The sequence below is a fragment of the Sphaerisporangium album genome, from assembly GCF_003323745.1.
Lineage (GTDB): Bacteria > Actinomycetota > Actinomycetes > Streptosporangiales > Streptosporangiaceae > Sphaerisporangium > Sphaerisporangium album.
Genome location: NZ_QOIL01000016.1, coordinates 51959 through 109629, shown reverse-complemented (window position 1 = coordinate 109629; position 57671 = coordinate 51959). Strand labels below are relative to the sequence as shown.

General features: G+C 70.5%; 46 protein-coding genes, 1 tRNA gene and 1 pseudogene (2 of these 48 running past the window's edge). 31 read left to right on the top strand and 17 right to left on the bottom strand.

Annotated elements, in window-relative coordinates:
• The 3 genes from DQ384_RS26650 to DQ384_RS26640 form a co-directional block, all read left to right on the top strand.
• Positions 1–525: the 3' portion of an SgcJ/EcaC family oxidoreductase gene (locus DQ384_RS26650; protein ID WP_114031637.1), read on the top strand. Its footprint begins 117 nt before the window's first position; only the last 525 of its 642 coding nucleotides appear in the window; its start codon lies off the left edge, out of view; the stop codon is at positions 523–525.
• A gap of 52 nt (positions 526–577) precedes the next feature.
• The gene (locus tag DQ384_RS26645; protein WP_114031636.1) at positions 578–1129 is read left to right on the top strand and encodes an SgcJ/EcaC family oxidoreductase; all 552 of its coding nucleotides are present in this window, start codon (positions 578–580) and stop codon (positions 1127–1129) included.
• A 192-nt stretch (positions 1130–1321) separates the two neighbouring features.
• Positions 1322–2194, top strand: coding sequence for an SAM-dependent methyltransferase (locus tag DQ384_RS26640; RefSeq protein WP_114031635.1), 873 nt, complete (start codon positions 1322–1324; stop codon positions 2192–2194).
• A 152-nt stretch (positions 2195–2346) separates the two neighbouring features.
• Here the strand turns inward: DQ384_RS26640 and alaS are convergent, their stop codons facing one another.
• The 5 genes from alaS to DQ384_RS26615 all read right to left on the bottom strand — a co-directional run bounded on the left by alaS (position 2347) and on the right by DQ384_RS26615 (position 9365).
• Positions 2347–5016, bottom strand: coding sequence for an alanine--tRNA ligase (gene alaS, locus DQ384_RS26635; RefSeq protein WP_114031634.1), 2670 nt, complete (start codon positions 5014–5016; stop codon positions 2347–2349).
• A 168-nt stretch (positions 5017–5184) separates the two neighbouring features.
• The gene (locus DQ384_RS26630) at positions 5185–6633 is read right to left on the bottom strand and encodes a M20/M25/M40 family metallo-hydrolase (RefSeq protein WP_114031633.1); all 1449 of its coding nucleotides are present in this window, start codon (positions 6631–6633) and stop codon (positions 5185–5187) included.
• Between the two features lie 155 nt (positions 6634–6788).
• A complete protein-coding gene (locus tag DQ384_RS26625) occupies positions 6789–7208 on the bottom strand; it encodes an ester cyclase (protein ID WP_114031632.1) in 420 nt (139 codons plus the stop codon).
• A 50-nt stretch (positions 7209–7258) separates the two neighbouring features.
• Complete coding sequence (locus DQ384_RS26620) at positions 7259–8434, bottom strand: zinc-dependent alcohol dehydrogenase (RefSeq protein ID WP_114031631.1); 1176 nt, start codon at positions 8432–8434, stop codon at positions 7259–7261.
• 10 nt (positions 8435–8444) lie between these two features.
• Positions 8445–9365, bottom strand: coding sequence for an SRPBCC family protein (locus DQ384_RS26615; RefSeq protein ID WP_114031630.1), 921 nt, complete (start codon positions 9363–9365; stop codon positions 8445–8447).
• Positions 9366–10076: 711 nt separating this feature from the next.
• On the opposite strand from DQ384_RS26615, the gene DQ384_RS26610 reads away from it, so the two are divergent.
• The 17 genes from DQ384_RS26610 to DQ384_RS26530 all read left to right on the top strand — a co-directional run bounded on the left by DQ384_RS26610 (position 10077) and on the right by DQ384_RS26530 (position 28148).
• On the top strand, positions 10077–11333 hold the full coding sequence (locus DQ384_RS26610; RefSeq protein WP_181871428.1) for an ATP-grasp domain-containing protein: 1257 nt from the start codon (positions 10077–10079) through the stop codon (positions 11331–11333).
• A 28-nt stretch (positions 11334–11361) separates the two neighbouring features.
• Entirely contained in the window at positions 11362–11787 is a 426-nt protein-coding gene (locus DQ384_RS26605) for a RidA family protein (RefSeq protein WP_114031628.1), read from the top strand.
• Positions 11788–11789: 2 nt separating this feature from the next.
• Entirely contained in the window at positions 11790–12656 is an 867-nt protein-coding gene (locus DQ384_RS26600) for an O-methyltransferase (protein ID WP_114031627.1), read from the top strand.
• A gap of 9 nt (positions 12657–12665) precedes the next feature.
• Positions 12666–13553, top strand: a complete 888-nt coding sequence (locus DQ384_RS26595) for an NAD(P)-dependent oxidoreductase (RefSeq protein WP_114031626.1) — start codon at positions 12666–12668, stop codon at positions 13551–13553.
• On the top strand, positions 13550–13912 hold the full coding sequence (locus DQ384_RS26590) for an acyl carrier protein (RefSeq protein WP_114031625.1): 363 nt from the start codon (positions 13550–13552) through the stop codon (positions 13910–13912). Before DQ384_RS26595 ends, DQ384_RS26590 begins: the two co-directional genes overlap by 4 nt.
• Positions 13909–17361 carry a thioester reductase domain-containing protein gene (locus tag DQ384_RS26585; protein WP_114031624.1) on the top strand — a complete coding sequence of 1151 codons (3453 nt, stop codon included), beginning with the start codon at positions 13909–13911 and terminating at the stop codon, positions 17359–17361. Before DQ384_RS26590 ends, DQ384_RS26585 begins: the two co-directional genes overlap by 4 nt.
• Positions 17358–18218 carry a 3-hydroxyacyl-CoA dehydrogenase family protein gene (locus tag DQ384_RS26580; protein WP_114031623.1) on the top strand — a complete coding sequence of 287 codons (861 nt, stop codon included), beginning with the start codon at positions 17358–17360 and terminating at the stop codon, positions 18216–18218. The genes DQ384_RS26585 and DQ384_RS26580 overlap by 4 nt, the downstream gene beginning before the upstream one ends.
• Positions 18215–18490: an acyl carrier protein gene (locus DQ384_RS26575; RefSeq protein WP_114031622.1), complete on the top strand. Its 276-nt coding sequence runs from the start codon at positions 18215–18217 to the stop codon at positions 18488–18490. Before DQ384_RS26580 ends, DQ384_RS26575 begins: the two co-directional genes overlap by 4 nt.
• Complete coding sequence (locus DQ384_RS26570) at positions 18483–19592, top strand: acyl-CoA dehydrogenase family protein (RefSeq protein WP_114031621.1); 1110 nt, start codon at positions 18483–18485, stop codon at positions 19590–19592. Before DQ384_RS26575 ends, DQ384_RS26570 begins: the two co-directional genes overlap by 8 nt.
• On the top strand, positions 19589–20548 hold the full coding sequence (locus DQ384_RS26565) for a 3-oxoacyl-[acyl-carrier-protein] synthase III C-terminal domain-containing protein (protein ID WP_114031620.1): 960 nt from the start codon (positions 19589–19591) through the stop codon (positions 20546–20548). The genes DQ384_RS26570 and DQ384_RS26565 overlap by 4 nt, the downstream gene beginning before the upstream one ends.
• 12 nt (positions 20549–20560) lie before the next feature.
• Positions 20561–21679: an HAD-IIIC family phosphatase gene (locus DQ384_RS26560; protein ID WP_114031619.1), complete on the top strand. Its 1119-nt coding sequence runs from the start codon at positions 20561–20563 to the stop codon at positions 21677–21679.
• Positions 21679–23220 carry an AMP-binding protein gene (locus tag DQ384_RS26555; protein ID WP_114031618.1) on the top strand — a complete coding sequence of 514 codons (1542 nt, stop codon included), beginning with the start codon at positions 21679–21681 and terminating at the stop codon, positions 23218–23220. The genes DQ384_RS26560 and DQ384_RS26555 overlap by 1 nt, the downstream gene beginning before the upstream one ends.
• 16 nt (positions 23221–23236) lie before the next feature.
• The gene (locus DQ384_RS26550) at positions 23237–24481 is read left to right on the top strand and encodes an MFS transporter (RefSeq protein ID WP_114031617.1); all 1245 of its coding nucleotides are present in this window, start codon (positions 23237–23239) and stop codon (positions 24479–24481) included.
• A 25-nt stretch (positions 24482–24506) separates the two neighbouring features.
• Entirely contained in the window at positions 24507–25565 is a 1059-nt protein-coding gene (locus DQ384_RS26545; protein WP_114031616.1) for a MupA/Atu3671 family FMN-dependent luciferase-like monooxygenase, read from the top strand.
• Positions 25562–26536 carry a 3-oxoacyl-ACP synthase III family protein gene (locus tag DQ384_RS26540; protein WP_114031615.1) on the top strand — a complete coding sequence of 325 codons (975 nt, stop codon included), beginning with the start codon at positions 25562–25564 and terminating at the stop codon, positions 26534–26536. The genes DQ384_RS26545 and DQ384_RS26540 overlap by 4 nt, the downstream gene beginning before the upstream one ends.
• A 2-nt stretch (positions 26537–26538) precedes the next feature.
• Complete coding sequence (locus tag DQ384_RS26535; protein ID WP_114031614.1) at positions 26539–27561, top strand: hypothetical protein; 1023 nt, start codon at positions 26539–26541, stop codon at positions 27559–27561.
• 77 nt (positions 27562–27638) lie between these two features.
• A complete protein-coding gene (locus DQ384_RS26530; RefSeq protein ID WP_114031613.1) occupies positions 27639–28148 on the top strand; it encodes a flavin reductase family protein in 510 nt (169 codons plus the stop codon).
• 81 nt (positions 28149–28229) lie between these two features.
• Here DQ384_RS26530 and DQ384_RS26525 read toward each other — a convergent pair.
• Positions 28230–28303, bottom strand: a tRNA-Lys gene (locus tag DQ384_RS26525).
• Between the two features lie 96 nt (positions 28304–28399).
• Here DQ384_RS26525 and DQ384_RS26520 point away from each other — a divergent pair.
• Together DQ384_RS26520 and DQ384_RS26515 are read left to right on the top strand one after the other, a co-directional pair.
• Positions 28400–29266 carry an AAA family ATPase gene (locus DQ384_RS26520; protein ID WP_114031612.1) on the top strand — a complete coding sequence of 289 codons (867 nt, stop codon included), beginning with the start codon at positions 28400–28402 and terminating at the stop codon, positions 29264–29266.
• 84 nt (positions 29267–29350) lie between these two features.
• Positions 29351–30724, top strand: a complete 1374-nt coding sequence (locus DQ384_RS26515) for a vWA domain-containing protein (RefSeq protein ID WP_114031611.1) — start codon at positions 29351–29353, stop codon at positions 30722–30724.
• A 33-nt stretch (positions 30725–30757) separates the two neighbouring features.
• Here DQ384_RS26515 and pdhA read toward each other — a convergent pair whose 3' ends face one another.
• Entirely contained in the window at positions 30758–31855 is a 1098-nt protein-coding gene (pdhA, locus tag DQ384_RS26510; protein WP_114031610.1) for a pyruvate dehydrogenase (acetyl-transferring) E1 component subunit alpha, read from the bottom strand.
• Between the two features lie 225 nt (positions 31856–32080).
• Positions 32081–32845: a nuclease-related domain-containing protein gene (locus tag DQ384_RS26505; protein WP_114031609.1), complete on the bottom strand. Its 765-nt coding sequence runs from the start codon at positions 32843–32845 to the stop codon at positions 32081–32083.
• A gap of 227 nt (positions 32846–33072) precedes the next feature.
• On the opposite strand from DQ384_RS26505, the gene DQ384_RS26500 reads away from it, so the two are divergent.
• On the top strand, positions 33073–33705 hold the full coding sequence (locus tag DQ384_RS26500) for a TetR/AcrR family transcriptional regulator (protein WP_114031608.1): 633 nt from the start codon (positions 33073–33075) through the stop codon (positions 33703–33705).
• A 55-nt stretch (positions 33706–33760) separates the two neighbouring features.
• Here the strand turns inward: DQ384_RS26500 and DQ384_RS26495 are convergent, their stop codons facing one another.
• The 4 genes and pseudogenes from DQ384_RS26495 to DQ384_RS26480 all read right to left on the bottom strand — a co-directional run bounded on the left by DQ384_RS26495 (position 33761) and on the right by DQ384_RS26480 (position 38329).
• Positions 33761–34906, bottom strand: a complete 1146-nt coding sequence (locus tag DQ384_RS26495; protein WP_114031607.1) for an acyl-CoA dehydrogenase family protein — start codon at positions 34904–34906, stop codon at positions 33761–33763.
• Positions 34903–36080 (bottom strand): annotated as a pseudogene (locus DQ384_RS26490) (acyl-CoA dehydrogenase family protein). The gene DQ384_RS26495 and the pseudogene DQ384_RS26490 overlap by 4 nt, the downstream one beginning before the upstream one ends.
• A 42-nt stretch (positions 36081–36122) precedes the next feature.
• Positions 36123–37334, bottom strand: a complete 1212-nt coding sequence (locus tag DQ384_RS26485; protein WP_114031606.1) for an acyl-CoA dehydrogenase family protein — start codon at positions 37332–37334, stop codon at positions 36123–36125.
• Positions 37334–38329 carry a phosphotransferase family protein gene (locus tag DQ384_RS26480; RefSeq protein WP_114031605.1) on the bottom strand — a complete coding sequence of 332 codons (996 nt, stop codon included), beginning with the start codon at positions 38327–38329 and terminating at the stop codon, positions 37334–37336. The genes DQ384_RS26485 and DQ384_RS26480 overlap by 1 nt, the downstream gene beginning before the upstream one ends.
• A gap of 159 nt (positions 38330–38488) precedes the next feature.
• Here DQ384_RS26480 and DQ384_RS26475 point away from each other — a divergent pair, with 159 nt between their 5' ends.
• Complete coding sequence (locus DQ384_RS26475) at positions 38489–39079, top strand: GNAT family N-acetyltransferase (protein ID WP_114031604.1); 591 nt, start codon at positions 38489–38491, stop codon at positions 39077–39079.
• 75 nt (positions 39080–39154) lie between these two features.
• On the opposite strand, the gene DQ384_RS26470 is transcribed toward DQ384_RS26475, so the two are convergent.
• Positions 39155–39805: a TetR/AcrR family transcriptional regulator gene (locus DQ384_RS26470; protein ID WP_114031603.1), complete on the bottom strand. Its 651-nt coding sequence runs from the start codon at positions 39803–39805 to the stop codon at positions 39155–39157.
• A gap of 69 nt (positions 39806–39874) precedes the next feature.
• Between DQ384_RS26470 and DQ384_RS26465 the strand changes: the two genes are divergently transcribed.
• On the top strand, positions 39875–41017 hold the full coding sequence (locus DQ384_RS26465; protein ID WP_114031602.1) for an FAD-dependent oxidoreductase: 1143 nt from the start codon (positions 39875–39877) through the stop codon (positions 41015–41017).
• Here DQ384_RS26465 and DQ384_RS26460 read toward each other — a convergent pair.
• Positions 40992–41864, bottom strand: coding sequence for a DMT family transporter (locus DQ384_RS26460; RefSeq protein WP_245966815.1), 873 nt, complete (start codon positions 41862–41864; stop codon positions 40992–40994). The two genes, DQ384_RS26465 and DQ384_RS26460, sit on opposite strands and share 26 nt — an antisense overlap.
• Positions 41865–42261: 397 nt before the next feature.
• On the opposite strand from DQ384_RS26460, the gene DQ384_RS26455 reads away from it, so the two are divergent.
• Complete coding sequence (locus tag DQ384_RS26455) at positions 42262–44346, top strand: heavy metal translocating P-type ATPase (protein WP_245966789.1); 2085 nt, start codon at positions 42262–42264, stop codon at positions 44344–44346.
• 1 nt (position 44347) lies between these two features.
• Here DQ384_RS26455 and DQ384_RS26450 read toward each other — a convergent pair whose 3' ends face one another.
• Both DQ384_RS26450 and DQ384_RS26445 read right to left on the bottom strand, forming a co-directional pair.
• On the bottom strand, positions 44348–44707 hold the full coding sequence (locus DQ384_RS26450; protein ID WP_114031599.1) for a VOC family protein: 360 nt from the start codon (positions 44705–44707) through the stop codon (positions 44348–44350).
• Positions 44708–44803: 96 nt separating this feature from the next.
• On the bottom strand, positions 44804–45682 hold the full coding sequence (locus tag DQ384_RS26445) for a DUF4231 domain-containing protein (protein WP_181871427.1): 879 nt from the start codon (positions 45680–45682) through the stop codon (positions 44804–44806).
• 708 nt (positions 45683–46390) lie between these two features.
• Between DQ384_RS26445 and DQ384_RS43115 the strand changes: the two genes are divergently transcribed.
• The 3 genes from DQ384_RS43115 (at position 46391) to fxsT (ending at position 54133) form a co-directional block, all read left to right on the top strand.
• Positions 46391–48754, top strand: coding sequence for an FxsB family cyclophane-forming radical SAM/SPASM peptide maturase (locus DQ384_RS43115; RefSeq protein ID WP_181871426.1), 2364 nt, complete (start codon positions 46391–46393; stop codon positions 48752–48754).
• A gap of 73 nt (positions 48755–48827) precedes the next feature.
• On the top strand, positions 48828–50210 hold the full coding sequence (locus tag DQ384_RS26435; protein ID WP_147268903.1) for a TIR-like protein FxsC: 1383 nt from the start codon (positions 48828–48830) through the stop codon (positions 50208–50210).
• Entirely contained in the window at positions 50207–54133 is a 3927-nt protein-coding gene (gene fxsT / locus DQ384_RS26430) for an FxSxx-COOH system tetratricopeptide repeat protein (RefSeq protein ID WP_114031595.1), read from the top strand. The genes DQ384_RS26435 and fxsT overlap by 4 nt, the downstream gene beginning before the upstream one ends.
• Here fxsT and DQ384_RS26425 read toward each other — a convergent pair whose 3' ends face one another.
• The gene (locus tag DQ384_RS26425) at positions 54134–54970 is read right to left on the bottom strand and encodes an alpha/beta fold hydrolase (RefSeq protein WP_281274114.1); all 837 of its coding nucleotides are present in this window, start codon (positions 54968–54970) and stop codon (positions 54134–54136) included.
• Between the two features lie 481 nt (positions 54971–55451).
• Here DQ384_RS26425 and DQ384_RS26420 point away from each other — a divergent pair, with 481 nt between their 5' ends.
• Together DQ384_RS26420 and DQ384_RS26415 are read left to right on the top strand one after the other, a co-directional pair.
• Entirely contained in the window at positions 55452–56399 is a 948-nt protein-coding gene (locus DQ384_RS26420; protein ID WP_114031593.1) for a DMT family transporter, read from the top strand.
• Between the two features lie 112 nt (positions 56400–56511).
• Positions 56512–57671, top strand: partial view of an MDR family MFS transporter gene (locus DQ384_RS26415; protein ID WP_114031592.1) — the 5' portion only. Its footprint extends 370 nt past the window's final position; the window shows 1160 of its 1530 coding nt (coding positions 1–1160); it begins with the start codon at positions 56512–56514; the stop codon falls past the right edge of the window.

The following is a 57671-nucleotide window of genomic DNA, read 5'->3' as shown; positions in this document are numbered from 1 at the left end:
GCCGCCTCGCGAACGCCGGCCACCGCCGCCGATTCCGATCTGGTGGCCCTGAGGCGCATCTGGGAGCGGCAGGCCGAGGCCTGGGCCCGGGGGGACGGCGCCGCGTACGCCAGGATCTACACCGCGGACGCCGATCTCGTGAACATAAAAGGCGAGCATCTGCGCAACCGACCTGTCATCGCCGCCAGACTCCAGTTCTACTTCAACAACGACCTCAAGAACACGCACATCCTGAGATTGGACGAGCGGGTACGGCTCGTCTCGCCGACGATGGCGATCATCGTGCGGAAGGACTGCGTCCTGTACGGCGCCGAGAGGTCCTGCCGGCCCGACACCCTTTCGATCAACACCAGCGTCGCCGTCAAGGACGCCGGCCAGTGGCTGATCACGTCCTTCCACAACACCCTCGTCCAACCGCACGACCAGACGCGCCGGCCGTTCAGGGGCGTCCTCCCCGCCACCCGGGAACGGCCGCCGGCGCTCCCGGACGGCCCCGGCGAAGCCGTGAGCCCTCCCACCCCATGACACTCCACACCACATCAGATGCATCTGGCATCAATCTCGGACGGGGGCACAGATGGGCATCCACACGTACGCGAGGGGACCGATCCGCCTGGTCGTCATGAGCGGGCTCGGACTGGCGCTGACCGGCGCGGCCACGCCGGCGCACGCCCCGACCGGCGACGTCCGCGCGGCGCCGGTCCACTCCCCCATGACGGCGGGCGCCACCGATCCCGACCTCACCGCCCTCGCGCAGCTGTGGCAGCGCCAGGCCGAGGCCTGGGCGCGGGGGGACGGGCACGCGTACGGCGCGACGTACACGCCGGATGCCGACTTCGTCAACGTCACCGGCGAGCACATCCACACGGGCCGCGAGATCGGCGTGCGGTTCCAGCGGTATCTCGGCGCCCAGTTGAAGGACAGCCGCATCATCACGCTGGAGGAAAAGGTCCAGATGCTGTCCCCCACGCTGGCCTACATCATCCGCAAGGGGTGCGTGTTCTACCGCGCCGAGACGAGCTGCCATCCGAACACGACCTCGTGGAACACCAGCCTCGTGGTCAAGACCGGCGGCCGGTGGCTGGTCCGTTCCTTCCACAACACCCTCGTCAAACCACCGAAGAAGTAACCGGAACGGCGAGGTCCGACGACCGGCCGATCCCGCTCGCACGACCGGGCGGGGTCGGCACGGTCTCGGCCGCACGGTGGGACGAACCATCGCCCGGCCTGCGGCGATTCGTCGAGGCCCATCCCGATCTTTCCCCGGCGACCGTGGGGCGTACCCTCTGAGCGAAGCCAGCGGGTGACGGGAGACACCACCATGCTCGACGAGCCGGCCGTACCAGGTCCCTTGTCCGACGACACCGACGACACCGACCACAGCGCAGACACCGACGACTCCGCCGAAAGGCCCGTGCCGCCGCGCGTCGACGCGTCCGTGCCGCACTCGGCCCGCATCTGGAACTACCTGCTGGGCGGGAAGGACAACTACCCCGTCGACCGCCAGGCCGGCGACCGGGTCCGGGCGGTCTTCCCCGACATGGCCGAGATCGCCCTGCGGTCCCGCGAGATGCTGACCCGTGTCGTGCGCCACCTGGCCGGCGAGGCGGGAATCCGGCAGTTCCTGGACATCGGCAGCGGCCTGCCCGCCGTCGACAACACCCACGAGGTCGCCCAGCGGGTGGCCCCGGACGCGCGCGTCGTCTACGTGGACAACGACCCCTTGGTGCTGGTGCACGCCCACGCGCTGCTGACCAGCACGCCCGAGGGGGCGACCGACTACATCGAGGCCGACGTCCGCGACCCCGGCCGCGTCCTGAGCGAGGCCGCACGGACGCTGGACTTCGGCCGGCCCACCGCGCTCATGTTGATGGGCATCCTCGGCCTGGTCCCCGACCACGACGAGGCGCGGTCGATCGTGAACCGGCTCATGGACGCCCTGCCCTCGGGCAGCTACCTGGCGCTGTACGACGGCGCCGACACCGACCCGGCGTACGTCGAGGCGATGCGACGGCACGGCGCCGGACCGGGCGTCGTTCCGTACACGCCACGAAGCCCGGAGCTGATCGCCGCCTACTTCGACGGCCTGACGCTGCTGGAGCCCGGCGTCGTCCCGGTGACGCGGTGGCGGCCGGACCCCGGGGGCGAGACGCGGGAGATCGCCTGCGCCGGCGGGGTCGCGCGCAAGCCGTAGCCACCCGCCCCGGCGGTCGGCCTCGGCCGCCGGAGCCCCCGCCGCGATCAAGGCGTCCCGGTGGTCGGCCCTTCTCGCGGCGGTCGGCAGGTGGTCGGCGTCCTGTCGGCCGTCAGGCCGTCAGGCCGTCAGGCCGTCAGGCCGTCAGGCCGTCAGGCCGTCTCGGCGATCAGGCGTTCGACGGCCGCCATGGCGTCGCCGACGGCCTCGGGGTCCTGGCCGCCGCCCTGGGCGATGTCCGGCTTGCCCCCACCGCCGCCGCCCAGCGTCTTCGCGGCCGTCCGGACCAGGTCTCCGGCCCTCAGGCCGCGCTCGCGGGCGGCCTCGTTGGTGGCGACGACCGTCAGCGGACGGCCGTTCGCCGTGGAGAACAGCGCCACGACGGCCGGGCGGCCCCCGAGGATGCGGTCGCGCACGTCGAGCACCAGCTTGCGCAGGTCGTCGGCGTCCGTGCCGTCAGGGGCGCGGCCGACGACGACCGCGACGCCCTTGACGTCCTGCGCGCCCGCGGCGAGGCCCGCGCCCGCCTGCAGGACCTTCTCGGCACGGAACTTCTCGATCTCCTTCTCGGCGTCCCTGAGCCTGCCGAGCATGGTGGAGACGCGCTCCGGGAGCTCCTCGGAGCGGCCTTTGACCAGCTCCTGGAGCTGGGCGACCACGGTGTGCTCCCGGGCGAGGAAGTTGTAGGCGTCCAGGCCGACCAGCGCCTCGATGCGCCGCACGCCGGAGCCGATCGAGGACTCGCCGAGCAGCTTCACCAGGCCGAGCTGGGCCGTGTTGCGGACGTGCGTGCCGCCGCACAGTTCCTTGGAGAAGTCGCCGATGGTCACGACGCGCACGCGCTCGCCGTACTTCTCGCCGAACTCCGCGATGGCGCCCTGCCGCTTCGCCTCGTCGATGCTCATGACCTCGGCCTCGACGTCGAGCTCGCGGGCGAGCACCTCGTTGATCTTCTGCTCGACGTCGGCGAGCACCGTTCCGGGTACGGCGGACGGGGAGCCGAAGTCGAAGCGGAAGCGGCCGGGCGAGTTCTCCGAGCCCGCCTGCGAGGCCGTCGGGCCGAGCGCGTCGCGCAGGGCCTGGTGCGTGAGGTGCGTGGCGCTGTGGGCGCGGGCGATCGCGCGGCGGCGGCCGATGTCGATGGCGGCGAAGGCGGACGCGCCGAGCGTCACCTCGCCGACCTGCACGACGCCCTTGTGCACGCTGACACCCGGCACCGGCTGCTGGACGTCGCGGACCTCGATGACGGCGCCGGAGTCCAGCCTGATACGGCCCTGGTCGGCGAGCTGGCCGCCGCCCTCGGCGTAGAACGGGGTGCGGTCGAGGACGACCTCGACGGTGTCCCCCTCGACCGCGGCGGGCGACGGGACGCCGTCCACGAGCAGGCCGACGACGGTGGACTCGCCCTCGGTGGAGGTGTACCCGGTGAACTCGGTGAAGCCGGAGGCGTCGGCCACCTCGCGGTAGGCGGACAGGTCGGCGTGGCCGGTCTTCTTCGCCCGGGCGTCGGCCTTCGCGCGCTCGCGCTGCTCCTTCATCAGGCGGCGGAAGCCGTCCTCGTCCACGGACAGCCCCTGCTCGGCGGCCATCTCCAGGGTGAGGTCGATCGGGAAGCCCCAGGTGTCGTGAAGCTGGAACGCCTTGTCGCCCGCGAGCACGCCGCCGCCGGACGCCTTGGTCTCGGTGACGGCGGTGTCGAGGATCGCGGTTCCGGCCTTCAGCGTCTTGAGGAACGCGGCCTCCTCGGCGAGGGCGACGGCCTCGATGCGCCTGCGCTCGGCGAGGAGCTCGGGGTACTGCTCGCCCATCGACCTGATGACCGTGTCGACCAGGTCCAGGACGACCGGGCCCGTGGCGCCGAGCAGCCGCATGTTGCGGATCGCGCGGCGCATGATGCGGCGCAGCACGTACCCGCGCCCCTCGTTGCCGGGGACGACGCCGTCGCCGATGAGCATCACGGACGTGCGCATGTGGTCGCTGACGACGCGCAGCGAGACGTCGGAGGCCCGGGCGGCGCCATAGCGGACGCCGGTCAGCTCGGTGGCGCGGTCGATCACGACCCGGGACGTGTCGATCTCGTACATGTTGTGCACGCCCTGCAGGATCATCGCGAGGCGTTCGAGGCCGAGCCCGGTGTCGATGTTCTTGGACGGCAGCTCGCCGAGGATCGGGTAGTCCTCCTTGCCCTCGCCCGGCCCGCGCTCGTACTGCATGAAGACGAGGTTCCAGATCTCGACGTACCGCTCGTCGTTGACGGCCGGGCCGCCCTCGGGGCCGAACTCGGGGCCGCGGTCGTAGTTGATCTCCGAGCAGGGCCCGCACGGGCCGGGGACTCCCATGGACCAGAAATTGGGGCCCATGCCCAGGCGCTGGATGCGCTCGGCCGGAATGCCGATCTTCTCGCGCCAGATGCGCTCGGCCTCGTCGTCGTCGAGGTAGACGGTGATCCAGATGCGGTCCGGGTCCAGACCGTAGCCGCCGTCCGCCACGGAGTTCGTGAGCAGCTCCCAGGCGTACTGGATGGCGCCTTCCTTGAAGTAGTCGCCGAAGGAGAAGTTCCCGCACATCTGGAAGAAGGTGCCGTGCCGGGTGGTCTTGCCGACCTCTTCGATGTCCGGCGTCCGCACGCACTTCTGCACGCTCACGAGCCGGGGATGCGGCGGCTTGGCCTCGCCGAGGAAGTACGGCTTGAACGGGACCATGCCCGCGGGCACCAGCAGCAGCGTGGGGTCGTCGGCGATCAGCGATGCCGACGGCACCACGGCGTGCCCGCGCTCCTCGAAGAACCGCAGCCAACGCCGCCGAATCTCGACCGACTCCATCAGGGGTCCCTCCCCAGCGCGACACGCCCCCCGCCGGACGGGCGGGGCTCTCAGAAAAGGGGCGGAAGATCCGGCCCCGCTCCTAAGACTAGAGTCGCCGCGGAGCCTCGCGAACCGATTTACCCGCCGCCGGCGCGGAGGGGGGCGTGCCTCCGCGCCAGGTCCGCGCTACGAGGAGGAGACCTTCGGGAACGCGACGGGGCTGCGGTGGCCGGCGGTGTCCACCGCGCGCAGGCCGAACTGGACGTTGTCCTTGGACATGTCGATCGTCACCGTGGTGACGTCGCCGACGTCGATGACGTGGGTCCAGGACGCGGCCGTGGTCTCCCGCCAGACCACCTCGTACCCGGCCAGGTCCGGCTCGGTGCCGCGGTCCCACCGCAGGGTGGTGTCGTTGGTGAGCGCCGCCGAGATGATCTTCAGGTTCTTCGGCGTCCCCGGGGCCTGCGCCAGCGTCCACAACGTGGCGGCGTTCACCTTGGCGACCCGGGCGATGTAGTCGAAGTCCACGAACTCGACGAGGTCGCCGTACTGCACCCCGTCCTGCACGCGGACGTCCTGGTGCTCGTGGGCGAAGTTCTCCCTCGGCTCGGTGAACCGCGCCGCCGGGTAGCCCTGCCGCAGGAACGAGATGTGGTCGCTGCCCCGCAGGTACCGGTCGCGCCGCCAGATCACCCGCACGTCCATCCCGGTCGAGTCGTTCTGCGCGACCTCCTGGACGAACCGGCCGAGCTGGCGCGAGGGCCCGTCGTTCTCGCCGCCGACGGACTGCCGGGCCGACGCCTCGGCAGGCGTCTCGGTCGTCGGCACGCCCTCCACGAACAGGCGGACGGTGCGCGGGTCGGGCCGGGTGCCGTCCCAGCCCGAGCTGGCGCCCACGATGTCGTTGCTGAACATGCCCTGTACGTCCGTGCCCGCCGCCTTCATCTGCGCGGCCATGTACGCCGAGCCGTACAACCCCTGCTCCTCGCCCGCGACCACGGCGAAGACCAGGGTGCCCTCGGTGCGGCGGGTGGCGAACACGCGGGCCAGCTCCATCACCACCGCGACCCCCGAGGCGTCGTCGTCGGCGCCCGGGGCGTCGGCGGTGAAGTTCATGACGTCGGTGACCCGGGAGTCGATATGCCCGGAGACCACATAGACCCGCTCGGGCGAGGCGTCCCCGCTCAGTGTGGCGATGACGTTGGTGATGGTGGTCGGGGTGGGCACCTGCGGCGAGACGGGCTGGACGAACGACTGCCGCCGCACGGTCATCCGGCCGCCCGAGGTCGCCGCGACCGCCTCCAACTGCGCGAACACCCAGGCGGTCGCCGCGCCGATGCCCCGCACCGGGTCGTCCTGGCTGGACAGCGTGTGCCGCGTCCCGAACGCGACCAGCCGTCTCACCGTGGCCTCGACGCGGCGGCGGTCGATCTCACCGAGCAGCCTGCGCAACTCCTTGTCGGGCCGCTGCGGCGCGACCGCCCGTCCCGGCCCCGGGGCCAGGCCGGTTCCCGCGTCCGCGGCCGCGGCGGCGGGCCCCGCGAGCAGGGGGGCGGCGACGGCGGTGACGGCGGAGGCGGAAAGGAACGCACGACGGCTGGACCCGCCGTGCCGGACAGGGGGGATCTTCTCCATGCCCCAAATCAAGCCCCGAACCGACCCGAAGTCCACCCATCACATCAACCCCCGAGTCGAGTGCTATGCCAGGCCCGCGCCAGGCGTGAAGCCCTTCGACCCCGCATCCGCGCCGTAGACGTCGTGCCTCCTCGTGCGGCGCCGGGCAGGCGGCGTCAGCCAGGGGGCCGGCCGAGTTGGGCGTACAGTTCGAGCTGGTCGTAGTACTCCCGGTTCGTGATGATCTTTCCCCTGGCTATGGCGCACACTCCCGCGCCCCGGACGACGATCTGGCGCCCGGTCGCCTCCAGCACGGCGCCGCTCGGAGCGAGGAACGGCCCATTGTGGGTGCCCATGAGCGTCCATTCATGGACCGTCACGTCACCGCACTGGTACATGTGCCAGGGGGTGATGCAGAGGTCGGTGAAGGCCTCCAGGAAGTGCTCGTAGTACCAGGAGATCTGCTCGTGGCCCTCCGCCACGCCCGCCGGCGTGACCAGTACCGCGTCCGGGCTGTAGCAGGCCAGCACCCCGTCCATGTCATGGTCGTTGAACGCCCGGAACAGCCTCCTCTTGACTTCGGTGGCATCTGGCACGGAGCCCTCCTCGCCGGCGCCGCTGGGCCACCATCCCGCGGGTGAGCGCCCTACGCCCAGGGGCGCAGAACGACCTTGTTGCAGTGGTTCTCCTTGTTCTTGAACATCTCGTACCCCCGCGGAGCCTCTTCCAGGGGCAGGTGATGGCTGATGACGAAGCTGGGGTCGATCGCGCCCTCCCGAATCTTGTTGAGCAGGGGCTCCAGGTAGCGCTGGACGTGGCACTGGCCCGTCTTCATCGTGAGCGACCGGTTCATGAACGAGCCCATCGGGAACTTGTCCACCAGGCCGCCGTAGACGCCGATCACCGAGACGGTCCCGCCGTTGCGGCAGGCGAGGATGGCCTCGCGCAGCGCGTACGGCCGGTCGGTCTCCATGCGGGTCGCCTGCTTGGCGCGGTCGTAGGCCTGGATCGCCGGGACGGGGTAGTGCGCCTCCATGCCCACGGCGTCGATGCACGCGTCGGGGCCGCGTCCGGCGGTCAGGTCGCGGAGCGCGTCCAGGACGTCGACCTCCTCGTAGTCGAGCGTCTCGGCGCCCGCCCGCGCCGCGATGTCGAGCCGGTACGGGAAGCGGTCGATGCAGATGACCCGCTCGGCGCCCAGCAGGTACGCGCTCGCGACCGCGAACTGACCCACCGGGCCCGCGCCCCAGACGGCGATGACGTCGCCGGGCTTGATGTCGCACATCTCCGCGCCCATCCAGCCGGTGGGGAAGATGTCGGACAGGAACAGCACCTGCTCGTCCGGAAGATCGTCCTCGATCTTGATCGGCCCGAAGTCGGCGTACGGCACGCGCGCGTACTGCGCCTGGCCGCCCGGATAGCCGCCCAGCATGTGGGAGTAGCCGAAGATGCCCGCGGGAGCGTGTCCCATGAGCTTCTCGGCGAGGCCCGCGTTCGGGTTGGAGTTCTCGCACACCGAGTACATGCCGTGCGCGCAGGCCAGGCAGTCCCCGCACGCGATCGGGAACGGGACGACGACGCGGTCCCCCACGCGCAGCGTCGACACCCGCGGGCCGACCTCCACGACCTCTCCCATGAACTCGTGGCCGAGGACGTCGCCCTTCTTCATGGTCGGGATGTACCCGTCGTACAGGTGCAGGTCCGAGCCGCAGATCGCGCTGGAGGTGATGCGGACGATGGCGTCCCTGGGGTTCAGGATCCGAGGATCCGGAACCTCCTGCACCTCGACGGTGTTGCGGCCCATCCAGCAGTTCGCTTTCATCGGATCCTCCTCATCTCACCGGCTGGGCCGGACGCTGGAAGAGCTGCCGCTGCGCGCGGGTGCCCTCCGGGCTGCCCTCGGAACGGGTCACCTCGCCGGTCTCCATGACCTGCTTGAACCGGCGTAGATCGTCGCGCACCTGCTGCTCGGGGTGCTCCCCCAGCAGTCGCGCGAACGCGAGGCCGAGCTTGCCCGCCGGCGCCTCGTAGTCGATCCGCACGCGGACCTCCGTCCCGCGCCCGCCGGGGGCGTCGGTGAAGCGGACCCACCCGCTGTTACGGACGGTCGCGCCCTCGATCGAGCGCCAGGCGATGAGCTGTTCCTCGCGGTCCTCGACGATCTCCGCGTCCCATTCGATGACCTTGTGCGCCGGGCCGCGGACCTTCCAGTGCGAGTACCCGCCCCCGATGGTCTCCACCGACTCCAGGTGGATCATGAAGCGGGGAAGGTTCTCCAGGCTGCGCCAGAACCGGTAGACCTCCTGGCGCGGGCGGTTGACCGTGATGGACGCGCGCAGGTTCGTGATGGGTTCGGGGCCGGCACCCGGCATCGGGCGGTTCGCGCGCATCGCGGTGTACATGTCGGCGAGCGTGATGCCGGCCACAGCCGCCGAGGCCGCGGCGACCCGGCGGCGCCTGGGCCCGTCACGGTTGGCCATGGCGCGCCCCAGCATCGTCAAGTCCATGGCGTCGCCCGCGACACGGGTCCACGTCATGGGAGCGGGCCTGCGGGTGCCCAGAAGGGCGGCCGCGTGGAGCAGTTCCCGAATGCCGACGAGCCGTATCGCCTTGCCCGCCCAGGGCGAGTCGTCGAGGCCGCTGAGACGGCTGATCGCGCCCGGCGCGGCGAGCTGCGCCACGCCCAGGCCGAGGCTGGCCCATCCCAGCGTGGTCGCCAGGCGCTCGTGCGTACGGTGATTCTTCTCGCTCATGTGAACCTCACATGGCTGGGTTCCCTCGGATCGGGCCCACCGCCGACGCTCCCCGGATCACGCCCCCCAAGGCGCCCGTCAGGCCCGGCCTACGGCGAACCCTCGTATACCCACAAGCCGTACCCCCCTGACCTGGGCTAACACTGATCGCGGAAACGTGATGCCGATGCCCCGCCCACGGCGGGGAAACCGTTCTCGGGTTCCGGGACGCCCCCGGGGAACACCTTCGGCCACCCTCCATCGCGTGGAGGGTGGCGGACGGGTGCGCCGCCGCCCCGCCGATCCGCCCCACCGGCCGGCCGGCTCGTGGGGGGCGACACTGTCGTTCACGACACCGTCTTCTTACTTGCATTTGTCGCAATCACGAAGCGATCACGAGACGGCCGTCTCATTTGCCGCGCCACGCCGACTACCAGCGGAAACTCTTACACCACCCCTGCGGACGCGCCCGGACGGGTACCGCGTATTCGGCAATGCACAGTGCGACATGTCAATCTGGTCGTCGGGACTAGACACAGGCTGTCGTAAGAGTGCAGACTGTCTGGCGGTTCCCGGTCATTGTCGTCTTAGGCGTGAATGGGACCGGCTTACGGGGTTCGTGGGGGGTAGGGCTTCATCCGGGTGGTTTCGCCAGGCGCTGCTCACACAGCGTCATGTTGGCATGTTGGCATGTCGGCGTGGATATCAGCGGTAGAAGACGGAGTTCGGCCTGTGTCGATAGTCGTGGTTTACGATCAGGGTGCCGTATCGCCAACTGAGATCCTTCAAGGATTCACGGAGCCACAGGCCCTTATTCTCGTGTTGGCCGGGTCCGCCCACGCCCAGCGGGTGCGTCCGCTGTTCGCCGAGACGTGTGCCGCCGTTCACGACCTGGAGGACGTCGACCTGGTAGAACGGCTTCGCGGTCATGGCGTGACCGGCGTGGTGACGTTCAGCGAACCCATGCTCCAGGCGACATCCGTGCTCGCGTCGGCCCTCGGGCTGCGTTTCCACGACGCCGGCCTGGTGGAGCGCCTGACGAACAAGCACGTGCAGCGGCGGCGGCTCCGCGCCGCCGGTGTCGACGAAACCGGCTCCATTGTCATATCCCGGGCCGACGAATGGGATTCCGCCGTGGAACGGGTCCGATTACCGGTCGTCATTAAACCGGCGCGAGGCGTGAGCAGCCGGAACACGGTCTTGATCGACGAATTGGAGGCCGGTCGTTCACATATCGGCCCCATACTGCGCGAAGAAGGCACGGTCGTCGTCGAGAAATACTTACGCGGCATTGACGTCCCGGAACCGTTCGGCGATTATGTGTCGGTCGAGACCGTCGTTCAGAACGGCGAGCGATGCCATCTCGCGATCACCGGTAAACTGCGGCTCGTGCCACCGTTCCGGGAATGCGGCCAATTCTGGCCGCCCCGGCTCGACACAGCCGCCCGAGAAAGCGTCGAAGTGCTGGCGGACCAGGCCATCAAGGCCCTGGGCGTCGAATCGGGAATCCTTCACACCGAAATCAAACTGACCCCGGACGGCCCGCGGATCATCGAGGTGAACGGTCGCGTAGGCGGCTATATTCCCGAACTCGCCCGCCGCGCGGCCGCGATCGACCTGATAGACGTCGCCGGCAGAATCGCCCGTGGCGAGCGGGTTGAAATCCATCCCGTGGATCTGGACCGGGTTTACTTCCAGTTCACGACGCCCGCGCCCACCGAGTCCGGCACCGTATCGGCGGTGTGCGGGGCGGACGCGCTCAAGGACGTTCCCGGTGTCGTCCACCGATATCCCCTGGTCAGGCCCGGTACCGAGGTCGGAGGGGTGTGGACCCATGACCTGGACCTGGTGGTAGGGGACGTGCCGGACCACGAGGCGCTGGCAGCCACGATCGAGACGATCATGAGCAGGATCTCCTACCAATTCGAGATAGACGGCAGGCGGGTGGATCGCAGCGCCCGCGACCTCGTTTACAGCACGGCGCGATAAGCACGTCGCGATAACTGGAGGCAGGAAATTGCGTAAGATCATCGACAACCCCGCCGGCGTCCCCGAGCCGCCTCAGGGCCGGTACTCCCACGTCGCCCGCCTGGAGATCGGTGACAGCGTTGTTCTGATGTTGTCCGGCCAGGTCGCCGTCGACGACACCGGGCTCGACCTCGTCGCTCCTGGCGATATGCGCGGGCAGTCCGAGCGCATTTTCGAGATCATCGGCAAGATTCTCGAGGCGCACGGCGCGACCTTCCGGGACATCGTGAACATCCGGACCTACCTGACCGACATGGACAGGCGCAGCGAGTACGGCGAGATCCGCCGTAAGTACCTGCCGACCGAGGAGCCTCCGACCAGCACCACCGTGGAGGTCTCGCGCCTGTTCCTTCCCGAGGCGGTCATCGAGGTCGAGGTCATGGCGGTCATGGCCCGTCCGGGCGCCGGGGAGTGACGTTGTCCGTCACTCGCACCACCGATGAGCGGTTCCGCCGCGCGGTCGAGTCCTTATGCGTCCCCGTGATGGGGACCGAGGCGGTGGGCCCGCTGCTCGCCGCGTTGCTCAAGCTCGTACGTCCGCAGCGGGTGCTGGAAGTCGGGATGGGGTACACCACCCCATTTCTGGCCGGAGCCCTCGGCGAGATCGCCGACGAGGTCCGGGCGGAGTCACCGGCGCTCGCCGCGAAGACCCGGCCCTACCTCGACGGCGGCGTCCCCCTGGACGAGACGTGGATGGATTCCCCGCCGGCCCTGCTGGCGCCCGGGTTCTACGGTGCCCCCTATCTCCCCAGGCTCGTCGCCGTCGACGATCTCTCGATTCCCGAGTCGTCGTCGTCGAAGGTGTGGGACGTGCTGCGCGAGCTGGAGCTCGACCATCTCGTGACGGTTGTGAACGCGGATCTGCGGGCGTGCGCCGAACATCTCCCCGAGGATTTCCTGCCCATTGATTTCGCCTGGATCGACGCGTGGGAGTGCCTGTACTTCTTCGACAACTTCTGGGATCTGATCAATCCGGACGGGGGCCTCGTGGTCATGCACTATCTGATGACCTACCCGGAAGGCGAGGCGTTCCTGAGGTACCTGGCCACGCTCCAGCGTGAAAGGCCCGGCGAGTTCGAAGTGGTGAACCTCCTGGAGCCCCACAAGCTCACGCAGAACAGCGTCACCATCCTGCGCCGGACCGCCGGCGTCCTACCGCGCCGGTACGCCCGCCCGGGCGGGCACATGAGTTTCGATGATTCCTTGCGCGCGCAGGCGGAGGCGCAGGTAGAGGCGACCGCGGGAGCACCCCGCGACCGTACCGCCCACGGCTCGGAAGGCTGACCGGGCGCCATGTCGACCATTGCCTTCCTTGGACAGGGCCGCATGGGCGTGCCCATGGCCCGCCGGCTCGTCGACGCCGGTCATCGGGTGACGGTCTGGAACCGTACCCCGGAGAAATGCGCGTGGGCCGCCGATGCCGGAGCCCACATCGCCGGCACTCCGGCGGAGGCGGCGAGGGACGCGGATCTGGTCATCACCATGCTGCGCGACGCCGACGCGGTCGGCGGGGTGCTGCTCGGCGAGAAGGGAGCCGGCCAGGACATGGCCCCCGGCACCGTGGTGCTGGAGATGTCCACCATCGGCCCGGACGCCGTCACCGAACTCCGGGACCGCCTGCGGCCGGGCATCCGGCTCGTGGACGCGCCCGTCGTCGGAAGCCTCCCCCAGGCGACGGCCGGCAAGCTGCGGATCCTGGTGGGGGGTGAGGAAGCCGACGTGTCACGGTGCGCCGACGTGCTGGCCGTGCTCGGCTCGGTCACCCACCTCGGACCTCTCGGTTCCGGGGCCGCGGGCAAGCTCGTCGCGAACATGATCACGATTACGTCGTTCACGATGATCGCTGAGGCGCTCGCGCTGGGCGACCGGCTCGGCCTGACGACCGAGGACACGCTGGGCCTGCTCGGTACCAGCGCGGTGGGCCCGTTCGTGGAACGGATTCGCGACCGAATCGGTGACGACGAATTCCCCACGCAGTTCTCCCTCGGACTGGCGGAGAAGGATCTGGCACTCATCCTGGCCGCCGGCGCCGACCCTTCGGGGCTTGTCGCCGCGGCGCGGAGACACCTGTCGGCGGCCGTGCACAGCGGCCTGAGCGAACGAGACATCAGCGTGGTGATCGAAGAAGTCCGATCCCGCACAGCGAGCTCGGTAACAACGAAACGAGGCGATATCAAGTGAACATCTCCGAGACAAGTGACGAGCTCGTCGCTCAGGTGCGCAAGGCGTGGGCCGACGTCCTCGGCACCGACTCCGCGGAGAGCGTGCCGCTGGACGTGAACTTCCTGGAGGCGGGTGGGAACTCGCTGCTGCTCGTCATGTTGTGGGAAGAGCTGCAGCCGCTGGCGGTGCGTCCGGTGAAGCTCTCCGAACTGTTCCAGCACGGAACGGTGCGAGCGCAGGCCGACCTGCTGGCCGACAAGCCCGCGGCCGCCGAGCCCACCGCCACCGAGCGACCCGTGGCCGCGGAGTCCGGGCAGCGGTCGCTGCTCGCCGCCAGGCGGGCGGCCGCCACCCCGGCGGGCGGGGGCCGGTTATGAGCGATACCGCGATCGCCGTCGTCGGCGTCGGTTGCCGGTTCCCGGACGCGTGGACGCCCGAGGAGTTCTGGTCGAACATCGACAACGGCGTCATCTCGATGCGCCCGTTGCCGGACGACCTGCTTCGCGCCTCCGGTGTCGACGAGGAGACACTCCGCGGAAGCGACTACGTCCGGGTCGGCACGCGGCTCCCCGGCGCCGCGGAGTTCGCCGCGGACTTCTTCGGCTACACGCCCCGCGAGGCCGAGCTGATCGACCCGCAGCACCGCATCTTCCTGGAGGTGGCCTGGGAGGCGCTTGAACGAGCCGGGCACATCTCCAGCGCGGACGCCAAGACGGTGGGCGTGTTCGCCGGTAGCGGTGTGGGACCGTACTCGGCCGCGCTCTTCGCCGCGAAGGCCCGCACCGAGGGCGTGGCCGCCGCGGTGGGAGACCTGGACCTGACTTTGGGCGGCGAAGTCGACTTCCTGCCCTCGCGCACGGCGTACAAACTGGGCCTGCGCGGACCCGCTCTGAGCGTTCAGACCGGCTGTTCGTCGTCCCTGTACGCGCTGAACTACGCGGCCCTGAGCCTTCTGGCCGGTGAGTGCGACATCGCGCTGGCCGGCGGCTCCGCCGTCCAGGAACCGCTGCTCGGCTACCGCCACAAACCCGGGCGCGCGTTGTCCGACGACGGGCAGTGCCGCTCCTTCGACCACCGCTCCAACGGCACCAACCACGGGTCCGGCGTGGGCGTCGTGGTGCTGCGCCGGCTCGCCGACGCCCTGGCCGACGGGGACGAGGTGCTGGCCGTGCTGTACGGCAGCGCCGTCGGCAACGACGGACCGGACAAGATCGGCTATGTCGCGCCGAGCCCCGCCGGGATCACCCGAGTCGTGAGCGGCGCCCTGAACGTCTCCGGGATCAGCGCGGAGCGACTCCGCTACGTCGAGGCGCACGGCACCGCCACCCCGCTGGGCGACCAGGTCGAACTGGCGGCGCTCACCACCGCGCTGCGCAGGACCAGCGCGGGAACCGGGTACTGCCGCCTCGGCTCGGTCATGTCGAACATCGGGCACACCGGTCCCACGGCGGGCATCGCGGGCTTCATCAAGGCCGTGCACATCGCCGGCACCGGAGTGCTGCCGCCGCACCCCGCGTTCGAGCGGCCGCGCGAGCCCGGCGTGCTCGCCGAGAGCCCGTTCACCATCTCCACCGAACTCGGCCACTCCACCGACGACTGCTATGTGCTGGTCAACTCGGTGGGCATGGGCGGCTCCAACGCGGCGGCCGTGCTGGGCCCGCCGCCCGCGCGGACGCGTGCCGCCGCACCGCGGCGCGAGAAGGTCCGGCTCCAGCTTTCCGCCCGGAACCGGACCGAGCTGGACGCGCTGTCCCGCAAGCTCGCCGATGCCCTGGAGCGGAGCGAGCTCCCGCCGGCCGATGTGATGTACACGCTGCGTGTGGGCCGGCGCGACTTCGAGGAGCGCCGCGTGGTGACCGCCGAGCCGGGTCGCCTGGCCGCGGCGCTGCGGTTGCCCCGTCCGCCGCTCGTGAAGTCCCGGCGCAGCCCCGCCCGCCGCGCCGCGCTCGTCATCGGTGCGGACTCGGCGATCCCCGCGGACATCCGTGAACTCCTGCTGGCCGCTCTGCCGGCCGGCACCGAGACGTTCACCGATACCGCGGCGGTGCCGGCCGACCGGTTCGTCATCCTCGTCGGCACAGGGCCGCAGCCCGGGGAGGACCGGCACGTCCTGCGCGAGGACGCGCCGGATCTGCGCGACGAAGTGGAGGCGGCGCTCACCGAGGCGTGGCTCCAGGGTGTTCCGGTGGACTGGACGCCGCTGTCGCCCGACACCGGCCGCCGTATCGCTCTTCCCAGCTACCCGTTCACCCGGCAGCGCTACTGGGCGCTGGATCGCGTTTCGCTGGCCCCCGGAGCCGGCGCCGCCGCCTCGGCCGCCTCGGCCGCCTCCGCCGCACCCGTGGCGGACACGGCCGGGGACGACGTCGAGGCGGGGCTGCTCGCCATCTGGCGGGACCTGTTCGGCGTCCCGGCGATCGGCCTGGACGACCACTTCGGCGCGCTCGGCGGGACGTCGCTGCTGGCGGTGCAACTGGCCCTGGAGATCGAGAACCGCTTCGGCTGCATGGTGAACGTCCACCGCGCCGGTGGCAGCAAGGTCACCGTCCGCCGCCTGGCCGAACTGGTCCGCGCCCAGAAGGACATGTCCGGCACCCCGAACACCGGCCTCGGCGACGAGCTCGACCGGGGCGACGACGAGTTCATCGACGCGGACCTGAAGCTGCCGCTGGGGTCGGTCGCGTCGGCCCGGTCGCGGGGGAAGGACTTCCTCCTCACCGGTGCGACCGGCTTCCTCGGCGCCTTCCTGCTGCGGGAGCTCCTGGACCACACCACCGGCCGGATCTACTGCGTGGTCCGCGCCGACGACGAGGCCGCGGGCATGGACCGCCTGCGCGCGGCGGCCCAGAAGTTCACGCTGCCGGAACCGGATGCCGAACGGGTCCACGTGGTGCCCGCCGACCTGCGCGACCTCGCCAAGGCCGGGGAGGTCTACCGGGACGGAGAACTCGGGCGCCGAGTGGGCCACATCGTGCACTGCGCCGCGAAGGTGGTGTTCACCGAGCCGTACCGCACCCTCCGCGAGGAGAACGTCCTGCCCATGGCAGACCTGCTCACATGGGCACGGGGCCATGGCATCCGCGACTTCAGCTACGTCTCCTCCCTGGCGGCGGCCGGCCCGGCGATGGGATCGGCCAACCGGTACCTGGAGACGCGGGCCCAGTCGCTCGACCCGCAGGCGGGCAGTTACGGCGCCGGCAAGTGGGTCTGCGAGCGTCTCCTCACCCGCGCGGAAGAGGACGGCATGCGGGTGCGGGTGTTCCGTCCGGGCCTGATCATGTCGTCGAGCCGGACCGGCGCGGGCAACGACAAGGACCTGATCTACTTCGCGTTGATCAGCGGCCTGGCCGTGGGCGGGCATCCGCAGGACGACCGGGTGCTGATGATGTCACCGGTGGACCTGGTCGCGAACGCGATCGTCGAGCTGGCGTTGTCCCCGGGCTCGATCGGCCGCGCCTACCACCTGGTCGCGGAGCGCGGGGTCAGCATGCGCAGGCTCTTCGCCCTGCTCGGGGCCGCGGGCCTGCCCACCGAGCCGATGCCGCTGGCGGACTGGCAGCAGCGGGTGCGCCGGCTGGCGCTGGAGACCGGCAATCCCATCCTGTCCGCGGCCGCCCTGCTGGAGCTCGAAGGGCACGACGACGACGAGCTGGCCGTCCAGGCCGCCGGATGGCAGCCGTGGCTGAGCCGTAAGGGTCTCGATCCGCGGCTGACGGGTCAGACGCTGCGCCGCGGCATCGAGTTCCTGGCCCGGCGCGACGACCTGGTCATGAAGCTGGTGGGCGACCTGGTCGCCCGGGACGAGGAGAGTGAAACCGAACGATGAGCGATCACACCAAGGGCCGGCTGGCCGTCCTCGGCGCCGGCGTGATGGGCACCGGTATCGCCACGCTGGCCGTGGGCTACGGCTTTCCGGTCGTCCTGGTCGACATCGACGAGGAGAAGCTCGTCCGCGCCAGGGCGAGCGTCGCCCAGCAGCTGCGCCTGTGCCAGCTCATGGGCAAGTTGCCGGCGGACACTCCGGCCGGTGAGCTGGAGACGACCACGGACGTCGGCCGGGTGGCGGGCGCCAGCGCCGTGATCGAGGCGGTGACCGAACGTCTGGAGCCGAAGGCCGAGGCGTTGACCGCGGCGACCGCGGCCGTCTCGCCGGGGACGCTCGTCGTGTCGAACACGTCGGCCATCCCGATCGACGAGCTCGCCCAGTACGTGGCGCGTCCCGAGGACCTGGTCGGCATCCACTTCATGAACCCGCCCTACCTGATCCGCACGGTCGAGCTGATCCGCGGTCCGCGCTCGGCCGACGCGGCGATCGAGGCGGCGCAGAGGATGCTCGCCGACCTCGGCACGACGCCGGTGCTGGTCGGCGACGGCCCGGGCTTCGTCATCAACCGCATCCTCCAGCGGGCCATCAACGAGGCGGCCCGCATCGTCCAGGACGGCGTCGCCACCCCGGAGGCGGTCGACGCCGCGTTCACCGGTTGCCTCGGTCACCGGACCGGCCCGCTGTCCACCGCCGACCTCATCGGCCTGGACAACGTCGTCGACTCGCTGTACGTGCTGCTGGAGCGCACCGGGGACGAGGGCTACCGCCCCTGCGACCTGCTGGTGGCGAAAGTCAAAGCCGGCGAGTTCGGCCGCAAGACCGGCCGTGGGTTCTACGAGCACCAAGGAGCGTCATGAGTTCGTCAACCGAGCAGGCCGTGGCGGCGGAGGCGATCTCCGCCGACCTGTTGGGGTTCGTTGAGCGGCAGACCAAGGCGTCGGTGACCGCCGACCTCGACTTGTTCGGGTCCGGCCTGGTCTCGTCGCTGTTCGCCATGCAGCTCGTCGTGCACGTGGAGAGCACCTTCGGTGTGTCCGTGCAGGGTGAGGACCTCAAGCTCGACAACTTCCGCACCGTCAACGCCATCACCGATCTCGTTTTACGGCTTCGGGGAAACGGCGATGGCTGATCCGTACGCCGTAGCCGCGGAGCTGGTCACCCAGGCCGTGGGCACGCGGGCCGACGAGTGGGACCGTGCCGGCCGCCTGCCGGGTGACGTCGTGCGGCACCTGGCCGCCCAAGGCGTGCTGTGCCCCGACGTTCCGGCCGAGTTCGGCGGGATGGGGCTGACCAGCGGCGAGCTCGGGGCGCTGACCGCCCACGCCGGTGGCCTGTGCTCGTCTCTGCGCAGCCTGATGACCTCGCAGGGCATGGCGGCCTGGGCGATCCGCCGGCTCGGCGACGACCGGCAGAAGGAGGCGTTCGTGCGGCGTCTGGCCTCCGGGGCGACGGCCGCGATCGCCTTCAGCGAGATCGGCGCCGGCAGCGACCTGTCGGCGATGACCACGAGCGTCACGCTCTCCGGTGACCGCGTGGAGGTCTCCGGGACGAAGGTGTGGGTCACCGGTGCCGCGTACGCCGATCTGATCGTGGTGTTCGGCCGCCACGGCGACGGCGGCGCGGTGGTGGTCGTGCCGGCCGACGCGCCCGGCGTGACGGTGACCCCGGTCGGCGACCCGCTGGGCTGCCGGGCCGCCGGACACGCCGAGGTGGAGCTGGACGCCGTCACGTTGCCCGCCGACCACATGCTGGGGGGCGCCGGCCTGCCGATGGAATGGCTGGTGACCTCGGTGCTCACCCACGGCCGGCTCTCGGTGGCGTGGGGGTGCGTCGGCATCCTGCGCGCGTGCCTGGCCGCCGCGGTCCGGCACGCCGGCACGCGGGAGCAGTTCGGCAAACCGCTGGCCGACCACCAGCTCGTCGCCCGGCACCTGGCCGAACTGCACGTCGCCGAGCAGGCGTCCACGCTGATGTGCGAGCACGCCAGCCGCCGCTGGGACGACGGCTCCCCCGAGCAGGTCGGCGCCGCGGTCGCGGCCAAGCACTTCGCGGCGACGCAGGCAGCCAAGGGGGCGGCGTCCGCGGTCCAGGTTCTCGCCTCGGCCGCGGCCAGGGACGGGCACGTGGTGGCCCGCGCCTACCGCGACGCCAAGCTGATGGAGATCATCGAGGGCAGCAGCGAGATCAGCCAGCTCCTGCTGGCCCGGCAGGCGCGGGAGCTGTGGACATGAACATCGGCATCGGCGCGATCCACTGCGTGCTGCCCGAGGAGCGGCTGGAGGTCAAGGCCCTCCCGGAACTCGACCTGCTCGGTCACGACGAGTCCAGATTCGTCGACGAGTGCGGTATCCGCACCGTGGGCGTCTTCCCCGACGCCGACAACGGCGGGCTGGCCGCCCGGGCCTGCGGCGAGCTGCTCGCCCGGACGGCCGGAGAGCCGGACCTGCTGATGATGGTCGGCCCCCGGTCGCCCGACGTGCTGCTGGGGTCGGACGTGTGCCGGGTTCAGGCCGAGAACAAGCTGTCGTCGTTCGCGTTCACCGTGGACGGTCTCGGGTGCACCGGATCCAGCGCGGCGTGGGCGCTCGCCCGTGACCTCCTGCTGGCCGATCCCCGCCGCGACAGCGTGCTGATCACGCACAGCAGTCTGCCGACCGGAGTCGACCGCATCCGGTACCCGGTCACGGTGATCGGCGATGGCGCGTACGCGATGACGATGGTGCGGGAAGGCCGGCCGGTGCTGCGGGCCCACCGCATGGAGACCGACGGCGGTTTCCACGACCTGTTCAAAGTCGAGTACAAGCAGGCGCCCTGGTACGAGTGGCGCGAAATATGTGCGTCGCCCGACCGGTACGGGTTCGAGCTCGCCATGCACAGCCGGATGCGGATCGGCCGCATGGTGGACGAGGTGCTGGCCGAGGCGGGCATCGGCAAGGAGCAGGTCGCCGCCGTACTGATGCAGAACGTCACCGCGTCGGCGTACGAGTTCTACGGGACGCTGCTGGGGATGCCCATCCATCCGCTGTGCCGTGCCCACCTGACGGAGTACGGGCACCTCGGCGCGATGGACGTGGTGCTCAATCTGGATCGCCTGATGAGCAGTGGCGACGTTTCACCCGGTGACCACGTCCTGGTCCTCAACAACAGTCCGGTCGCCGCGTGGGCTGTGACCCTGTGGGAAATCTAAGGAGGCCGTGAGATGGGTTCCGATACGGTCAAGTGCCTGGTGTGGGACCTGGACAACACTCTGTGGCACGGGGTGTTGCTGGAGGACGGAGAGGTCCGGCTCAGCGACGAGATCCGCCGGGTCATCGTCGGACTCGACGAGCGGGGAATTCTGCAGTCGGTGGCGAGCCGCAACGACCACGACCACGCGTGGGGGTGGCTGGAGAAGCTCGGCGTGGCCGAGTACATGGTCCTGCCGCAGATCGGCTGGGGTTCGAAGTCCGCGTCGATCACCGCGATCGCCGACCGGCTGCAGTTCGCGCACAACACCATCGCGTTCATCGACGACCAGGCGACCGAGCGCGCGGAGGTGGCCCTACGGCTGCCCGAAGTCCGCTGCTACCCGGCCGAGGTCGCCACGACCCTCCTCGACCTGCCCGAGTTCAACCCCGCCAAGGTGACCGGGGACTCCCGGCACCGCCGCGCCATGTACCAGGCCAACTTCGCCCGCGAAACGGCACGGTCGGACTTCCCGGGGCCGGACGAGGAATTCCTCCGCACCCTCGACCTGGAGATGCGCGTACGCCGGGCGGACGAGGAGGACCTCGGCCGCGCAGAAGAGCTCACCCTGCGCACCAGCCAGATGAACGCGACCGGCGTGCACTACTCGTACGAGGCGTTGCGGGACCTGCTGTCGGACCCCCGCCACGAGGTGCTCGTCGTGACCATGACCGACCGGTTCGGGTCACACGGAGCGGTCGGCGTCGTCCTGATAGAGAAGCACTCCGAGGTCTGGCACCTCAAGCTGCTGGCGACGTCATGCCGCGTCGTCGCCTTCGGCGCCGGTTCGGTGTTGCTGAACTGGCTCTCCGACCAGGCCGCTTCGGCGGGAGCGCATCTCACGGCCGACTTCCGGCGCACCGACCGCAACCGCATGATGGAGGTCGCCTACCGGTTCGCCGGATTCGGCGACGACGCGTGCCCCTGCGCGGCGGCCCTGCCCGCGGGGACCGACGGCGTGGAACGCCTCCACCTGCTGCCGCAGCGCCGGCCCGCGCCGGACACGATCCTGGTGCGCGCCGTGAATCTGGCCCGTCCCGAACCGGACCTGGTCGAGTGGTTCGCGCGGAGCTCACAGGGGGCGGCGCTGTGATGCCTCAGACGCTGTACGAGTGGTTCGCCCGATCGGTCGAGCGGGTTCCGGACGGGCCGGCACTCGAAGTCGGCGGCGAGGTGCTGACCTACCGGGAACTGCACCGCTGCGCCGAGGCGGTCGCCACGGGCATCCTGGAGGCACACGGTGCCGTACCGGAACGGGTGGCGCTCCTCGCCAACCGCAGCCTGGCGGCGTTCGCCGGTTACCTGGCGGCCCAGCGGCTCGGCGCCGCCGTCGTGCCGCTCAACCCCGGTCACCCGGTGTACCGCAACGAGATCATCTGCCGCGCCATCAAGTGCGACGTGTTGATCGCGGACGAGAACGGTGAGAGCCAGCTCGCCGGCGTCGGCGGCACCGTGGAAACGGTGGTGCGGCTCCAGGACTCCGACGTGCTCGGCGCACGGCCGGGACCGCTTCCCGAGCCGGCGACCACGCCCGGCGACGTGGCCTACGTCCTGTTCACCTCGGGCTCGACGGGAAGGCCGAAAGGTGTCCCGATCACCCACGCCAACGCCTCGCCGTACGTCGCGCGCAACATCGCCCGGTACGAGGTCGGGCCGGGGTGCCGGGTCTCCCACACGTTCGACCTGACCTTCGACCCGTCGGTCTTCGATCTCTTCGTCACGTGGGGCGGCGGGGCGACGCTGGTCTCACCGGCCCGGAGCGAGTTGCTGAGCCCGGTGGACTACCTGGTCGACAACGCCATCACCCACTGGTTCTCGGTGCCCTCGATCGTCTCGGTCAGCGCCAACCTCGACAACCTGCCGACGGGACGACCGACCGCGCTCCGGCAGAGCATCTTCATCGGGGAGCAGCTCACCTACAACCAGGCCACGGCGTGGCGGGCCGTCGCGCCGCAGGCGCGTATCGACAACGTGTACGGTCCCACGGAGCTGACCGTGGCGTGCACGGAGTACCGGCTGCCGGCGGATCCGGGGCAGTGGCCGTCGACGTCCAACGACACCGTGCCGATCGGACCGGTCTACGAGTATCTCGACCACGTGATCGTCGGCGAGGACGGCGCGCCGGCCCTGGAAGGGGAGCTGTGCGTCCGGGGGGTGCAGCGGTTCGCCGGATACGTGGATCCCGAGGACAACCGGGGCCGGTTCCTGGTCTGGAACGGGGACCGGTACGTGCCGGACGAGGGGGCCGCGCCCGGACCGGATCACTACTACCGCACGGGTGACCGTGTGCGGTGGGAGAACGAGGAGTTCGTCCACCTCGCCCGGCTCGACCACCAGGTGAAGATCCGGGGCTACCGGGTCGAGCTCGGCGAGATCGAGGCCGCGATCTTGCGGCATCCGGACGTGATCCACGCGGTGGTCATCGCGATCCGCGACGGCGAGACCGTCCAGCCGGTGGGCTTCTACACGGGGACCGAGGTGCCCGAGCGGCAGTTCGTCCGCTGGCTGCGGGAGCGCCTCCCCATCCACATGGTGCCCCGGCGGCTGCATCACCGTGATTCTCTCCCTCTCAACGCCAACGGCAAGGTCGACCGGAACTCGTTGCGGGACGACGTAATGTCCGGAACCGGATGATTGGTCCGCATTCCCCATGTCATTCCTCAAGGACGTGATCCCTCCCGCCGGGATCGTTCGACTACTGGCGATCAGTAATCTGGCCAAGACGACGGCGCACGGCATCCTCATGACCATCAGCGTGCTGTACTTCACCCGGGTGATCGGCATCGCACCCGAGCGGGTGGGGCTCGCGCTGACCCTGGGCGCCGCGGTCGGGATGTTGTCCAGCGTCCCTGCCGGACGGCTGGCGGACGTCAGAGGGCCGCGCGCCGTGACCATCACGATGCTGGCGTTGCTGGGCGTCGCCGCCTGCGGTTACGCGCTCGTCTCCGGGTTCGTCGGACTGGTGGTGGCCGCCGCCGTCGTCCTCGGGTTCGAGTCCGCGTCCCACGCGGCTCGCGGGGCGTTGCTGGCCGGCCTGCTGCCGGGTGCGGCGCGGTCGCACGCGCTGGCCCACATGCGCTCGACGGCCAACATCGGGGTGGCCCTGGGATCGGTCGCGGGCGGCCTGGGCCTGCTCTTCGACTCCCGGGCCGGCTACATGGGCCTGCTCATCACGGCCGGCGTCCTTTACACCACGGCCGGTCTGGCCTTCCTGCGGGTGCCTTCGGTGCCGGCGACCGGAGCCGGCCCGAAGGAGGGGCCGTCGTGGGGGGTCCTGCGCGACCTCCCGTACGCCGCGGTGTCCTTGGTCAACAGCGTGCTGGTCATGAGCGACGCGGTCCTCGTGGTCGCCATGCCGGTATGGATCAGTCAGCAGACGACGGCGCCGCCGTTCTTCCTCACGGTGATGCTGCTCGTCAACACGGCGGTCGTCATCCTGTTCCAGGTCCGTGCGAGCAAGGGGAGCGAGGACGTCACCGGCGGCGTACGGGCCTGGCGGAGGGCCAGCCTGGCGCTCGCCGCCTGTTGCGCGATCTTCGCCGCGTCCGCCGGGCAGCCGGTGTGGGTGGCGTGCGCGCTTCTCCTGGTCGGGACGCTGGTCCACGTCTTCGGCGAGATGCTGCACAGTGCGGGCGCGTGGTCGTTGAGCTACGGACTCGCTCCCGAAGGCGCCCAGGGGCAGTACCAGGGATTGTTCGAGATGTCCACGCAGCTCGGCTCCATGATCGCGCCCGTGGCCGTCACCACGGTGCTTGCGGCGATCGGCGGCATGGGCCTGCTGGTGTGGGCCGGCGTGTTCCTCGTCGCGGGAATGATCGCGGCGCCGATCGCCCGCTGGGCACAGCGCACCCGGATCGGACCAGTGGAAGCCTCGGTAACGGCCGCCGACGCCTGAACTTCGCGACTTGAAAGAGGTCAAGATGGATTTCAGTCTTTTCTATTTCGCCGACGACAGCACCCCGGGTGAGGGCAGGTACAGGCTCCTCCTGGAGGGCGCCCAATTCGCCGACACCCATGGATTCAGCGCGGTGTGGACCCCCGAGCGTCACTTCCATCCGTTCGGCGGGCTGTACCCCAACCCCTCCGTGACGAGCGCCGCCATCGCCGCCGTCACGAACCGGGTCGGGATCCGCGCGGGCAGCGTCGTCGCGCCACTGCACCATCCGCTCAGGATCGCCGAGGAGTGGGCGGTCGTCGACAACATCTCCGGCGGACGGGTTGGCATTTCTTTCGCGTCCGGCTGGCACGCCAACGACTACTCGCTCAGGCCGGAGAACTATGCCGACCGTAAGCGGCTGCTCGGGGAGTACGTCGAGACGGTGCGGAGCCTCTGGCGGGGTGACGCCCTGACGGTGACGAACGGTGTGGGCGAGCCGGTGGACGTGCGGATCTATCCCCAGCCGATCCAGCGCGACCTGCCGATCTGGGTGACGAGCGCGGGCGGGGTGGAGACCTTCCGCCAGGCCGGCCGGCTGGGCGCCGGTGTGCTCACCCACCTGCTCGACCAGGATCTCGACACCCTCGCCATGAAGATCGCCGAGTACCGGAAGGCGCTCATCGACCGTCCGGACGCCGACGAGTGGCCGGGGCATGTCGCGCTGATGATCCACACCTACCTGGACGACGACGAGGACACGGCCCGCGAGATGGTCCGTCCGCCCCTGTCGGAGTACATGCGAAGCTCGCTGGGGCTGCTGACGGCGTCCCAGCTGGACGGGCGGCGCAAGGTGGACCTCTCCCGGTTGTCGGCCGAGGACACCGAGTTCCTGGTGGGGCAGGCCTTCGACCGCTACTACGACCACGGCCTGCTGGGCACCGTGTCCAAGGCGCAGGGCGTCATCGAGCAGTTCCGCGCCGCCGGAGTGGACGAGGTGGCGTGCCTCATCGACTTCGGCCTGCCGGCGGATTCGGTGCTGTCGGGGCTGACCAGGCTGGACCGGCTGCGGCAGGCGTCCCAGACCGGCGGCGAGAGCCGATGACCATGTCACGGGGCGGGCTCGTCGACTTCGAGGTCGCGTTCCCCCAGGGCCGGATGACGGTCCAGCAGATGCACGAGTGGTCCGGCGTCTCGATACCCGAGATCCTGGAGATCACGCACTGCCAGGAGTTCCCCGTGCTGGGACCGGACGAGCAGGCGTGGGAGCTGGCGGTCGACGCCGCCGCCACCACCCTCGACCGCACGGGGACCGATCCCGGATCGATCAGCCGGGTGATCTACGCGGGAGCCGGCTACTGGGACGCCCCCGCCTGGTCGCCCGCCGCCAAGGTGGCCGACGAGCTGGGCATCACCCGGGCGCACTGTTTCGAGGTCACCAACTTCTGCAACGCGCTGACCGTCGGGATGCGCATCGCCGTCGACGGGCTCACCCCCGGCTCCGACGAGCGCGTCCTGGTGGTCGCGGCCGAACGGTTCGCCCACGCGGTGGACCGCCGCGACCCCGACTCCAAAGGCCTGTTCAACTTCGGAGACGCGGCGTCCGCCGTGCTCGTGGGCGGTTCACACCACTCGTTCGCGTACCTCGGCTCGTCGGCCCGGACCGACCCGCAGTGGTGCGACTACTTCATCGGCGACTACCACGACACGGGCGTCTACACCCGCCGGCGTGGGCACCGGAAAGGACTCTCCGACACATACGTGAACAACTTCGTCACGCTCGTCGGGGACACGCTCGACGAGATCGGCAGGAAGCAGGACGACGTGCGCTTCCTGCTCATCAACCAGAACGACAAGAACATCCAGGACCGCCTCCTGACGACACTGGATCTGCCACCGGAACGCAGCGTCTACAACCACTCGGAGCTCGGCCACATGGGGTGCTCCGACACGCTGATCGCACTGCGCCGGTTGTGGGACGGGGGTGCGCTGGACACCGGGGATCTGGTGTTGCTGGCGACCAGTGGCGCCGGTTTCAGCTGGTCGGTGACCGCACTCGAGTATCGGGCGGGGTAGCGATGGCGCTTTCGGTGGTGGTGGCGGACGATCTCGGGGACGTGGGGGCCGACGAGCTCTACGAACTCGACGCGAACGTAGGGGCCCTTGGGTGCCGCGGCAGGCTGGTCCAGCACTCGGACGATCCCCGCTGGGAGCCGCGCTACGTCATCGTGCGGGACGGTTCACGGCTGTGCGCGGCGGTGCCCGTCTTCCTGGGGCTCGGCACCGAGTGGTCGGACCAGATCCACTCGCCCAAGGAGTGGGGGCTTGACGAGTCACCGATCCAGGCCAAGAGCGCCCTGGTCGGCGGGCGCCTGGAGATCCGGGGCAGCCTGCGGTGCGTGGACGAGCCGGAGGTGTTCCGCTCGGTGCTCGACGGGTGTGCGTCGATCTCCGAGCTTGACGGACGCGAACTGTTCCTCGGCTATCTCGACGAACGGCAGCAACGGCTCGCCGAGGCGATCTTCGGTCCGATGGAGTGGCTGGTCGAGTACGACGACTTCGTGTACCCGGAGGAGATCGTTCTCGGCTCGCTCGCCGACGTCCCCCGCAACGTACGGCAGACGATCCGCCACGGCGAGCGCCAGATCGCCGAGCATCAGATCAAGGCGGAAACGGTGCCGTGGCAGGAGTACCGCGGCACCGCGTGCGCGCTGATCGCGGAGCACAACAAGCGCATGGGCATGGTCGACCACCCGGCGCTCGTCCGCTATCGGATGGATCAGTGGGACGAGTGCGACGAGGTGAGCGTGTCCGTCGTGCACGCCACCGCCGGCGGTGAAGAGGGAGCCGCGGAGGGAGCCGTCACCCTTCTGACCTACCGGGACGAGCTGGAGGTGTACGAGGTCGGGCTGCCCGGCGAGGACGGCCCCGGCAGACGGGCGTTGTACGCATGCCTGACATTTCACGAACCAAGGCGGATCGCGCAGAGCCTTGGAGTGAAGACGGTCAGAGCCGGCCTCGACGCCGGTCGGCCGAAGCGGTTGCGAGGTGCCCAAGCAGTGACGCGCCGATGCGGCAGGGCGCTGCGCCCACCCCTTTGAGAGCTGAGGCGATGATGCGCTCGATGAGCCAAAGTGTGGGTGTGGGTTTGCCGGGCGGAAGGCTCGATGGGGCCGGCATGTCCACGGGCCACCCGTACGGCGACGGGCATGTGGACAGGCAGCGGCTTCGGTCGGTGCTCGGCAGACTGCCCACCGGTGTGGTGGCGATCACGGCGCTCGAACCGGGCACCGGCGAGCCCTGCGGCCTGGCCGCCAACTCGTTCACCTCCGTGTCGCTGGACCCGCCCCTGGTCGCCTTCTGCGTCGCGCACACCAGCACCAGCTGGCCTCGAATCCGGCACGCCGAAACCCTGACCATCAACGTGCTCGCCGAGCACCACCAAGGGGTGTGCCGGCAACTGGCCGGCAAGGGCGGGGACAAGTTCGCCGGAATCGAATGGTCCAGCTCCCCCGGCGGCAACCCGATCATCGACGGCACCCTGGCCTGGATCGACTGCTCGATCGACGGCGAACACCTGGCAGGTGACCACATGATCGTCGTCGCGAAGGTGCGGCACCTCGACGTCAACGACGACGGCGGACCTCTGGTCTTCTTCCGCGGCGGCTACGGCGGCTTCCGCGCCTGACCCCTCGGGCCGAAAGGCTCCAGCAGGGGCGGACCATCTCTGGGCAGCCTCACATCATGGAGGCTGCCCAGAGATCCTGAGTGCGCCGCCAGGGACTCGAACCCCGGACCCGCTGATTAAGAGTCAGCTGCTCTAACCAACTGAGCTAGCGGCGCTGGAAGCAGGACAAGATTAGCGCACCCTGTGGGCGTCATCGTACGCATCGGGCGGGTTAGGCTAGAACATCGTTCGGGTCGAGGACGGGAGTGCCGATGGCGTCGTGGTTCAGCTCGCCCGCCGAGGCCAGGGAGCGGCTCGCCGGAGTGGGCTACCTCGCCGGGGACGGCGTCGCGACGCCCGTCTTCCTCGCGGCGGCGCTGGGCAAGCCGTTGCTCGCCGAGGGGCCCGCAGGGGTGGGGAAGACGCAGCTCGCCAAGGCCGTCGCGGCGGTGACCGGCGCCGAGCTGATCCGCCTGCAGTGCTACGAGGGGCTCGACGAGGCGCGGGCGCTGTACGAGTGGAACTACAAGAAGCAGCTCCTGCGGATTCAGGCGTCCGGCGGACAGGGGTGGGACGAGACGCACGACGACATCTTCAGCGAGGAGTTCCTGCTGGAGCGGCCGCTGCTGCGGGCCATCCGCCGGGCGGAGCCGACCGTGCTGCTGATCGACGAGATCGACAAGGCGGACGTCGAGGTCGAGGGCCTGCTGCTGGAGATCCTTTCCGACTACCAGGTGACGATCCCCGAGCTGGGCACGATCACGGCCGTGACCAGGCCGTACGTCGTGCTGACGTCGAACGCGACGCGGGAGCTGTCGGAGGCGTTGAAGAGGCGCTGCCTCTACCTGCACCTGGACTACCCCTCACCGGAGCGCGAGCGGGACATCGTGCTCGCCCAGGTGCCGGGCATCGAGGCCGCCCTGGCGGAGAAGCTGGCCCGTACGGTGGCCGCGCTGCGGGCGCTGGAGCTGAAGAAGTCGCCGTCGATCGCCGAGACCGTCGACTGGGCGCGCACGCTGCTCGCGCTCGGCAGCGCCGACCTGGACGAGCGTACGACCGCCGGCACGCTCGGCGTGGTGCTCAAGCACGCGTCCGACCAGGCCCGCGCGGCCAAGGAACTCGGACTGGCCGCCGGCTGACGCGACCGGTCCGGCCGTCCCTGGTTCGACCGTCCGCGAGTCCGAAGGTCCCCGGGGTCGACGGTTCCAGAAGGAGGTGGCCGGGTGGGGTTGCTTGAGCGGCACGCCGCGTTCGTCCGGGCGTTGCGGGCGGCCGGGATGCCCGTGTCGGTGGCCGAGGGGCTGGACGCGGCGCGGGCCATCGGCGTCGTCGACCTCGCCGAGCGCGAGACGCTGCGTGAGGCGTACGCGGCCACGCTGGTCAAGCGTCCCGCGCACCGGCCGGCCTTCGACGCGCTGTTCGACCTGTGGTTCCCGCCCGTGACCGGCGCCGCCTCCGCCGTCCCGCCGCGCGAGGACGGACCGGACGCCGCGAGCGCCGATGTGCCCGAGCTGAGGCGGCGGCTGGCCGGTTTCGTCGTTGACGGCGCCGCCGCGGCCGGTGATCCGGAGTTCACCAGGTTCGTCCGCGCGATGGTCGAGCGGTTCGGCCGCCAGCCCGCCGGTCCGGGGCGCCAGGCGTGGTTCTCCTACTCGGTGCTGCGCGCCCTGTCCCCCGGCACGCTCATGGCCGGCATGCTGGGCGACGTCCTGGGCGGCCAGGAGCGCGGCGGGATGGCCGAGAAGGTCGCCCGGCGCCGCCTGGAGGACGGCCTCGCCGCGTTCGAGGACGCCGTGGCCTCGGACGTGCGCAGGAGGATCGCCGAGGACTCCGGCATCGAGAAGATCGCCCGCGCCGCCGTGAAGCCGCCTCCCGACCAGGTGGACTTCCTCAGGGTCACCAAGGCCGATCTGGCCGCGTTGCGCCGCGAGGTGTACCCGCTGGCGCGCCGCCTGGCCACCCGGCTCACGATGAAGCACAAGCTGGGCAGAAGGGGCAGGCTGGATTTCAGGCGCACGGTCCGGGCGTCGCTCGGCACGGGCGGCGTCCCGCTGGCGACCCCCATGCGCCCGCGGCGCCCCCACAAGCCGGAGCTCGTGGTCCTGTGCGACGCCAGCGACTCGGTGTCGGCGTTCTCCCACTTCACGCTGCTGCTGACGTACGCGCTGCGCGAGCAGTTCGCCAAGGTGCGCGCGTTCGCTTTCGTGGACACGGTCGACGAGATCACCCGCTTCTTCGCGCCCGGCGCCGACGTGGTGGACGCGATCACGCGGATGACCCGGGAGGCCGACATCACGCGGTTCGGCCGCAGCGACTACGGGCGCGCGTTCGAGCGGTTCGCCGAGAAGTACGGCGACGCGATCGGCCCGAAGACGTCCCTGCTGATCCTCGGCGACGCCCGCTCGAACTACCAGCCCCCCGCCCTCGCCACCCTGAAGCGCCTGGCGGGCGAGGCTCGGCACGCGTACTGGCTGAACCCCGAGCCGCGCGCCCAGTGGGACACGGGCGACTCGGTGGCGACGCCGTACGGCGGCGTGGTCGAGATGATCGAATGCCGCAACCTGACCCAGCTCGCGGCGTTCATCGAAGACCTGTGAGGGACCGCCCGGCGGCCGCGGCCATGACCGGAATCACTCCGAAGAGTCACCGAACCCTTCCAGATACGCGGCGTACTGGAGGCGTTCCTCCTCGACGAGGCGGTGGTGGTCGACGTAGACGTGGTCGAACATGGCCATCGGGTCCGGGTCGGGCATCTCCAGGCAGCGCTTGCGGACGTCCCGGCCGAGGTCGTCGGCCTCGGCGTCGATCTCGTGGAAGAACTGTTCGTCGGCGAGGTCGTTGGCCATGAGGTACGCCCTGACCCGGGCGAGGGGGTCGCGCGACCTCCAGGTCTCCAGTTCCTCGCGCAGGCGGTAGCGGGTCGGGTCGTCGGAGGTGGTGTGGGCGCCCATGCGGTAGGTGTACGCCTCGATGAGCATGGGGCCGGCGCCGGAGCGGGCGGCGGCCAGGGCCTTGCGCGTCACGGCGAGGCAGGCGAACACGTCGTTGCCGTCCACCCGGACGCCGGGGAATCCGAAACCGTCCGCGCGGCGGTGCAGCGGGATGCGCGACTGCCGCTCCATCGGCGCCGAGATCGCCCACTGGTTGTTCTGGCAGAAGAACACCACCGGCGCGTTGAACGCCCCCGCCCACACGAACGCCTCGTTCACGTCCCCCTGCGAGGTGGCGCCGTCCCCGAGGTAGGCGAGGACGGCCGCCTCCGCGGCGTCGCGCTGGATGCCCATCGCGTACCCCACACCGTGCAGGGTCTGGCTGCCGATGACGATCGTGTACAGGTGGAAGTTGTGCTCGGCGGGGTCCCAGCCGCCGTGGTTGACACCGCGGAACATGCCGAGCAGGTCCACCGGGTCGACGCCGCGGCACCAGGCCACGCCGTGCTCGCGGTAGGTGGGGAAGGCCATGTCGGCGTCGGTGAGCGCCCGGCCCGACCCGATCTGGGCGGCCTCCTGGCCGAGGCAGGAGGCCCAGAGGCCGAGCTGCCCCTGGCGTTGCAGGGCGACCGCCTCCTTGTCGAAGCGGCGGACGAGCACGAGGTCGCGGTAGAGGGCCGTGACCTCGGCCGGGGTGAGGCTCAGCTCGTAGTCCGGGTGGTGGCGCAACGTGCCGTCCGGCGCCAGCAACTGGACGTACTCGGAATCAGCCTGTGTGCCCGGCCTCGTCGGCTCCATGTGCGTGTGCCTGCCTTTCACTCATCCGATCCCCGGCGTGTGCGCCGCGAGACGGGACCGAGCGAGGCACGGCGCGGAATCAAGCACGACGATCTCGTCGCCGGGCACAAATATAGCCAGCCTCGGTGAGGACGCGCTGGAAACATCCCTCGCAGCGCCCGGGCCGCGCGGCGAGAGCACGCGACCCGGGCGCGCGCGGGTCAGAGCACGCGTCCCGGGCGCGGGTCAGACCATGCGGCGCAGGATGCGCGCGGCCGTGCGGGCCAGGACCTCCACCTGCTCGTCGGTCAGCTCGGCGTGCGCGTCGCCGAGGATCCACTTGGAGGCCTTGCGGGGGAGGAACAGTGTGAGCCCTTCGGCGCTCACCGCGGGTCCGGTCACGCGACCGCCGTGGACGACGAGCAGCGGCGAGATGTCGACGGGTATGCCCGACTCCTTCGAGAGCAGCTCGCCCATGGACGCGGCGGCCTCGACGAGCGGTTTGGACACCGACGCGCCGGACCGCTCGCCGAAGAACAGCTTGCCGCCGTACGCCGCGATGTGCGTGTCGGGGGGCCATGCCTCGTTGTCGACGATCCAGACGCCGCCCGGCCCGATGACGAGGTGGTCGATGGACGCCTTGCCCGGCACGGCGCGGCCGTCGAGGACGCGGTACCCGTGCTTGCCGAGCCCGCGGCGCAGGAGCCTGCCGGTGCGGACGGCGCCGCTCCGTTTGCCGCGCCAGACGGCGGTGGCCTCGAACATCCGCCAGGAGATGAAGGCGTCGACGCCCCACACGGCTCCGCCGCCGAGGACGCCGATGAGGAAGGGGACCGGGAAGGACCGGTAGAACGCGAGCGCGGTGATGAGGACGAAACCGGCTCCGGCCATGATGTGACGCCTACGGCGGCGTTCTGACCTGGTCTCGCGCCAGCGGAGCTCGTACATCACCGATGGTGAGCCCCATTTGAACTTGTCGTCCTGCGGCACGTAGATGGACCCATTGGGCACCTGAAACCCCCACGATTTCGGGCTCAGTCGGATTACGTTTGATGGATACCCAACCCGGGGCTCCAACCTGTCAAAAGGTTATGTAAGTACGCCACCGACGCCACAGCGAGGACGTGTGGAATGTCCGTCAGGAGGCATTCCTGGGCACTCGGGAGACGAATGTCACAGCCAGCCGACCGACCAGTCGGTACGCTGAGGGCGGACCGACATTCAGGGAGGCCTGCGAGATGAACGGCTCGGCGGCGGGAACGCCCCGGGAGAAGGACGAGCCCGTGCGCCAGCGGCTGCTCGGGGCGGCGACGCGGCTGTTCGCCGACAAGGGGTTCGAGGGCACGTCGGTGCAGGAGATCGTGGCGGCCGCCGGGGTCACCAAGGGCGCGATGTACCACTATTTCGGGTCGAAGGATGACCTGCTGCGCGAGATCTACGCCCGCGTGCTGCGCATGCAGACCGAACGCCTCGACCGGTTCGCGGACGCGCCGGGGCCGGTCGCCACGCGCGTGTACGACGCCGCCGTGGACGTCATCGCGACCACCATCGAGAACCTCGACGACTCCAAGATCTTCTTCCGCTCGATGCACCAGCTCGCGCCCGAGACGCAGCAGGCCGTGCGGGCCGAGCGCCGCCGCTACCACGAGCGGTTCCGCGACCTGGTGGCCGAGGGGCAGCGCACCCGGGTCTTCCGCGACGACGTGCCCGCCGACCTGGTGGTCGACTTCTTCTTCGGCTCCGTCCACCACCTGGGGCTGTGGTACCACGCCGAGGGGCCGCTGTCGGGGGTGGACATCGGGCGCCACTTCGCCGGGCTGCTGCTCACCTCGCTGCGCCCGGTCGACGGTCCCGGGCCGGCGTCGGGCTGACCCGGGATCCGCACACGCGCACGTCCCTCGTGAACCGCTCCTCGTCGACAGGCCGTCAGGAGCCGGGCGGCGCAGGGATGCCGGCGAGGGCGGCCAGGGCGTCGCGGTGGTCGCCCGGCGTGCCGAGCGCGATCTCGTCCGCCTTCGCGCGCTTGAGGTAGAGGTGCACGGGATGCTCCCAGGTCATGCCGAGGCCGCCGTGCATCTGCACGCACTCCTCGGCCGCGCGCACCGCGACCGTCCCGCACCACGCCTGCGCGACCGCGACCGCCGTCGTCGCCTCGTCCGCGGCGGCGCGGTCGTCCGAGCGTTCCATGGCGGTGGCCAGCGCGTCCGCGGCGTTGCGGGCGGCCGCGCGCGCCTGCACGATCTGCGTCCACAGGTCGGCGAGCCGGTGCTTGAGCGCCTGGAACGAGCCGATGGGGCGGGCGAACTGGTGCCGCTCCTTGACGTAGGCGACCGTCGTCGAAAGGCACCATTCGGCCACCCCGAGTTGCTCGGAGGCCAGCAGCCCCGCGCCGAGTTCCAGCGCGGCGCGCAGCGGCGCGAGACCGGCGGAGACGGGCGTGGCGGGGGCGCCCTCCAGCGTCACGGTGGCGATCGGGCGGGTCAGGTCGAGCGACACGACCGGCTCCACCCGGACGTCTGCGGCGGCGACCGCGTACAGCGTCCGTCCCGCCGGGACGAGAAGCACGTCGGCGGTCTCGGCGCCCGCGACGGCCGGGACTCGCCCGCTCAGCACGCCGCCCATGGCCCGCACCGGCCACAGCGCCCCCACCCCTTCGGGCGCGTGGAAGGGCACCGCGTACGGAGGGAGGGCGAAGGACACCGCCGGCGCGGCCGTGGCGTCCCCCGAGGCGAGCGCGGCGAGAAGCTCCTCCGCCGCGTCCGACCGGGCGGCGAGCAGGGCGCGCGTCGCCATGACGGAGCTGGTCAGGAACGGCACGGGCGTGACCGCGCGCCCGAGCTCCTCCAGCACGACGGCGGCCTCCCGGGCGGAGGCGCCCGCGCCGCCGTACTGCTCGGGGATCAGCAGCCCGGCCGCGCCGATGTCCCGGGCCAGCGACTTCCACAGGGCGGCGTCGTACGGCGAGGCGGTCTCGGCCCTGGCGAGCACCGTGGCGGGCGGGTACCTGTCGGCCAGCAGGCCGCGCACCGCGGCCCGCAGTTCCTCCTCGACCTCGGAGTACAGCAAGGTCATCTCGGCAGGTCCTTCCACGGGACGTTCTTGTCGGCGCGGGGTTCGGCGGGCAGGCCCAGCACCCGCTCGGCGATGATCGTGCGGAGGATCTCGGACGTGCGCCCTCGATCGAGTTGCCCTTGGCGCGCAGGTAGCGGTAGCCGGGACCGCGGCCGAAGAAGTCGACGGACTCCGAGCGCCGGAACGTCCAGTCGTCGTACGCCAGCCCCTCCTCGCGGCGCATCTCGACGTCGAGGCCGGAAAGCTCCTGGTTGAGCCGGGCGAACGCGAGCTTCATGCCCGACCCTTCGGGCCCGGGGGCTCCGGCGGCGAGCTGTTCGCGCAGCCGCGCCCCCGCCAGGCGGGTGACCTCCGCCTCGACCCACAGGCCGAGCAGGCGCTGGTGCAGCGCGTGGGTGCGGACCTCCGGCCGCTCGCGCCAGGTCTGCAGGACCGCGCCGACCATGCCCCCGCCGCGCCGCACCGGCGAGCCGCCGATGGCGACGCGCTCGTTCATCAGCGTGGTCTGGGCGACGCGCCAGCCGTCGCCGACGGCCCCCAGCCTGAGCGTGTCGGGGAGCCGCACGCCGGTGAGGAAGACCTCGTTGAACTCGGCCTCGCCGGTGATCTGGCGCAGGGGGCGCACTTCGACGCCGGGCGCGTGCATGTCGCAGACGAAGTACGTCAGGCCCTGGTGTTTGGGCACGTCCGGGTCGGTGCGGGCGACGAGGATGGCCCAGCGGGCGTGGTGGGCGCCCGACGTCCACACCTTCTGCCCGTCCACCACCCATTCGTCCCCATCGCGCACCGCACGGGTGGCCAGGGTGGCGAGGTCGGACCCGGCGCCGGGCTCGCTGAAGAGCTGGCACCAGATCTCCTCGCCGGTCCACAGCGGGCGCAGGAAGCGCTTCTTCTGCTCGTCGGTGCCGAAGACGAGGATGGTGGGCGCCGCCATGCCGAGGCCGATGGCCAGCTTGCCGTAGTCCTGCTGCGGGGTGCCGGCGAGCTCGCGGTCGACGGCGGACTGCCACTCACGGGGCAGGCCGAGGCCGCCGAGCCCTTCGGGGAAGTGCACCCAGGCGAGGCCCGCGTCGAAGCGCGCCCCGAGGAACTCGGCCGGGGGCAGGGCCTCCGGGTCCTGGGCGGCGAGGAACGCGCGGGCGCGCTCGGCGAGGCCCGCCTCATCGACTGTCACGAAATTTGCCTCCAAATCGCTCGGACACGACCCCGGCCCTCCTCACTCGGCGGGCATGTGCTTCTTGAGCTCCCGGTACGCCAGGGACCGCTTGTGCACCTCGTCCGGCCCGTCCGCCAGCCGCAGCGAGCGGGCTCCCGCCCACAGGCCCGCCAGCGGGAAGTCCTGGCTGACGCCCCCGGCGCCGTGCACCTGGATCGCCTTGTCGAGGATCCACTCCACCTCACGCGGGGTGGCGATCTTGATGGCCTGGATCTCGGTGTGCGCGCCCCGGTTGCCCACCGTGTCCATCAGCCAGGCGGTCTTGAGCACCAGCAGGCGCAGCTGCTCGACGCGCACCCGGGACTCGGCGATCCAGTCCTGGACGACGCCCTGCCGGGCCACCGGCGTCCCGAACGTCGTGCGCGACAGGGCGCGCGCGCACATCAGCTCGATCGCCCGCTCGGCCATGCCGATCAGCCGCATGCAGTGGTGGATGCGCCCGGGGCCGAGCCGCGCCTGCGCGATGCCGAACCCGCCGCCCTCCTCGCCGATGAGGTTGTCCACCGGGACGCGGACGTCCTCGAACAGCAGCTCGGCGTGCCCGCCGTGGTCGGCGTCGGTGTACCCGAACACGCTCATGCCCCGCCGGACGGTCAGCCCCGGCGTGTCGCGCGGCACCAGCACCATGCTCTGCTGCCGGTGCGGCGACCCCTCCTGGGAGGTCTTGCCCATGACGATGAAGACGGCGCAGCGCGGGTTCATCGCCCCGGAGGCGAACCACTTGCGTCCATTGATGACGTACTCGCCGCCGTCGCGCACGATCGACGTGGAGATGTTCGTGGCGTCGGAGGACGCGACGTCCGGCTCGGTCATCGCGAACGCCGAGCGGATCTCGCCGTTCAGCAGCGGCTCCAGCCACGTCTTGCGCTGCCACTCGCTGCCGAACATCGCCAGCACTTCCATGTTGCCGGTGTCCGGCGCGGCGCAGTTGGTGGCGGTGGGCGCGATGCGCGGGCTGCGGCCCATGATCTCGGCCAGCGGAGCGTACTGGAGGTTCGTCAGGCCCGCGCCGTGCTCTCCGGGCAGGAACAGGTTCCACAGGCCGCGCCGGCGTGCCTCCTGCTTGAGGTCCTCCATCATCGGCGGGGAGCTCCAGCCGCTCTCGGCGGCCTGCCGCTCGAACGCCTCCTCCGCCGGGTACACGCACTCGTCCATGAAGGCGGACAGCCGCTCGCGGAGCTCCTCGGTGGTGGTGTCGAACGCGAAATCCATCAGCCCTCCTGGGACTCCAGCGCGCGCAGCCCGTGGGCCACGAGCGGCGCGACGTGCCCGCCGACCTCCTCGAACCCCTCCCCGACGGTCAGGCCCCGCGTGTATCGGAAGTGGATGCCCTCGGCGATCACCGCGAGCTTGAAGCAGGCCAGGCCGACGTACCAGCCGAGGCGGGACAGGTCGAGGCCGGTGCCGCGCGCGTACGTCCCGGCCAGCTCGCCGGACGGCATGTGCTCGCCCGCCTCCCCGGCAGCCCCGCCCTCGCCGATGTCGAGCGCCTCGAAGTCGGCGTAGAGGAGGAAGAGCGCGAGATCGGTGAGCGGGTCGCCGAGCGTGGACATCTCCCAGTCCAGCACGGCGCGCACCCGGCCGCCGGCGATGAGGGTGTTGCCCAGCTTGAAGTCGCCGTGGACGATCGCGTGGCGCTGCGTGACGGGCATGTCGTCGGCCAGCAGGGCGTACAGGCGGTCGATGCCGGGCAGCTCGCGGCTGCGCGAGGCGTCGAGCTGGCGCTTCCACCGCCGGACCTGGCGCTCCAGGAAGCCGTCCGGCCGTCCGAAGTCGGCCAGCCCGACCCCGGAGGGGTCCACCTCGTGCAGCCGGGCGAGGACGGCCGCCAGCTCGGCCTCGATGGCGGGCGTCACCGGCGGCTGCCCGCCGTCGACGTACTCCATGACGTAGAACGGGGCGCCGACGACCTCGGGGTCGTCGCACAGGTGGTAGGTGCGCGGCACGGGCACGCCGGTGTCGCGCAGCGCGGTCATCACGCGGAACTCGCGGCCCATGTCGTGCGCCGTGGCGAGCACGTGCCCGAGCGGCGGGCGCCGCACGACGAAGCGGCGGTCGCCGTCGCGCACGAGGTAGGTCAGGTTGGACTTGCCCCCGTGGATGACCTCGGCCGCGAGCGGGCCCCCGGACAGGCCGTGCGAGGCGAGGTGGTCCTTGAGGCGGTCGAGGTCCAGGCCCGGCGGGCTCGTCTCGATGTTCGCGGGCATCGCGCTCCTCAATCGTGCCGGTCCTCGAAGCGTACCGACCGGCCGGTATGTGTGTCGACCGGCTCCCCCGCACCCCCGCGTACCCAGCGAAGTGGTCACCCGCAACCACCCATTAGTGGCCCTGTTCCCCAGGCCACCCGCGCCACGACACTTCTGCGCATGACCGCGAAGATGCCCGGCCCCCTCGTCATGGAAGGCCGCACCGTACGGCTCGTCCCCCTCGGCCTCGAACACGTCCCCGACCTGTTCGTCTCCGGCGGCGGGGACGACGAGGTGTGGCGCTGGATGCCCGTGGCCACGCCGCGCACCGAGGAGCGACTGCGGCAGGTCGCGCTGAGCCTTCTGGAGAACCCCGGCGTCGTCCCGTTCGCGGTCGTCCTGCGCGAGACCGGCCGCGCGATCGGCTGGACGACCTACCACGACGTGCCCGGGTTCGACCACAGCCTGGAGATCGGCTGGACGTGGTACGGCAGGGCGCACTGGCGGACCGCCGTCAACACCGAGTGCAAGCTGATGCTGCTCGCCCACGCCTTCGAGGTGCTCGGCCACAACCGGGTCCTGCTCAAGACGGACTGCCTCAACACCCGTTCACAGGACGCGATCCGCCGCATCGGCGGCGTCTACGAGGGCACCCTGCGGCGGCACCGCCCGCGCCCGGACGGGACGTGGCGCGACACGGTCTACTTCGGCATCCTGGACGACGAGTGGCCCCCGGCCAGGCGCCGCCTGGAGGAGATACTGGGCCTCTGACCAGACGCGGCCTGGAGGAGATGCCAGGCCTCTGACCAGGCCGGTTCCCAAGGGACGCGGCCTGACGGCAGGGCCTCAGCGGGGTCGTGGGCCGAGCATGCCGCGCAGGACCTCCCGCATGCCGGCCCGCAGGTCCGCGAGCGCGGGCGTCCCCCCGGCGCCCGCCACCGCGTCGAAGATCACCCCTTCGCCGTACGCGACGAGCTGCCGGCCGTGCCGGACCGGGTCCGGCGAGCCGGCGGCGGTGAGCACCGCGACGGCCAGCTCCCGGAAGCGCCGCCCCGCCCGGTCGTACACCTCGCGCAGCTCCGGGCGGCGCGTGGCCTCCAGGGCGAGCTCGTAGCGGGCCAGCGTGGTGCGGCGGCCGGCCGTGAGCTGGGTGTGCAGCAGCCAGGCCATCAGCGCGGCGAGCTCCTCCGGCCCGGCGGGCATCCCCGGATGGCCGCCGGGGGCGTCCGGCCACGGAGACGACTCGGCGCCGCCGGGCGCGCCGGCGGCCCGGGAAGACGGATCCGCGGCGAGCGGCAGGACGAACTGGCGCTCCTCCAGCTCGGTGAGGTGGGCCAGCGTGAGCGCGAGCAGCGCCGCCCGGGTGCGCGCCAGATTGGACGTCGACCCCAGCGGCAGCCCGGCGGCCTCGTCCACGGCGCGGTGGGTCAGGCCGCGCATCCCCCTCTCGACCAGCAGCGTTATGGCAGCCTCTGCGACGACTTCCTCCCTGCGCACGGGACCAGACTACAGGCGTAGTAGCCTGACCACATCCGTAGTAACTACAGGTGTAGTCAAGGAGGGGCCATGTCCCACGCGGTGATCATCGGCGGCGGCATCGGCGGCCTGACCGCCGCGGCCGCCCTGTCCCGGAAGGGATGGTCCGTCACGGTCTGCGAGCGAGCCCCGTCCCTGGAACCGGTCGGCTCGGGCATCGCCATCGCCCCCAACGCCCTCAAAGGGCTGGACACGATCGGCGTGGGCGACAAGGTCCGCGCGCTCGCCGCCATGCAGGGCGAGGCCGGGCTGCGCACGCCGGACGGCCGCTGGCTGCTCAGGACCACCGCCGAGGCCGCGACGGCCCGGTTCGGCGACCCCACCGTCCTCCTCCTGCGCGCCACCCTGGTCGACCTGCTCGCGAGCGCGCTCCCCTCGGACGCGCTGCGCCTCGGCACGACCGTCCACGCGGCCGACCCGCGCACGGGACGCGTCACCACGAGCGCCGGAGACCTTGAGGCCGACCTGGTCGTGGCCGCCGACGGCGTCAACTCGGCCGTGCGCCACGCCCTCTTCCCCGGCCACCCGGGGCCGGTCCACGTGGGCGCGACGAGCTGGCGGGCCGTCGTCGCGCGCCCCGAGGGGGACGTGCGCGGCAGCGAGACCTGGGGTCCTGGCCAGGTCTTCGGCGTCATGCCGCTGGTGGACGACCTGGTCTACTGCTACGCCACCGCGCCGGCGGGACGGGCGGGCGCCGGCGGCGGCGGGCCGAGGCGGAAGCTGACCCGGCTCTTCGGGACGTGGCACGACCCGATCCCCGCGCTGCTCGACGCGGCACGGGAGGACCAGATCCTCGAACGCGACCTCTACTGCCTGCCCTCGCCCCTGCCCGCCCTCCACGCGGGGCGGGTGGCCCTGCTCGGCGACGCGGCGCACGCCATGACCCCGAACCTCGGCCAGGGCGCGTGCCAGGCGATCGAGGACGCGGTCGTCCTCGCCCACGTCACGGGCCGGGCGTCATCCGTGGACCTGAGGCCCTACACCGCCGCCAGGCTCGCGCGCACGACGAAGATCATGCGTAGGTCGCGGGCGATCTGCCGCCTGACCCTCTGGTCGAACCCCCTCGCCGTCCGGGCCAGGGAGACGGCCATGGCCCTCGCCGGGCGCCTCGGCGAGAGGAACGCCCTGCGTCAGTTCGAGGACGTGTTCACCTGGCGGCCGCCCGCGTCCTGACCGGGACGGGGGCGTCGATCGGCGGCGCGCAGGTGAGGTCGGGGCTGAGGCGGCCGAGCGTGATCGTCCCGCCGATGAGGACGGCGGCCGAGACCAGCGCGGGGATGATGCTCCCCGGATCGGTCGGCACCGGCTCCCCGAGCAGGATCACGCCCGCCAGCACGGACGTCACGGGGTCGACGACCTGCACCCCGGCGTACGCCACGCTGAAATGGCCGACGGCGTAGGACCGCTGCAACAGGACGATCGCGCACACCAGGAGCACGGGGATCGCCAGCGTGAACCAGTGGAACAGGTGGGACAGATCGCCGTCGAACGTTCCGCCCACGACCCGGACGAACGTGGACACCGCCGCCGTCACCACCCCCGCGCCGATCGCCGACAGCAGCGCCTTGGCGGTGCCCCGGGCGCGCCGGGCGAACAGCTCGCACGCCGCCACGACCACGCCCACGCAGCCCAGGAAGGACAGCGCTCCGGGCGTGGAGAGCTCCGGGCGCGTGTGGCTCTGCGGGATCAGCAGCATGATGCCTAAAAGGCCGACGGACACGGCGACCGAGCCGAGCACCTCGGCCCGGTGAGGACGCCTGCCGTGCAGCACCGCCGCCAGCGGGACGGCGAAGACGAGCGTGGTCACGCTGACCGGCTGGATCAGCACCAGCGGCGCGAAGCTCAGCGCGAGCGCGTGCAGGGCGGCGCCGACGAAGCCGATGGCGCCGCCGATCCACCAGCGCGGCCGTTTGACCAGCTTGAGCGTGGCCCCCCCGCGGACCGCCTCGTACTGCTGGATCGCCGCGCCCCCGGCGTACCCGAGCGCGCCGACCAGCGCGATCGAGACGCCCAGCCACATCACGGGCGACCGCCTGGGCGGGGTTCCCCGTGGGCAGAGGGAAGCACGTCTGAGGGCATCAGTGGGAGCACCCCGTCAGCTTAAGGACAAATTGGGTACCTCGGTCCCTAATCCCCACGACCGCTATGCCGAATTACGTTCGGCGTCGTGCCGCCAGGCCGTGGCGGCCTGACGGAACCGGACTTCTTCCCTTGCGGGGGGAATGGGGGAGCGACGCGAGTCGTTCTGGAGGTACCCTACCGGGGTATGCGACAAGGGAGCGGCCATGCGAGACGACCACACCGGGCCCGCGGCACACGCCGGGGCCTCCCCCCATCCCGCCGGCACCGCCGGCGACCCGGGCCACGCACCGCACGGTCGCCATGACGCCGACGACAGCCGCCCCCATAGTGGACATATGGGACACAACGACCACAGTGCCGCCGGTCCACACGATGGACATACCGGCCATGCTGGACACGGCGACCATGCCGCCCAGTTCCGGGATCGGCTCTGGATCAGCGTCGTCCTCTCGATCCCCGTCATCCTCTACAGCCACATGGTGCAGATGTGGCTCGGGTTCACGCCGCCGTCCTTCCCGGGCTCCCAGCTCGTGGCGCCCGTCCTCGGCACGGCGGTGTTCCTCTACGGCGGCCGTCCCTTCCTGACGGGCGCCGTAGAGGAGATCCGGAGCCGGGCGCCGGGGATGATGCTGCTGATCTCGCTCGCCATCACCGTCGCCTTCGGCGCGAGCGCCGCCACGGCCCTGGGCTTCTTCGGGCTCGATTTCTGGTGGGAACTGGCGCTGCTGATCGACATCATGCTGCTCGGGCACTGGCTGGAGATGCGCGCGCTCGGCCAGGCGTCCAACGCCCTGGACGCCCTCGCGGCGCTGCTCCCCGACGAGGCCGAGCGCGTCGTCGACGACGGCACGGAGCTCGTCCCCGTCAGCGCGCTGCGGCCCGGTGAGATCGTGCTGGTACGTCCGGGTTCGCGGGTACCGGCCGACGGGGTGATCCTCGACGGCGAGGCCGAGTTCGACGAGTCGATGCTGACCGGCGAGTCGCGTCCGGTGCCGAAGTCGTCCGGCGACCGCGTGGTCGCCGGGACCGTCGCCCTCGACTCGGCCGTCCGCGTCAAGGTGGACGCGGTCGGCGAGGACACCGCGCTCGCGGGCATCCGCCGCCTGGTCGAACAGGCGCAGGCCTCACGTTCGCGGGCCCAGGCGCTGGCCGACCGCGCCGCGGCCCTGCTCTTCTACGTCGCGACGGCCGCGGGCGTGCTCACGTTCGCCGCCTGGCTGATCGCCGGAGACCCCGGCGAGGCGGTCGAGCGGACGGTGACCGTCCTGGTGATCGCCTGCCCCCACGCGCTGGGCCTGGCCATCCCCCTCGTGATCGCGATCTCGACGGCGGTGAGCGCCAGGAACGGCATCCTGGTCAAGGACCGCACCGCCCTGGAAGGCATGCGCACCGTGGACGCCGTCCTGTTCGACAAGACGGGCACGCTGACCAAGGGCGAGCCCGAGGTCAGCGGCGTCGTGGCCGTGGACGGCGACACCGGCGCCCTGCTGCGCCTGGCGGGGGCCGCCGAGAGCGAGAGCGAACACCCCCTGGCCCGCGCCGTCGTCGCCGCGGCCCGCGCCCGCGGCCCCCTGCCCGCCGCCAAGGACTTCCGCTCCCGCACGGGCCGCGGCGTCCAGGCCACCGTGGACGGCCACACCGTCGCCGTCGGCGGCCCCGCCCTGCTCCGCGAACTCGGCCTCGAAGAACTCCACGACGACGCCCACGGGCCCGGCGGGGAACGCCTTCACGAGGGCCGCGGGGAAGGCCCCGGCGAGCCGCGCCGCGAAAGCGTGGAGGAATGGCGTGAGCGCGGCGCGACCGTGCTGTACGTCGTGGTGGACGGCCGGGTCGCCGGGGCCATCGCCCTGGAGGACGCCGTCCGGCCCGAGTCCCGCGAGGCCGTCCGGGCGCTGCACCGCGAGGGCAAGCGCGTCATCATGATCACGGGCGACGCCGAGCAGGTGGCGCGGGCCGTCGCCGCCGAGCTCGGCGTGGACGAGTACTTCGCCGAGGTCCTGCCCGAGGACAAGGAGGCCAAGGTCGCCGAGCTCCAGGCGCGCGGCCTGCGCGTGGCCATGGTCGGCGACGGCGTGAACGACGCCCCCGCGCTGGCCAGGGCGGACGTCGGCATCGCGATCGGCGCCGGCACCGACGTGGCGATCGAGTCGGCGGGGGTCGTCCTCGCCCGGGACGACCCGCGCGCGGTCGTCGCCGTGATCCGCCTGTCCCGCGCGGCGTACCGCAAGATGCTGCAGAACCTCGCCTGGGCGACCGGCTACAACCTCGTCGCGATCCCCCTGGCGGCCGGCGTCCTCGCCCCCGTGGGCATCACCCTGTCCCCCGCCGTCGGCGCGATCCTGATGAGCCTGTCCACCATCGTCGTCGCCGTCAACGCCCAGTTCCTCCGCCGCGCCCGCCTGACCGGCCCGGACGACTGACTCAGGACCGTTCCGGGCACACGCAGAACAGATGCCCCTCCGGGTCGGCGAGGACGACCCAGCCCTGCCCTGGCTGGAACTCCGGCTTGGCGGCTCCCAGCTCGACGTACTCCTGGACGGCCTTGTCGACGTCCGGCACCCGGAAGTCGAGATGGAACTGCTTCGCCGGCCCCGGCCACGAGGCGGGCACCCGGTCGTCGACCCGCTGGAACCCGATCGAGTGCGTGCCGTCCCCGATGTAGGCGTAATCGCCGTCGGCGTACAGGCTCTCGTACCCCGTGATCTTCGAGTAGAAGTCCGCCAGCACCTTGGGCTCGGCACAGTCCAGGGTCACCGCGATGAACGCTGCTTTCGTCGTCATACCGCCACTCTGCCCCCCATACCTGTCACCCCCCGTCAGGTACGCGCACGACGTCTCACCGAGCCCCGCCGCCGGGCGCCGCCTCGATCGGCCCGCTCAGCTCCGCGACCCCCACCACAGCATGTGCTCCCGTGAAATGGCCTCCTCCGACTCGTCGACGAAATGCGCCCACTCGCCCTCGGTGCGCGGCCATTCCACCCGCGAGACGATATCGCCGAGCTCCATCGCGGCGATCGAATACGAGGTGGCGAGCTGCTGGTGTTGCCGCGTCTGGAGCCAGGCGATACCGGCCGCGGCCATTGCTCCCACAATTCCCGGCAAATCCAGATTTATAGCCTGAACGGCGTTGAGGACGGCCGCGATCAATCCGACGGCCTCCATCACCGCCAGCGCGATCGACCACTGTCCGGACCGGTGGTCGTGGTGCCTGGCCTTGCGGCCGTACCAGGCGCGCTGGTCGTTGATCCGGCCCGTCAGGTAACGGTGCTTGCGCTCCTCAAGCGGCAGTGCCCTGATCTCGCGCATCATGGCTGTGACCTGGGAACCCTCCTCCGGCAGAGGAACCAGGGCGAAGCCCTTGATCCCGTTGATGATCTCGGAGTACCTGCGCGACAGCAGCAGGTCCACCGCGTCGTCGCCCGGCCCGTGCCCGAACGGCTCACCCCCGACGAGATAACGCCAGGCGAGCGTCTTGGCCGACTCAGCCGCCGCCCGCGCCTCGTACCACTGGCGGTCGGGGCGCATGGTCAGGAGGTACACCTCACTGACCAGCGCGGACGCGAGAGCGCAGGCGGCCACCATGGCCGCCGCGTCCAGGCGCCCGGTGTCGAGGCTGAAAGAGCCGAAGATCGCGGCGAGGACGAGGGATGCGAGACGTACGCCCGTGGCGGCGAGAAGCCTGCGCTGCCCGACAATCGCCCCTCGATCGGCCGCACGGTAGAGCGCCGGGAAATCCGCCTCCGGGTGGCTGCCCATATCCATTCACTGGAACCGCTGAGACGATTCGTGTCAAGAACGGCGACCAACCCGATCTCCGCCGATACAGAAAAGCTACCTTCCCAACCGTTTCCGACTACCGTCGCGGTTTCCAGGGCCGCCCCGACACCGCGATCGTTTGGAGGCTCACCGCTAGAATCAAGCCCCACCGATATCGCCGCACGACACAGAAGGTCTCACCCGAGCAGCACGGGCCGGAGCATCCACTCGAACAATAGTGCTATTTCGGCAATAAAGGACATCGCACGCGATTGCCACCAAACCGGCCTACCATCAGAATTCACCGCACCGATGGACATCAATGGAGGAAAAGGGCGAGACCTGACACTATCTACCCCTATACACCCGGCAAGGGGTCGCAACTTAACCGCTACAATCCAATATTGGGGGCTCGCCTTGGGATCCTGGGCGGGGATGGTTTGCGAGACTAGTGATACCCATTGTAATCGGCCGGTTACCGATCGCCCCAGCCTACCCTGGGGTTCCGGGCTAATTTGGATGGAACCATGAACAACATATCTGAGGGTGCCGAGTCCGGAATCTCAACAGATCTAGTGGACCTGCGCGATATGCCCCTTTCACGGGTGGGTTCTCTGGCCGACGCGGGGCTGCTGAAGCGCATCCTTCCCGAGTCCCCGGCCAAGCAGGTGACCGTCGCCGCCTTCCAGTCCTCGATCTAGCATTTCCGTGGCCGGGCCCGCCGTTCCGTTCCGGCAGTTCGTCCTCAAGGTCGCCAGCCGATGTGACCTCGCGTGCGACCACTGCTATGTGTACGAACACGCCGACCAAAGCTGGCGAGCCCGTCCGAAGGTCATGTCCGACGAGACCATCGCGTGGTCGGCGAGCAGAATCGCCGACCACGCGAAGCGTCACGGCCTGCCGGGCGTCACGGTGGTGCTGCACGGCGGGGAACCTCTTCTGGCCGGCCGTCACCGGCTGGAGCGGATCTCGCGCGAGCTGATCCGCGCCCTCGACGGAGTCTGCGCGCTGGACCTGCGTATTCACACCAATGGCGTCCTACTCGATGAGGCGTTCTGCGACCTCTTCGCCGCACACGGGGTCAAGATCGGCATATCCCTCGACGGCGACCGCGTCGCGAACGACCGGCACCGCCTGTACGCCGACGGCCGCAGCAGTTACGACAAGGTCCTGCGCGCCATCGATCTCGTGCGACGGCGCGGTCCCGAGCTGTACGCCGGCCTGCTCTGCACCATCGACGTCGCCAACGACCCTCTGGCCGTCTACGAGGCGCTCGCCGCACTGCACCCCCCGCGGGTGGACTTCCTGCTGCCCCATGCCACGTGGGACGCCCCGCCCCCCGGTCCCCCCGGGGCCTATGGCGACTGGCTCGTTCGGATCTTCGACCGGTGGCTGGCCGACGGCCGGATGATGAAGGTACGGCTCTTCGAGTCCGCGCTCCGGACCATCGGTTCCGAGACCAGCCTCACCGAGTCGCTGGGCCTGGAGCCGAGCGACCTCGTCGTGATCGAGACCGAAGGCACCTACGAGCAGGCCGACTCCCTAAAAACCTCCTATGACGGCGCGCCCGCCACGGGCTTCAACGTCAGTGACCACTCGCTGGACACGGTCGGCCTGCATCCGGGCATCCACGGCCGCCAAACCGGTCTCGCCGGGCTGTGCGCCGAATGCCGGTCCTGTCCTGTGGTGAGTACATGCGGCGGCGGCCTCTACGCGCACCGCTATCGCACCGGCACCGGATTCGCCAACCCGAGCGTCTACTGCGCCGATCTCATGAAATTGATCACCCACGTCCAGAAGGCCGTCACCACCATGGACCGAACCGCTCACACACTCCCGGCGGCGGACGTCGCGGCACTCGCGGCGGGGTACGGCGGGGTCGAGGCGATCGCCCATCTGGAGGCCGGGCAGCGAAGCGTGCGGCGCGCTTTGCTGGCCGCGATCGGCAATGCCTCCCCGTCGATGGAGGCCTGGCGGCTGCTCACCGAGATCGACCGGGAAACACCGGCAGCGCTCGACACGGTGCTGGGCCATCCGTACGTGCGCGTGTGGGCGGTGAAGTGTCTCAGGGGAACCGCCGACGACGGGCACCTCGCGTCCATCGCGGCGACCGCCGCGCTTCATGCCGGGGTCGAGGCCTCGGTGCGACTGCCTGTGCGCGACGGTGCGCTCCATCTGCCCGGGCTCGGGCTGCTGCGGGTCGGCGCCGTCTCCGGCGCGACGGTCGAGACCGAGGCGGGCGGGTTCCGCGTCCACGCCGATGGGCTCCACCATGAGGTCAGGCTGGACGAGCCGGGCGGTCCCGGCGAATGGTCACCGGTACGCCACCTGTCCGTGAACGGCCTCACGGTGGCTCTGGAGGATGTCGATCTCTACCGGGACTGCCATCAGTGGCCGGCCACCCAGAGGCTGAACGATCAAGAGGTGGAGCGCTGGTCCACGCTGTTCTCGGACGCCTGGGCGTTGATCACCCGTGATCACTCCGCTTATGCCGCCGGCCTGGCCGCGGGGCTGCGGGCCGTCATGCCCCTCAAGCCCGCCGCCGACGGCTCCGAGGTCAGTTCGACCGCACGCGACGCGTTCGGCGCGGTCGCCGTGGCCCCGCCCGCGGACGCCGCGACGCTCGCCCTGCTGCTCATCCACGAATTCCAGCACGTCAAGCTGGGGGCGCTGCTGGACATGGTGGACTTGTACGATCAGGACGACACCACCCTCTACTATGCCCCCTGGCGGGACGACCCACGCCCGATCGAGGGGCTTCTTCAGGGCACGTACGCCCACATCGCGGTCACCGACTTCTGGCGGGTGCGCCGCCAGGCCGACGACGGTCCTGCGGCCGAGAGGGCGAGCGTCCAGTTCGCCCGCTGGCGTACACAGACGGCGGAGGCCGTCGAGACCCTCGCCGGCTCTGGAGCGCTCACCGGAACAGGACGGCGTTTCGTGGCCGCCATGGGGAACTCGATCCGGCCATGGCTGGCAGAGCCCATCCCCGCCTCAGCCGAGGAGGAAGCCCGCCTGGCGGCCGCGCGGCACAGGAGCCGAGCCGCTGCCCGGGTGCCCCACGGCGCCTGAGCGTCTCCGGGCCCCGCCACGCCGTTTTCCGGTCCGCACCGATTCGCCGGTTTCCGGACGGCTCCTAAAAGTGATGGGAGTTTTTCACTGCTTTTCGTTGCACGACTGTTTCCATCGGCCTAAGGTGCGTTTTACAGTCCGGGACCGTGATGCGCTGGGGGTGGATCCGCTCGTGCGAGAAGTTCCACGAGCCGCTCCGTACTTCTTTCTGAGCTATGCACACACTCCGCGGCACGATCTGAACGATCCTTATGATCCCGACCAATGGGTCGAGAAGCTCTTCAATGATCTATGCAGACATGTGATGGTTCTTACCGGTCTGCCCCGTGGAGTCCGGCCGGGATTCATGGACCGGGAGCTCCATCCGGGAAGTGTCTGGCCGGACAGGCTGGCGGAGGCTCTGGCCACCTGCAGGGTCTTCGTTCCGCTGTACTCCAGGCGCTACTTCGAAAGCGAGCAGTGCGGTAAGGAGTGGATGGCGTTCGCGCAACGTATTCTGCACCACCGCGCGCGGGGCTCAGAGAAAGTGGAGACCATCGTTCCCGCACTCTGGGTGCCTGTTCCCGTCGATGAACTACCCGAGGTGAGCCGGTCCATCCAGTTCGTCGACCCCGATCTCGGGGCTCGATATGCCGAGCACGGCTTCTACGGCATCATGAAGCTGCGCCAGTTCCGCTCGGCCTATGACCTCGCTGTTTACAACCTGGCCCGGCGCATCGTGGAGGTCGGCGACAGGGCGAACCTCTCGCCGATGGCACCGGCCGACTATGAATCGCTGGAAAGCGCGTTCGGGGCCGGCGACCACACCCGGCCGAACGGCCACCGCCTCCGCGTCACCGTCGTCGCCCCCGACATCACCGATCTGCCGAAAGGGCGAGGCCCCTACCACTACGGCCACAACTCTCAGGAATGGAATCCTTACCGCCCCAAACTCGGCAGGCCGCTCGCCGAACACACCGCCGACATCGTCCGGAGCATGGGCCACCGCCCCGAGGTGGGCTCGCTGGCCGAGCACGCCGAGCAGATCACCGACGACGGCGCACCGACGTGCCCGGGGCTGCTTCTGATGGACGCTTGGGCCGCCACCTCGCCGGCGTTCAAGGAGTCTCTGCGCGCGCTGGACGACGCGCACTGCCCGTGGATCAGCGTGATGGTGCCCTGGAACCAGGACGACCACGAGACCACCCAGGCGACCCCCGTCCTACGCGACTCTCTGCACTCCGTGCTCCCACGCAAACTCGAGGAGGGGCGGATCGCGCCGCGGGCCGCCGCGCACGGCATCCCCACGCTCGACCAGTTCACCAAGCAGGTGCCGGAAATCGCGCGCTCCGCCATCGCGCATTATCTCCGCCACGCGACGGCGCACCCGCCCGAGGGGCGTCCGTCCATTGAACGCCCGCGACTGCAAGGTCCAATGTCCCCGTTCGACGGCAACGACGCGGAGGCTTCGCCATGACCGACGCTCCCGAGGGCCACATCATCACTTTCTACTCCTACAAGGGCGGGACCGGCCGCACGATGGCCCTCGCCAACACCGCGTGGATCCTCGCGGCGAGCGGGAAAAGGGTGCTGGTCGTCGACTGGGATCTGGAATCGCCCGGTTTACATAAGTTCTTCCATCCGTTCCTGGACGTCACCATGATCGGCGCCACCCCCGGCGTGATCGAGATGATCAACGAGTACTCGCTGGCCACCTTGCGTCCGGATCCACGCCCCGGCGACTGGCACCTGACGTACGCGAAGGTCCTCCCCCACGCGGTGTCCCTGGAGTGGAACCATTTTCCCGACCAGGGAACGCTGGACTTCATCTCGGCCGGCCGTCAGAACCGCGACTACGCCTCGCTCGTGTCGACCTTCGACTGGGACAACTTCTACGAGCGGCTGGGCGGCGGCCAGTTCTTCGACGCGCTACGAGCCGACATGAAGAGCCACTACGACTACATCCTCATCGACAGCCGCACCGGCCTGAGCGACATCGCCGACATCTGCACGGTGCACTTTCCCGACACTCTCGTGGTCTGCTTCACGCTCAGCGACCAGAGCATCGAGGGCGCCGCGGCCGTCGCCCGGCATATCGATGACCGCTACGGCGATCGCAACATCCGAGTGCTTCCCGTGCCGATGCGCATCGACGACGGCGAGAAGGAAAAGCTCGACGCGGGCCGGGCGCTGGCCCGGCGACGGTTCGAGGGCTTTCCCTCGGGGATGGCCCAGGAGGAAGTGCGCGGCTACTGGGGTGCGGTGGAGATCCCGTACAAGCCGTTCTACGCGTTCGAGGAGACGCTGGCGACCTTCGGCGACGCCCCGGGCTCGCCGACATCGATGCTGGCGGCGTTCGAACGGCTGGTGAACGTGATCACCCACGGCGCCGTCCCGTCCATGCCACCGCTGCGCGAGGACGTCCGACTGCGCATCAGGGACACCTTCGTCCGCAGGCCGGCGTCGGTCCCGACGGACATCCTCCTCAGCTACGTCCCGGAGGACCGCATGTGGGCCGAGTGGATCGGCTCGCTGCTCACCCGTGCGGGCTTTCGCATAGTGCAGGCGGACGACACCTCCGGCTCCGCGCAAGGCGACGGCGCGCGCAGGATGGGCTCCTACAACCGAGTCGTCGCGATCATGTCCAGTGCCTACATGCGTTCTCCCGAGCCGCGTGCGCTCTGGGACACTCTGGCGATGTCCGAGCCGGCGGGAAGCCGACCCCGGCTTCTCGTGGTGAAGGTCTCGGACGTGCGACCGATCGCGCCGCTCAACGACGGCGCCCTCGTCGACCTCATGCGCTTGGACGAGCCGCAGGCCGCCGAGGCGCTGCTGCGCTCGCTGGGGCGGCCGTCGCAACTCGCCGAGCATCCGGCCGGGCACGCCCCCGCGGGCCCGCGCTTCCCCGGTACACGTCCGCCCGTATGGAACGTCCCCACACGCAATGCCGCGTTCACCGGCCGCAACGCCGTGCTGGAGAAGCTGCGCGACCAGATCGTCGGCGGGAGCAAGACCGTCGTGCTGCCTCAGGCTCTGTACGGCCTGGGCGGGGTGGGCAAGACCCAGGTCGCCTTGGAGTACGCCCACAGGTTCATGGCGGACTACGACGTGGTCTGGTGGATTCCCGCCGAGCACCTGGAGCTGATCAATCCGGAGATGGCGGAGCTGGCGGGCAGGCTCGGCACTCCGGTGAGCGACAGCGTCGCCGAGGCCGCCAAGGCCGTACGGGAGGCGCTGCGGCTCGGCAGGCCCTACTCCCGCTGGTTACTGATCTTCGACAACGCCGACGACCCGAAGGACCTCGAGGACTTCATCCCGAGCGGGTCGGGACATGTGCTCATCACCTCCCGCAATCCGGCATGGTCGCGCGTGGCCGACCCGCTGGAGGTGGACGTGTTCACCCGTCCGGAGAGCGTCGAGCACCTCCTGCGCCGGGCCCCCGGCCTCGCCGCGGACGACGCGGACAAGGTCGCCTCCGCCCTGGGAGACCTGCCGCTGGCCATCGAGCAGGCCGGCGCCTGGCTGGAGCAGACGGGCATGCCCGCCGACCAGTACGTCGAGCAACTGGAACGTCAGGTCACCGAGGTACTGTCCCTGGGCGAGCCGCCGAGCGGCTATCCCACACCCGTCGTGGCCACCTGGAACCTGTCCTTCGAACGGCTCAAAGAGCGTTCACCGGCGTCGGTGCGCCTGCTGGAGCTCCTCGCGTACTTCGCCCCCGAGCCCGTCTCCATGGACATGCTGTACTGCGACGCGATGGTCGACATCCTCGTGCCGTACGACGAGGCCATGCGCGAGAAGCTCATGATCGGCCCGGTCATCCGGCAACTCGGCCGGTACGCCCTCGCCCGGGTCGACCAGGCGGACAACTCCATCCAGGTCCACCGCCTCATCCAAGCGGTCGTCCGTGATCGCATGAACGCGGAGGAGGAGGACGTCACCGTCCACGATGTCCACCGCATCCTCGTCGCGGGACGTCCCCGCGTGGGCGACACCGACGACCCGGGCAACTGGCCGCGCTACGACGAGATCTGGCCCCACCTCGCCCCGTCGCGGGCACAGGACTGCGACGAGGAGGAGACCCGCAAGCTGCTGATCGACCGCGTGCGGTATCTGTGGAAGCGTGGCGAGCTGAACCAGAGCCTCCAACTCGGCAACCGCCTGGAGGACGCGTGGAACATCAAGCTCGGCCCGGGCGACCGGCAGACGGTGCACCTGCGATTCCACATCGCGAACACGTTGCGCTCACTCGGGCGTTACCGCGAGGCGCACGTCGTGGACACGGAGGTCCTCACCCACCAGAGCCGAGAGCTGGGCGACTTCCATCCGTACACCCTGATGACCGCGGGTGGGCTCGCGGCCGACCTGAGGGCCCTCGGGGAGTTCCAGGAGTCCTTGCGCATGGCGAGCGAGAACTACGACCGGGTCAAGGACCTGTTCGGGGAGGATCACCCCCGGGCGCTCGCCGCCGCGCACAACCTGGCCGTCAGCTTCCGCCTGGCCGGTGACTTCGCCCGGGCGAGAAACCTCGACCAGGAGACGGTGGAGCGGCGCCGCAGGGTCAGCGGCGACCTGCACCCGTACACGCTGCACACGACGTCCATGCTCGCCCGCGACCTTCGCGAGCTGGGCAGGCTCCAGGAGGCTCTGGAGATGCTGCAGGCCAACCTGGAGGACTACCGCCGGGTGCTGGGGGAGGACCTGGTCGACACGCTGCGCGCCGCGACGAACCTCGCCGTGTCCCTGCGGCGGATCGGCCTGGAGACCGAGGCCAGGCGGCGCGCCGAGGACACCCACGAGCGGTTCGTCGCGCACATCGGCGAGAACGCCCCGGACACTCTCGCCTGCCGATTGGAGCTCGCGTCCTGCCTGGACGTGACCGGCGAGACCTCACGCGCCTACGACTCCGCCATGGACGTCATGCGCAACTTCTCCCAGGTCCTGGGGGAAGACCATCCCTACACGCTGGCGGCGGCGAACAACAGTGCCGCCTACCTGCGTGAGCTGGGTGACGTCCAGGAGGCACGGCAACTGGCCGAGACGACGTTCCGCACGCTGGCGCAGAGAATCGGCGAGCACCACCCGTCCACGCTGGTGTGCGCGATCAACGTCGCCAACTGCCTGGCCGAACAGGGCGAGCTGAGCGCCGCCGAACAGCTCGACCGGCAGACTCTCGGCGAGCTGCGGAAGATCCTCGGTGCTGAGCACCCCGACAGCCTGGTCTGCGAGGCCAACCTCGCCATGACGCTGAACGCGCTGGGCAGGACGGTCGAGGCCAGGCAGATCCGCGAGCGCGCGCTGAACATGATGCGCCACACCCTCGGCGAGAACCACTCGCACATCGCCGCTCTCGCGGCGTGGCGCAGGCTGAACCGCGACCTTGAGTTGCAGCCTTGGTGATCAGGCGGCTCGAGCGTCCCTGACCAGCCACGGCAGCACGTCGGGGAGCACGGTCAGGGCACCGAAGTGCGCCGCGTCGGGCTCGAGCTTGAACGTGGCCGTCCGGATGCGGCCGGCGAGCCAGCGGGAGTGCGCGACAGGCGAGAAGCGGTCTTTCGCTCCGTGCCAGAGCAGAGTGGGGGCCTCGATGTCATCGAGATCGAAGCCCCACGGAGAGCAGAACGCGATCGCGTCGTCCACCCATCCGTCCTCTGAGTGGCGCAGGGCCTCGGCGTAGTTCTCCAGCAGCATGGCGCGCACACGTGGGTTGGCCACCATACGGCGGTCGACCTCAGGCAGCTCCGCGTAGAGAGCGGCGATCAGGTTCGCCGGGTCGGTGCGGATCTCCCGCGCGGCAGGGGCCAGCCAATCGGCGAATCGGCTGCGGCCGGTGAGTGCCACCGTGTACTCGGTGACGTTCGACTCGGTCATGCCTCCGAACCAATCGAGCCCTTCGGCGGCGCGTGGCGCCAGACCCACGAGTACCGCGACGCGGATGACCCGCTCAGGGAGCAGTGCGGCACAGGCCAACGCGTGCGGGCCGCCTCCTGACCTGCCGACGACAGAGAAGCGGTCGAGGCCGAGCGCGTCGGCTATCTCGGCGACGTCGTCCGCCGCGGTCGCCACCGACCTGCCGACCAGGCGGTCCGACAGGCCGTAGCCCGGCCGGTCGAAGCTGATCAGTCGCACTCCGAGTCTGTACAGCACCGAGCCTCGCGGGCTCGGGCCTATCCTGCTCCCCGGCGTCCCGTGCAGCAGGAAGATCGGATCGCCTCCAGGCTTCCCCCTTTCCTCCACTGCGAGTCGCCTGCCGTCCGCCGTGCACACGACCTTGGTCAATTCCCCGCCTCCAGTGACCTCAACTACCCCCACCCCAACATCCCCCAAATCCGCGCGGTGGGGAAGGGGCGTCCCGCCCCTGACCGCGCTCCCGCCCACCTGGACAAGTCACCCGGATGTGCGTCCCACGCTGGGAGCGCGGCCATCGACATAGGGGCTCCCAGACCTGGATGATCGACGCTTCGCACGTCGAACCGGTCACCCGCCCGACGGTCGATCGGTCGCGTGACCGCCGGACCGGTGGTCCAGACGTTATTCCGTAGCCTGGCCCTGGTGGGGGTGGCTACCCTGGCCGCCATGCGTCGAGTTTTGATCGTTTCTCCGCCCGCCGCCCACTAGCGGGCGGTTCCTCTCCATTTGTCCGGGTCTGAGTGGCCCGGTGGGTGGCGGCTGCCCGCATGCGCGGGACATTTCCGACCACTCCCTTGGAGAGACCTTCATGACGCATGTCTCCGTACGGCGGGGTCTGCTGTACGTCACCGTCGCCGCGACGATCTGGGGCACGGGCGGCCCCGCGGCGGCCGTTCTCTACCAGGTCAGCGGCCTCGGCCCGGTCGCCGTCTCGTTCTGGCGGTTCGTCTTCGGCGCCGCCGTGATGTTCGCCGCGGCCCGCGTACTGCGGCTCGCCCTGCCGCGCCCGCTGCGGGGCACGGTGGCGCTCGCCGGCTGCGGGCTGGCCATCTCCCAGGCCGCGTACTTCGGGGCGGTGGCCGAAACCGGGGTCGCCATGGCCACGGTGATCACGCTCGGCGCGAGCCCGGCGCTCGTCGCGGTCGGGGCACGGCTGGCGCTGGCCGAGCGGCTGAGCCGCACGGGGGCCGTCGGCATGGGGCTTGCCGTCGCGGGGCTGTTCCTGCTGACAGGCGACCTGACGACGGTCTCGGTCACCGGTGTGGGGCTGTCGCTGGTGTCCGCGGTCGCGTACGCGGCGGTCACCCTGCTCCCCCGCGCGTCGGCACGGCGGCGCGACTCCTCGTCGCCCGCCCCGACCGGGTCGGATCTGGCGGGGTCCGGGGCGGAGGGCTGGGCCACGGCCATGTGGGGGTTCGCGGTCGGGGGCCTGCTGCTGTTCCCGGTCGCCGCCGTGGAGGGGCTGGCCCCGAGCGGCGGGCATGCCGCGACGGTGGCGCTGCTCGGCTACCTAGGGGTGATGCCGACGGCGGTCGCGTACGGCCTGTTCTTCACCGGGCTTTCGGCCGTCCAGGCGACCACCGCGTCCGTGGTGGCGCTGCTGGAGCCCGCGGGCGCGACGGCGATCGGCGTCCTCCTGCTCGGCGAGCGCCTGAGCGCGACCTCGGCGGCGGGCGCGGCCGTGCTGCTCGGCTCGGTGGCGCTGCTGGCCTTCGGCGAGTCACGCCAGGTCGGCGGCGCGGGCACGTCAGGCTAGCGATCGGCGCGCCGCGCATGGCCGGTGCAACCGGTGGTTGAATCGGGCGCGAAGGTTTTTGCGCTGCATACGCTGGAAAAGACCATCCGGCCCCGGAAGAGAGGCGGCGTGGATGAACGTCGAACGATCACAGGTGAACCCCCGGCAGCGGAACCTCGTGTTCGGCGGGCTCATGATCGCCCTGCTGCTGGCGGCCCTGGACCAGACGATCGTGTCCACGGCCCTGCCGACGATCGTCGGCGATCTGAAGGGCCTTGAGCACATCGGCTGGATCGTCACGGCGTACATCCTCGCCTCCACCATCGGCCTGCCGATCTACGGCAAGCTGGGCGACCTGTTCGGCAGGAAGATCGTGTTTCAGGCGGCCATCGTGATCTTCCTGATCGCGTCGGCACTCTGCGGGCTTTCGCGGAACATGCCCGAACTGATCGCCTTCCGGGCTTTGCAAGGGCTGGGCGGGGGCGGCCTCATGATCGGCGTGCAGGCGATCGTGGCCGACCTCGTCTCGCCGCGCGAGCGCGGCCGGTACACCGGCATCATCGGCGCCGTCTGGGGCCTGTCGTCGGTGATCGGCCCGCTGATCGGCGGGTTCTTCACCGACCACGCGAGCTGGCGCTGGTGTTTCTACGTGAACCTGCCGCTCGGCCTGGTGGCGCTGGTGGTCACGGCCCTCGTGCTGAAGCTCCCGAAGCCGGACGTCCAACCGAAGCTGGACATCCTCGGCACGGCGCTGCTCGCGGGCACGTCCACGTGCGTCGTGCTGGTGACGAGCTGGGGCGGCACCGAGTACGCCTGGAGCTCGCCCGTGATCATCGGCCTGGCGGCGGGGGCGGTCGTCCTCGCCGTCGGCTTCGTGCTGGCCGAGCGGGTCGCGGCGGAGCCGATCATCCCGCCGCGCCTGTTCCGTGACAACCTGTTCGCCCTGCCCGCGGCGGTGTCGGTGTTCGTGGGCATCGGCATGTTCGCCATGATCGCGTACCTGCCGACGTTCCTGCAGATGGTGAACGGCGCCAGCGCCACGCAGTCGGGCCTGCTGATGCTCCCCATGGTCGCGGGGATGACGATCACGTCGATCGGCTCGGGCCGGGTCATCTCGGCAACGGGACGCTACCGCGTGTTCCCCATCCTCGGCCTGGGCTTGCTGACGGCCGGCCTGGTGCTGCTGTCCCGGATGACGGCCGACTCCTCGATGCTGGTCAACGGCCTCTACATGTTCGTGGCCGGCTTCGGCCTCGGCATGGTGCTGCAGACGCTGGTGCTGATCGTGCAGAA

Coding starts and splice junctions, on each gene's coding strand:
- DQ384_RS26645 (WP_114031636.1), top strand. CDS start 578: ATGGGCATCCACACGTACGCGAGGGGACCGATCCGCCTGGTCGTCATG.
- DQ384_RS26640 (WP_114031635.1), top strand. CDS start 1,322: ATGCTCGACGAGCCGGCCGTACCAGGTCCCTTGTCCGACGACACCGAC.
- alaS (WP_114031634.1), bottom strand. CDS start 5,016: ATGGAGTCGGTCGAGATTCGGCGGCGTTGGCTGCGGTTCTTCGAGGAG.
- DQ384_RS26630 (WP_114031633.1), bottom strand. CDS start 6,633: ATGGAGAAGATCCCCCCTGTCCGGCACGGCGGGTCCAGCCGTCGTGCG.
- DQ384_RS26620 (WP_114031631.1), bottom strand. CDS start 8,434: ATGAAAGCGAACTGCTGGATGGGCCGCAACACCGTCGAGGTGCAGGAG.
- DQ384_RS26615 (WP_114031630.1), bottom strand. CDS start 9,365: ATGAGCGAGAAGAATCACCGTACGCACGAGCGCCTGGCGACCACGCTG.
- DQ384_RS26595 (WP_114031626.1), top strand. CDS start 12,666: ATGTCGACCATTGCCTTCCTTGGACAGGGCCGCATGGGCGTGCCCATG.
- DQ384_RS26585 (WP_114031624.1), top strand. CDS start 13,909: ATGAGCGATACCGCGATCGCCGTCGTCGGCGTCGGTTGCCGGTTCCCG.
- DQ384_RS26580 (WP_114031623.1), top strand. CDS start 17,358: ATGAGCGATCACACCAAGGGCCGGCTGGCCGTCCTCGGCGCCGGCGTG.
- DQ384_RS26575 (WP_114031622.1), top strand. CDS start 18,215: ATGAGTTCGTCAACCGAGCAGGCCGTGGCGGCGGAGGCGATCTCCGCC.
- DQ384_RS26570 (WP_114031621.1), top strand. CDS start 18,483: ATGGCTGATCCGTACGCCGTAGCCGCGGAGCTGGTCACCCAGGCCGTG.
- DQ384_RS26565 (WP_114031620.1), top strand. CDS start 19,589: ATGAACATCGGCATCGGCGCGATCCACTGCGTGCTGCCCGAGGAGCGG.
- DQ384_RS26560 (WP_114031619.1), top strand. CDS start 20,561: ATGGGTTCCGATACGGTCAAGTGCCTGGTGTGGGACCTGGACAACACT.
- DQ384_RS26555 (WP_114031618.1), top strand. CDS start 21,679: ATGCCTCAGACGCTGTACGAGTGGTTCGCCCGATCGGTCGAGCGGGTT.
- DQ384_RS26550 (WP_114031617.1), top strand. CDS start 23,237: ATGTCATTCCTCAAGGACGTGATCCCTCCCGCCGGGATCGTTCGACTA.
- DQ384_RS26545 (WP_114031616.1), top strand. CDS start 24,507: ATGGATTTCAGTCTTTTCTATTTCGCCGACGACAGCACCCCGGGTGAG.
- DQ384_RS26540 (WP_114031615.1), top strand. CDS start 25,562: ATGACCATGTCACGGGGCGGGCTCGTCGACTTCGAGGTCGCGTTCCCC.
- DQ384_RS26535 (WP_114031614.1), top strand. CDS start 26,539: ATGGCGCTTTCGGTGGTGGTGGCGGACGATCTCGGGGACGTGGGGGCC.
- DQ384_RS26530 (WP_114031613.1), top strand. CDS start 27,639: ATGTCCACGGGCCACCCGTACGGCGACGGGCATGTGGACAGGCAGCGG.
- DQ384_RS26520 (WP_114031612.1), top strand. CDS start 28,400: ATGGCGTCGTGGTTCAGCTCGCCCGCCGAGGCCAGGGAGCGGCTCGCC.
- pdhA (WP_114031610.1), bottom strand. CDS start 31,855: ATGGAGCCGACGAGGCCGGGCACACAGGCTGATTCCGAGTACGTCCAG.
- DQ384_RS26500 (WP_114031608.1), top strand. CDS start 33,073: ATGAACGGCTCGGCGGCGGGAACGCCCCGGGAGAAGGACGAGCCCGTG.
- DQ384_RS26495 (WP_114031607.1), bottom strand. CDS start 34,906: ATGACCTTGCTGTACTCCGAGGTCGAGGAGGAACTGCGGGCCGCGGTG.
- DQ384_RS26485 (WP_114031606.1), bottom strand. CDS start 37,334: ATGGATTTCGCGTTCGACACCACCACCGAGGAGCTCCGCGAGCGGCTG.
- DQ384_RS26480 (WP_114031605.1), bottom strand. CDS start 38,329: ATGCCCGCGAACATCGAGACGAGCCCGCCGGGCCTGGACCTCGACCGC.
- DQ384_RS26475 (WP_114031604.1), top strand. CDS start 38,489: ATGACCGCGAAGATGCCCGGCCCCCTCGTCATGGAAGGCCGCACCGTA.
- DQ384_RS26465 (WP_114031602.1), top strand. CDS start 39,875: ATGTCCCACGCGGTGATCATCGGCGGCGGCATCGGCGGCCTGACCGCC.
- DQ384_RS26460 (WP_245966815.1), bottom strand. CDS start 41,864: ATGTGGCTGGGCGTCTCGATCGCGCTGGTCGGCGCGCTCGGGTACGCC.
- DQ384_RS26455 (WP_245966789.1), top strand. CDS start 42,262: ATGGGACACAACGACCACAGTGCCGCCGGTCCACACGATGGACATACC.
- DQ384_RS26450 (WP_114031599.1), bottom strand. CDS start 44,707: ATGACGACGAAAGCAGCGTTCATCGCGGTGACCCTGGACTGTGCCGAG.
- DQ384_RS26445 (WP_181871427.1), bottom strand. CDS start 45,682: ATGGGCAGCCACCCGGAGGCGGATTTCCCGGCGCTCTACCGTGCGGCC.
- DQ384_RS26435 (WP_147268903.1), top strand. CDS start 48,828: ATGGGAGTTTTTCACTGCTTTTCGTTGCACGACTGTTTCCATCGGCCT.
- fxsT (WP_114031595.1), top strand. CDS start 50,207: ATGACCGACGCTCCCGAGGGCCACATCATCACTTTCTACTCCTACAAG.
- DQ384_RS26420 (WP_114031593.1), top strand. CDS start 55,452: ATGACGCATGTCTCCGTACGGCGGGGTCTGCTGTACGTCACCGTCGCC.